The sequence below is a fragment of the Vibrio sp. IB15 genome, assembly GCF_016406055.1.
GTDB classification, from domain to species: Bacteria; Pseudomonadota; Gammaproteobacteria; order Enterobacterales; family Vibrionaceae; genus Vibrio; species Vibrio chagasii.
Genome location: NZ_JAEFCE010000025.1, coordinates 1 through 57,671 on the forward strand (window position 1 = coordinate 1; position 57,671 = coordinate 57,671).

47 protein-coding genes and 1 pseudogene (1 of these 48 running past the window's edge) are annotated in these 57,671 nt (G+C 44.2%); 26 read left to right on the forward strand and 22 right to left on the reverse strand.

Annotated features, from left to right (window positions below):
- The first annotated feature begins 497 nt into the window (after positions 1–497).
- Positions 498–2,189: an LruC domain-containing protein gene (locus JC606_RS11270; protein ID WP_198778612.1), complete on the forward strand. Its 1,692-nt coding sequence runs from the start codon at positions 498–500 to the stop codon at positions 2,187–2,189.
- A 145-nt stretch (positions 2,190–2,334) separates the two neighbouring features.
- Here the strand turns inward: JC606_RS11270 and JC606_RS11275 are convergent, their stop codons facing one another.
- Both JC606_RS11275 and JC606_RS11280 read right to left on the reverse strand, forming a co-directional pair.
- Positions 2,335–2,865, reverse strand: coding sequence for a 3'-5' exonuclease (locus JC606_RS11275; RefSeq protein WP_061031613.1), 531 nt, complete (start codon positions 2,863–2,865; stop codon positions 2,335–2,337).
- Between the two features lie 87 nt (positions 2,866–2,952).
- Positions 2,953–4,491, reverse strand: coding sequence for a sensor domain-containing diguanylate cyclase (locus JC606_RS11280; RefSeq protein WP_198778613.1), 1,539 nt, complete (start codon positions 4,489–4,491; stop codon positions 2,953–2,955).
- A 349-nt stretch (positions 4,492–4,840) separates the two neighbouring features.
- Between JC606_RS11280 and JC606_RS11285 the strand changes: the two genes are divergently transcribed.
- The 3 genes from JC606_RS11285 (at position 4,841) to JC606_RS11295 (ending at position 10,407) form a co-directional block, all read left to right on the forward strand.
- Positions 4,841–5,473 (forward strand): DUF2760 domain-containing protein, encoded by a 633-nt coding sequence (locus JC606_RS11285; RefSeq protein ID WP_137407512.1) that lies wholly within the window; start codon positions 4,841–4,843, stop codon positions 5,471–5,473.
- On the forward strand, positions 5,473–7,401 hold the full coding sequence (locus JC606_RS11290) for an Hsp70 family protein (RefSeq protein WP_137407513.1): 1,929 nt from the start codon (positions 5,473–5,475) through the stop codon (positions 7,399–7,401). The genes JC606_RS11285 and JC606_RS11290 overlap by 1 nt, the downstream gene beginning before the upstream one ends.
- A gap of 153 nt (positions 7,402–7,554) precedes the next feature.
- A complete protein-coding gene (locus tag JC606_RS11295; RefSeq protein WP_198778614.1) occupies positions 7,555–10,407 on the forward strand; it encodes an Hsp70 family protein in 2,853 nt (950 codons plus the stop codon).
- Positions 10,408–10,564: 157 nt separating this feature from the next.
- Here JC606_RS11295 and JC606_RS11300 read toward each other — a convergent pair whose 3' ends face one another.
- Complete coding sequence (locus tag JC606_RS11300; RefSeq protein ID WP_008222272.1) at positions 10,565–10,780, reverse strand: hypothetical protein; 216 nt, start codon at positions 10,778–10,780, stop codon at positions 10,565–10,567.
- A gap of 333 nt (positions 10,781–11,113) precedes the next feature.
- Here JC606_RS11300 and JC606_RS23355 point away from each other — a divergent pair, with 333 nt between their 5' ends.
- Positions 11,114–11,368, forward strand: a complete 255-nt coding sequence (locus JC606_RS23355; RefSeq protein WP_233090264.1) for a hypothetical protein — start codon at positions 11,114–11,116, stop codon at positions 11,366–11,368.
- Positions 11,369–11,377: 9 nt separating this feature from the next.
- Complete coding sequence (locus JC606_RS23360) at positions 11,378–12,112, forward strand: GGDEF domain-containing protein (RefSeq protein WP_332873235.1); 735 nt, start codon at positions 11,378–11,380, stop codon at positions 12,110–12,112.
- Positions 12,113–12,162: 50 nt separating this feature from the next.
- Here JC606_RS23360 and JC606_RS11310 read toward each other — a convergent pair whose 3' ends face one another.
- The 7 genes from JC606_RS11310 to JC606_RS11340 form a co-directional block, all read right to left on the reverse strand.
- Complete coding sequence (locus JC606_RS11310) at positions 12,163–12,636, reverse strand: DUF2947 domain-containing protein (protein ID WP_004741544.1); 474 nt, start codon at positions 12,634–12,636, stop codon at positions 12,163–12,165.
- A 138-nt stretch (positions 12,637–12,774) separates the two neighbouring features.
- Positions 12,775–13,362, reverse strand: a complete 588-nt coding sequence (rimJ, locus tag JC606_RS11315) for a ribosomal protein S5-alanine N-acetyltransferase (RefSeq protein WP_137407516.1) — start codon at positions 13,360–13,362, stop codon at positions 12,775–12,777.
- An 18-nt stretch (positions 13,363–13,380) separates the two neighbouring features.
- A complete protein-coding gene (gene tyrR / locus JC606_RS11320) occupies positions 13,381–14,925 on the reverse strand; it encodes a transcriptional regulator TyrR (protein ID WP_198778615.1) in 1,545 nt (514 codons plus the stop codon).
- 144 nt (positions 14,926–15,069) lie between these two features.
- Entirely contained in the window at positions 15,070–16,143 is a 1,074-nt protein-coding gene (locus tag JC606_RS11325; RefSeq protein WP_137407518.1) for a YcjF family protein, read from the reverse strand.
- A gap of 15 nt (positions 16,144–16,158) precedes the next feature.
- Entirely contained in the window at positions 16,159–17,532 is a 1,374-nt protein-coding gene (locus JC606_RS11330) for a YcjX family protein (RefSeq protein WP_198778616.1), read from the reverse strand.
- A 209-nt stretch (positions 17,533–17,741) separates the two neighbouring features.
- A complete protein-coding gene (locus tag JC606_RS11335; protein WP_137407520.1) occupies positions 17,742–17,927 on the reverse strand; it encodes a hypothetical protein in 186 nt (61 codons plus the stop codon).
- A gap of 164 nt (positions 17,928–18,091) precedes the next feature.
- A complete protein-coding gene (locus tag JC606_RS11340; RefSeq protein WP_198778617.1) occupies positions 18,092–19,609 on the reverse strand; it encodes a fumarate hydratase in 1,518 nt (505 codons plus the stop codon).
- A gap of 254 nt (positions 19,610–19,863) precedes the next feature.
- Here JC606_RS11340 and pabB point away from each other — a divergent pair, with 254 nt between their 5' ends.
- Entirely contained in the window at positions 19,864–21,237 is a 1,374-nt protein-coding gene (gene pabB / locus JC606_RS11345; protein ID WP_198778618.1) for an aminodeoxychorismate synthase component I, read from the forward strand.
- A gap of 90 nt (positions 21,238–21,327) precedes the next feature.
- On the opposite strand, the gene JC606_RS11350 is transcribed toward pabB, so the two are convergent.
- Together JC606_RS11350 and JC606_RS11355 are read right to left on the reverse strand one after the other, a co-directional pair.
- Positions 21,328–23,046, reverse strand: a complete 1,719-nt coding sequence (locus JC606_RS11350; RefSeq protein ID WP_198778619.1) for an ATP-binding protein — start codon at positions 23,044–23,046, stop codon at positions 21,328–21,330.
- Position 23,047: 1 nt separating this feature from the next.
- A complete protein-coding gene (locus JC606_RS11355; protein ID WP_198778620.1) occupies positions 23,048–23,590 on the reverse strand; it encodes a heme NO-binding domain-containing protein in 543 nt (180 codons plus the stop codon).
- Positions 23,591–23,871: 281 nt separating this feature from the next.
- Between JC606_RS11355 and JC606_RS11360 the strand changes: the two genes are divergently transcribed.
- From JC606_RS11360 to JC606_RS11370, 3 genes are all read left to right on the forward strand, one after another.
- On the forward strand, positions 23,872–24,471 hold the full coding sequence (locus tag JC606_RS11360; protein WP_137407524.1) for a CoA pyrophosphatase: 600 nt from the start codon (positions 23,872–23,874) through the stop codon (positions 24,469–24,471).
- A gap of 309 nt (positions 24,472–24,780) precedes the next feature.
- Positions 24,781–26,034, forward strand: coding sequence for an aromatic amino acid transport family protein (locus tag JC606_RS11365; RefSeq protein ID WP_198778621.1), 1,254 nt, complete (start codon positions 24,781–24,783; stop codon positions 26,032–26,034).
- A 121-nt stretch (positions 26,035–26,155) separates the two neighbouring features.
- Complete coding sequence (locus JC606_RS11370; protein ID WP_137407526.1) at positions 26,156–27,517, forward strand: L-serine ammonia-lyase; 1,362 nt, start codon at positions 26,156–26,158, stop codon at positions 27,515–27,517.
- Positions 27,518–27,620: 103 nt separating this feature from the next.
- On the opposite strand, the gene JC606_RS11375 is transcribed toward JC606_RS11370, so the two are convergent.
- Positions 27,621–28,775 carry an amino acid permease gene (locus JC606_RS11375; RefSeq protein ID WP_170222443.1) on the reverse strand — a complete coding sequence of 385 codons (1,155 nt, stop codon included), beginning with the start codon at positions 28,773–28,775 and terminating at the stop codon, positions 27,621–27,623.
- Between the two features lie 734 nt (positions 28,776–29,509).
- Here JC606_RS11375 and JC606_RS11380 point away from each other — a divergent pair.
- Positions 29,510–31,132, forward strand: a complete 1,623-nt coding sequence (locus JC606_RS11380) for a methyl-accepting chemotaxis protein (RefSeq protein ID WP_198778622.1) — start codon at positions 29,510–29,512, stop codon at positions 31,130–31,132.
- A 109-nt stretch (positions 31,133–31,241) separates the two neighbouring features.
- Here the strand turns inward: JC606_RS11380 and JC606_RS11385 are convergent.
- Positions 31,242–32,740: pseudogene (locus tag JC606_RS11385) on the reverse strand (SulP family inorganic anion transporter).
- 596 nt (positions 32,741–33,336) lie between these two features.
- Here JC606_RS11385 and asnS point away from each other — a divergent pair.
- Entirely contained in the window at positions 33,337–34,737 is a 1,401-nt protein-coding gene (gene asnS / locus JC606_RS11390) for an asparagine--tRNA ligase (RefSeq protein ID WP_137407529.1), read from the forward strand.
- A gap of 128 nt (positions 34,738–34,865) precedes the next feature.
- On the opposite strand, the gene JC606_RS11395 is transcribed toward asnS, so the two are convergent.
- Together JC606_RS11395 and JC606_RS11400 are read right to left on the reverse strand one after the other, a co-directional pair.
- Positions 34,866–35,072: a hypothetical protein gene (locus JC606_RS11395; protein ID WP_004741584.1), complete on the reverse strand. Its 207-nt coding sequence runs from the start codon at positions 35,070–35,072 to the stop codon at positions 34,866–34,868.
- A gap of 138 nt (positions 35,073–35,210) precedes the next feature.
- Complete coding sequence (locus tag JC606_RS11400) at positions 35,211–36,611, reverse strand: aminotransferase-like domain-containing protein (protein WP_198778623.1); 1,401 nt, start codon at positions 36,609–36,611, stop codon at positions 35,211–35,213.
- A 219-nt stretch (positions 36,612–36,830) separates the two neighbouring features.
- Here JC606_RS11400 and JC606_RS11405 point away from each other — a divergent pair, with 219 nt between their 5' ends.
- The 3 genes from JC606_RS11405 to JC606_RS11415 all read left to right on the forward strand — a co-directional run bounded on the left by JC606_RS11405 (position 36,831) and on the right by JC606_RS11415 (position 40,325).
- Entirely contained in the window at positions 36,831–37,130 is a 300-nt protein-coding gene (locus JC606_RS11405) for a hypothetical protein (protein WP_063522463.1), read from the forward strand.
- Between the two features lie 299 nt (positions 37,131–37,429).
- Complete coding sequence (locus tag JC606_RS11410) at positions 37,430–38,932, forward strand: HD-GYP domain-containing protein (RefSeq protein WP_198778624.1); 1,503 nt, start codon at positions 37,430–37,432, stop codon at positions 38,930–38,932.
- A 202-nt stretch (positions 38,933–39,134) separates the two neighbouring features.
- Entirely contained in the window at positions 39,135–40,325 is a 1,191-nt protein-coding gene (locus tag JC606_RS11415) for an amino acid aminotransferase (RefSeq protein WP_061031636.1), read from the forward strand.
- Positions 40,326–40,428: 103 nt separating this feature from the next.
- Here JC606_RS11415 and JC606_RS11420 read toward each other — a convergent pair whose 3' ends face one another.
- Complete coding sequence (locus JC606_RS11420; RefSeq protein WP_105059336.1) at positions 40,429–41,073, reverse strand: outer membrane beta-barrel protein; 645 nt, start codon at positions 41,071–41,073, stop codon at positions 40,429–40,431.
- 150 nt (positions 41,074–41,223) lie between these two features.
- Here JC606_RS11420 and JC606_RS11425 point away from each other — a divergent pair, with 150 nt between their 5' ends.
- The gene (locus tag JC606_RS11425) at positions 41,224–43,113 is read left to right on the forward strand and encodes a DUF294 nucleotidyltransferase-like domain-containing protein (RefSeq protein ID WP_198778625.1); all 1,890 of its coding nucleotides are present in this window, start codon (positions 41,224–41,226) and stop codon (positions 43,111–43,113) included.
- Positions 43,114–43,118: 5 nt separating this feature from the next.
- Entirely contained in the window at positions 43,119–43,835 is a 717-nt protein-coding gene (locus tag JC606_RS11430; protein WP_137407532.1) for a 3'-5' exonuclease, read from the forward strand.
- Between the two features lie 76 nt (positions 43,836–43,911).
- Here JC606_RS11430 and JC606_RS11435 read toward each other — a convergent pair whose 3' ends face one another.
- The gene (locus JC606_RS11435; protein WP_198778626.1) at positions 43,912–44,604 is read right to left on the reverse strand and encodes an MOSC domain-containing protein; all 693 of its coding nucleotides are present in this window, start codon (positions 44,602–44,604) and stop codon (positions 43,912–43,914) included.
- 65 nt (positions 44,605–44,669) lie between these two features.
- A complete protein-coding gene (locus JC606_RS11440; RefSeq protein WP_105059333.1) occupies positions 44,670–44,912 on the reverse strand; it encodes a hypothetical protein in 243 nt (80 codons plus the stop codon).
- An 87-nt stretch (positions 44,913–44,999) separates the two neighbouring features.
- Between JC606_RS11440 and JC606_RS11445 the strand changes: the two genes are divergently transcribed.
- Entirely contained in the window at positions 45,000–45,812 is an 813-nt protein-coding gene (locus JC606_RS11445; protein WP_137407534.1) for an AraC family transcriptional regulator, read from the forward strand.
- Between the two features lie 85 nt (positions 45,813–45,897).
- On the opposite strand, the gene serC is transcribed toward JC606_RS11445, so the two are convergent.
- Both serC and JC606_RS11455 read right to left on the reverse strand, forming a co-directional pair.
- Positions 45,898–46,992, reverse strand: a complete 1,095-nt coding sequence (gene serC, locus JC606_RS11450) for a 3-phosphoserine/phosphohydroxythreonine transaminase (protein WP_198778627.1) — start codon at positions 46,990–46,992, stop codon at positions 45,898–45,900.
- Positions 46,993–47,155: 163 nt separating this feature from the next.
- Positions 47,156–48,418 (reverse strand): DUF945 family protein, encoded by a 1,263-nt coding sequence (locus JC606_RS11455; protein ID WP_198778628.1) that lies wholly within the window; start codon positions 48,416–48,418, stop codon positions 47,156–47,158.
- A gap of 184 nt (positions 48,419–48,602) precedes the next feature.
- On the opposite strand from JC606_RS11455, the gene JC606_RS11460 reads away from it, so the two are divergent.
- The 3 genes from JC606_RS11460 (at position 48,603) to JC606_RS11470 (ending at position 51,881) form a co-directional block, all read left to right on the forward strand.
- Positions 48,603–50,555, forward strand: coding sequence for an ATP-binding protein (locus tag JC606_RS11460; RefSeq protein WP_198778629.1), 1,953 nt, complete (start codon positions 48,603–48,605; stop codon positions 50,553–50,555).
- Positions 50,548–51,045, forward strand: a complete 498-nt coding sequence (locus JC606_RS11465) for a response regulator (protein WP_137407538.1) — start codon at positions 50,548–50,550, stop codon at positions 51,043–51,045. Before JC606_RS11460 ends, JC606_RS11465 begins: the two co-directional genes overlap by 8 nt.
- 293 nt (positions 51,046–51,338) lie before the next feature.
- Entirely contained in the window at positions 51,339–51,881 is a 543-nt protein-coding gene (locus JC606_RS11470) for a hypothetical protein (RefSeq protein ID WP_004741569.1), read from the forward strand.
- Between the two features lie 140 nt (positions 51,882–52,021).
- Here the strand turns inward: JC606_RS11470 and JC606_RS11475 are convergent, their stop codons facing one another.
- Entirely contained in the window at positions 52,022–52,603 is a 582-nt protein-coding gene (locus tag JC606_RS11475; protein ID WP_004741568.1) for a TfoX/Sxy family DNA transformation protein, read from the reverse strand.
- Between the two features lie 356 nt (positions 52,604–52,959).
- On the opposite strand from JC606_RS11475, the gene JC606_RS11480 reads away from it, so the two are divergent.
- From JC606_RS11480 to JC606_RS11500, 5 genes are all read left to right on the forward strand, one after another.
- Positions 52,960–53,880, forward strand: coding sequence for an HDOD domain-containing protein (locus tag JC606_RS11480; RefSeq protein WP_102424829.1), 921 nt, complete (start codon positions 52,960–52,962; stop codon positions 53,878–53,880).
- Between the two features lie 39 nt (positions 53,881–53,919).
- Positions 53,920–54,825 carry a lysine exporter LysO family protein gene (locus JC606_RS11485; protein WP_137407539.1) on the forward strand — a complete coding sequence of 302 codons (906 nt, stop codon included), beginning with the start codon at positions 53,920–53,922 and terminating at the stop codon, positions 54,823–54,825.
- Positions 54,826–54,999: 174 nt separating this feature from the next.
- Positions 55,000–55,527 carry a hypothetical protein gene (locus JC606_RS11490; RefSeq protein WP_008224391.1) on the forward strand — a complete coding sequence of 176 codons (528 nt, stop codon included), beginning with the start codon at positions 55,000–55,002 and terminating at the stop codon, positions 55,525–55,527.
- Between the two features lie 118 nt (positions 55,528–55,645).
- A complete protein-coding gene (panP, locus tag JC606_RS11495; RefSeq protein WP_198778630.1) occupies positions 55,646–57,289 on the forward strand; it encodes a pyridoxal-dependent aspartate 1-decarboxylase PanP in 1,644 nt (547 codons plus the stop codon).
- A 360-nt stretch (positions 57,290–57,649) separates the two neighbouring features.
- Positions 57,650–57,671: the 5' portion of a MurR/RpiR family transcriptional regulator gene (locus JC606_RS11500; RefSeq protein WP_004734686.1), read on the forward strand. Its footprint extends 833 nt past the window's final position; 22 of the gene's 855 nt are visible here — the first part of the coding sequence; the start codon lies at positions 57,650–57,652; its stop codon lies beyond the right edge, outside the window.

A 57,671-nucleotide genomic window follows, 5' to 3' on the forward strand; every position in this document is an offset into this window, starting at 1 on the left:
AAGAGTCAAGCACATGGGACAGGCATGTCTTCGCTCTGAATTAAGCAACAAAGCCGCACCAGTGGTGGGAGCTCTTCATCAAGTGAGGAACCAGAACCGGAAATTGCAACGGTAATTGAACCTATAGCTACAGTTGATTCATTCAGCGATATAGTGGTGCCGGGTAACTTTGACTGGAGTAGTAGCAAAACCCTGACAATAACCGTTGATATTACCAGTAGTTTTTCACTGAGGGATGGTAAACAAAGATGCATTCGAGGCTCACACATCATAGACTTATATAACACATCAGATCCTAAAAATCCCGTCCATTATTACACTGGACTCTCAGATAGACACGGCCACTTAACTGATGTATTTACGTTTCCAGCACATTGGAAAAGTTTAAACATAATCGCTAATGTTAATGGCCAAAAGTGTACGTCAACATACACCTTAGATGAAATAGAGACAGTACTGATAGTTTCTTGCGGCATTGTTTTGGAGGAGGATTGAAAGTGAATAATACATATACATCCATTATCTTACTCGTTACGATTACTTGGAGTGCTTTCTCTAACCAGGTTTTTTGTGCCGCGTCCAAAAACTCTTCGACCATCAACGCTGACGGGACTATCACTATCACACAAGAGATTGATAATAACAGTACTCCTCCACATTATAGCGTACCTGCAAGCAATCGATATGGCTTCGGTAGATACAGCAGACATGACCAAGACTATTCATGGCTACACGACATTTCAGTACCTACTGGAGCACAATTCACAGCTGCAACACTGACGATCTACGCTTATGATGTCGATTCGGAAGCACATCATGGTGAAAACGGCGAGTATGATAGCATTTCGGTAGACGGCACCACGCTCACCCCAGGCTTTTTACAGGGCACAAATAGAAAGTGGTCAACCACAGTATTTGACTTACCCGTTACCTCACTCGATGATGGGCTCGTAGAAGTCGACTTAGATATTGATGTTAACAGAGACGGTTGGCTTACCACACTCTCTTACAGCCAGGTAAGCATCACCTATAAAGTAATAGATAACAGCCCACCATTTACGCCTAACCTTAATCGGAGTAACAGCGTTGGTAATGATGACAATCTAATAGTGACTGTGACGGGGCCTACCCCACATGACCCGGACTCAGACTCTGTCACCTACCATTACCGATGGTTCGTCGATGTTGGCCAAGGTTTTTATGTAGATGATGAATTCGTTGGTAAAAGTAACAATAGCGGTGCCATACTGACTTCGAGCCAAACGGCTGATGGTGAACTTTGGAAGGTTCAAGTCACGGCCATCGACTCCAACGATTTGATCAGTGGTATCGCTGAAATATCTTGGCCAGAAATTGGCGATACTGATGGGGACGGCATACCGGACGAAAATGATTATGCTCCGAATGATCCAACGATTGCCTTTTACAGACGGACGCCTACTGACGGATGGTATACTTTAAGCTTTGAAGACCTATGGCCTTATGAAGGCGATTATGATCTCAATGATTTCGTTACTTACTACGCTTTGGGAATATATACGAATGCAAACAACAGAGTCACTCGTTTTGATTATGAAGGAGAAGCCGTTGCTCGAGGGGCTACACAAGAAAACAGTTTTGCCATTTCTTTACTTGGTCTAGATGAATCAGATGTGAGCTCGTTGACTAAAACTTATAACGGTTCAACAGATAATTTGTCACCTGAAATGGGGCATGATGGAGAATTAGTATTTACGGTCATTGAAAACATTACCAACATGTTGCCGAGTAACGCAGAGTACAACTTCTACAATACACAATCAGGAGATAATAGAGATGTCGTTCCATACAGCATTTCATTGATCATTAATGGTTCTACTAGGAATATTAATGACGAGAATTTCAATCCATTTATCTACAAGTCAGACCATCGTAGCCAAGAGATTCACTTGATGAACTACCCGAATACTGATCTAGCAGATACCGATCTTTTTGGAGTCGGTGCTGACGATTCAAGTGTAGATTACTATGAATATTATCAGACAAGTAACGGGTTGCCATGGGCTTTAGATATACCAATGTCTTGGTCCCACCCCCTTGAAAGAATTGACACCACTGACGCTTATCCTGACATAATAGAATGGGCACAGTCTGGCGGGGCAAAAAACAACACCTGGTTCTTATCACCTGAACTCAATAAAGTGTGGTAGTTACAATTTAAGTAAAGAACAACTAACCTTATAGTAATAAATAAAAAAACCTCTATTTGCCCAACGGATAAATAGAGGTTTTTGTCGCTTATTCTTCAGATGTTCTACTTAATCGCGGTTCAACCTACAATATAAAAGGCAGTTACTAAAGCATCGTCAGAGCAAGCTTTGCCAAGTTATAAGCATCAACATAACCAGAATGCTGGCGACCTTCCCACTCGATGTCTTTTGCTTCTTGAGCCGCTCGATGGCCGATGCGTTTGTCTTTCAAGCGGTTCTGCACGCGATAAAGCGTCGCAATGTTGATGAACTCGCTAAATGGTGGCTCGATGCCTTTCTCTTGACACTCTTTGTGTAAAATCAGGTCATCGCGTCCCCACGCAGCATAGATCTTGTTAGGACCACCGAAGTTCTTGATCATCGATTTGATGACTGACTCTAGCGGACGACCCTGCTTTTCGATTTTGCGTGGAGTAATGCCGGTTAGCTCGGCACAGAACTGAGAGACTTCGTCTTTTTCTGGCTTAACGTAGTATTGCGCTCGTTTCACGATGGTTCCAGATGCTAGATCAATCTCAGCAAGACCCACTTCAATGATCTCGCCTGTTGTTCCTACACCATTTTCGCTCCAACAGCACATTTCCAAATCGAAACACACCACTCGATTGTGATTCATACGTCGCCTAATTCTCTCGTAAAAAATTTTGTGAAATTGTACATGAGCCCAATACAGAACTCGACCCCAGTTGCATCAAGTGCTCACTTAGCCTGCAATTGTGACTCGATTTCGGCCATTTGACTTACTTTGATAAAGCATACTGTCTGTTTTTTGCAGCAATTCTTCTGTATCTTCACTGGTATGAATCGCGGCACCAATACTCAATGTGCAGCTTAACTGTTGCCCTTTATGCTCACAATGAGAGTGGCTTACTGTATTTAGTATGCATTGTAAGTAGCGGTCTAGCGCTTCATGATTTGAGATGCTCGAAATAATACAGAATTCATCTCCGCCCAAACGGAAAAGGTTATCCCCTTCTTTCAGGTTTACCGAAATCAACTTGATGACATGCACAAGCAAAGCATCACCAGCAGGGTGACCAAACTTGTCATTGATGCTTTTAAACTTATCGACATCAAACCCAATCAAGCTAAATGACTCACTTCGCTTAACCGCCCTATCAAACATCTTATTGAAAGCTCGTCGGTTATAGATTTCAGTTAGGCTATCGTGGTTCGCAAGGAATCGGAGCTCTTCTGTTCTTTTATCTAACATGCGGTACAGGCGCTCTTTCTCTCTGATTTGCATATTCACGATGTACGCTAACAACAGTGAGATGGTTGTTCCGACGAGCGCGATACCAATTAGTACAAGGTAGCCATAAAATGAGATACAAGAGTCTATCTTGTAATCGATTTTCCAATTTCGGTTGGTCAATTCGATAGTCTTAGTTATATGGTGACCTGTTACGCCCTCATAACCTTGAGTTTCAAATAGAATTGGGGAGTCTTCAGCTTCAAACCCGGTATCCGTAACGCGAATGTACACGTCCATATCACCGACAGTTGATGCCAGCAGGTTTTCAAAGTAATAAGTGGTACGAACCACGCCAATCACAACGCCAAGTAGGTTATCACTTTCGCCTTCAAACACAGGGTGATAAACCAGCATGCCTGTCTTAGGCGTATCTTGAGTTAGACCATCTTGAATCAGACGTACTTTGTCCGAGATATTCGCTTGGCGCGTCTGTTTAATATTTTCAACAATACGCTTAAATCGCTCGCGTGCAGAGTAGAATCCAATCACTCTGTCATTCGCTTCAGTATTCGGGTAAATATCGGTAGCAATAAAAGCAGGCCCACCATCTAACTGATAACCATAGGTTTTGGGTTCATGTTTAGGGATGGTGAACAGTCGGTAAGATGGGTACTTTGCTTCCATTTTCGCGGTATGTTCGGCAATCTCATCTGCCGCAACTTTCTGCATCCACTGCAAGCCAATCAAGCTCTTTGAACCGTTAATGGTTTGCTGTGCGAATCGATCGAACTTGTCCCAATTTTCAGGATCATTCGAATAGAAGAAGTTTGCACCCGAACCTATGTAGGCCACATCATTGTCGATAAACGCTTCCAAGCTCAGTGTTTGGTGTTTAGCAAAACTGTCCAAATTCATGTTTAAAGCACGATTTTGGTTAAGTGCGACGAGTATAAAACACAACACTGTTATCAAAAAACTGACCGAAAATACGACCAGTGGGAGCGTCCGTCTCTTCAACCCTGTTAGTGGGTCGGTAGTGTGTGGCATAAAGGTTCCAATTAGGCTCAATGAGCTAAAAGTATATAACGGAAGGGAATGATGCTCCATTTAAGTTTTCGTCCTAAAAATGACATAAATCGTGCACAGTTTACTTCGCCCTTACATCGCAGGTTAAAAATCGACCAAATCTCGACTAAATTTCAAGCTAACACACTCAAAAACCACTTGTTTGAAAACATAAATTACCACTCTTAAGCCTTGAATATGCTAGTATCCATTCATATTTATAGCTTGAAAGCGACCATTTTGGTTTTGTGCCAAGGCGTTTCTTTCCAACCTGTATATTCCATGAAACCGACGAATATACCGTTAAATCAATTTAAAGAGAAAAATCACTATGATCGTTGATTTGAACCTAATCCCACAGACGTTTGATATGCTTCACGCAGGCCTTACTGCATCAAGCGTTTTACTACTGCTAATTGCCGTTTCTCGTAAAACCAAAGTGGTTGAGAAAGTCGTAGAAAAACCAGTAGAAAAGATCGTTGAAGTTGAAAAGCCAGTTGAAAAGATTGTCGAAGTAGAAAAAGTTGTTGAAGTAGAGAAAGTCATCGAAAAAGTAGTAGAAGTTGAATCTAAGCTGGCAACAGCACCAACAGATTCTGCAATGCAGCTACTGTCTATCATGCAACAAGAAGCGCGACTAATCGACTTCCTAAAAGAAGACCTGACTTCGTTCTCTGACGAAGAAGTTGGCGCAGCTGCACGTGTTATTCACACGGGCGGTCAAAAAGTACTAGCAGACTACGTAACACTTGCTCATATCCGCAGCGAAGATGAAGAGACTCGCATCACAGTAGCTGAAGGTTTCAACCCTCAAGAAATCCGCCTAATAGGCAACGTAACAGGTAACGCACCATTCAACGGTACACTTGTTCACAAAGGCTGGAAAGCAACTGACATGAACCTACCTAAGCTTGCTGAAAACTACGATGCATCTGTAATTGCACCGGCAGAGGTAGAGCTATAATGGAACACCAAGAACATTCACAAGAACAGCAAGCACCTAAATTCAGCGTTGGTATCGATTTAGGTACTACACACTGCGTTTTGTCTTACATCGACACAACGAATGAAGATGCACGTGTTGAGGTAATGCCAATTCCTCAGCTTACTGCTCCTGGTACAGTAGAAACTCGCAGCCAACTTGGCTCGTTCCTATACCAACCGCACGAGCACGAAATGAACGAAGCATCACGTGTTCTACCTTGGTCTTCTGAGCCAAAAGCACTGGTTGGTGCGATTGCTCGTAACCTTGGTTCTAAAACCCCTATCCGTTTGGTCGCTAGTGCGAAATCTTGGCTATGCCACGGTGGTGTAAACCGTCGTGATGCTTTCCTACCTGCAGGTAGCCCAGAAGAAGTAGAAAAAGTATCTCCGCTTAAGACAACTGAGCTTTATCTTGAGCATCTTAAAGACGCTTGGAACCACGCGAACCCAGAACACAAACTGGCAGACCAAGACGTAACGATCACGGTTCCTGCTTCGTTTGACCCTGCCGCTCGTGATTTAACAGCTGAAGCTGCACGTAATGTTGGTTTCACTCATCTAACGCTTTTAGAAGAGCCTCAAGCAGCGCTTTATAGCTGGATCGATAACAGCAACGACAAGTGGCGTGACGAAGTAGACGTTGGCGACATCGTATTGGTTGTGGATATCGGTGGTGGTACTACCGACCTTTCTTTAGTTGAAGTGACTCAAGACGATGGCAACCTGAGCCTGAACCGTATCGCTGTAGGTGAACACATCCTACTTGGCGGCGACAACATGGACTTAGCTCTGGCTTACCGCTTGAAGATGAAGCTAGCACAAGAAGGCAAAGAACTGGCACCTTGGCAAGTTCAAGCGATGACACACGCATGTCGTGACGCAAAAGAAGCGCTACTGAACGATGCAGAGCTTCAAGCTGTGCCAATCGTGGTTCCTAGCCGTGGCTCTAAGCTACTTGGCGCGACGCTAAAAACAGAACTGACTCAGCAAGAAGTACAACAAACATTGGTTGATGGCTTCTTCCCTAAAGTTGCTGTGACTGATCACCCGGTACAAAAAACGCGTGGTGCACTGACTCAAATGGGTCTGCCTTACGCACAAGATGCAGGTATCACTCGTCACATTGCCGCATTCCTTTCTAAGCAAGCGAACGCGCTTTCTGGAAATGGTGAAACGGCTCAGCAAGATTTCAATCCGTTTGCAAATATGCCGGGCATGCCAGGTGCTGAAGCGCCTGCTGCTGACTTCATCAAACCAACAGCAATCCTGTTCAACGGTGGTGTTCTAAAATCTAACCTACTTGCTGATCGTCTTTCAGACACAATCAACGAGTGGTTGATCAATGCTGACGCTGAATTTGCTAAACAACTTTCAGGCCTAGACCTAGACCTTGCGGTTGCAAGTGGTGCTTCTTACTACGGCGCGGTACGTCGTGGTCAAGGCGTTCGTATCCGTGGTGGTATCGCTTCTGCTTACTACGTAGGTATTGAAAGCGCGATGCCTGCAATCCCAGGTATGGCTCCTCCAATGGAGGCGCTATGTGTTGCTCCATTTGGTATGGAAGAAGGCTCAAGCGTTCAAGTACCTAGCCAAGAATTTGGCCTAGTGATTGGTCAGCCAGTTCACTTCCAGTTCTTCGGTTCAACAACTCGCCGTGAAGATCAAGCTGGTACTCATCTTGATCACTGGGTGCCAGAAGAGCTCGATGAGCTTCCTGAAATCCAAGTAACACTGCCAGTTTCTGAAGGCCGTCGCGAAGGTGAAGTAGTTCCGGTTACTTTGGCTTCTCGCGTTACTGAGCTTGGTACTTTATACCTAGAAGCGATTGCCACTGATAATGGTCAGAAATGGCACGTTGAGTTCGACGTTCGTGAAGATTCGAACAACGACTCAAACGACGAAGCATAATGAATCAACGGCACCTTAGCGGGTGCCGTTATTTTATCAATACCGCTCCCAATTCAGTCCTACCTGTTTCTCAGGAACGACGTATACGAATAACAACAATAAGACCAAAACTATCAATACACTGGTCATCACTCTGGAAGAATAAGGTTTTGTATGGCAACTCCTCGTTTTTTAGTCGGCATTGACTTAGGTACAACCAACACTGTGGTTGCCTACTGTGAAATTAACGACGACCTACAACACGCTCCCGTTTCCCTTTTCGAAATCGATCAGCTTATCGGCCCTGGTGAAGTGGTTCGTAAGCCTCTACTCCCATCGTTTCGTTACCACCCTGCACAAGGTCAAATCTCCCCTTCAGACCTAACTATGCCGTGGGAACCAAACCCAGTTGAAGGCGATATAAAGAATGTTATCGTCGGTGAGTGGGCGCGTGAATTAGGCGCGAAGGTTGAAGGTCGACAAGTATCGAGTGCGAAGAGTTGGTTATCGCACCAAGCGGTGGATCGTAGCTCAGACATTCTCCCTTGGGCCGGCGCAGCAGATGTCGATAAAGTATCGCCAGTTGTCGCGAGTGCGAGCTACCTAAATCACATTCGCCAAGCATGGAACTACCGTAACCCAAGCAACAAACTTGAAGACCAAGATGTTGTTGTAACGGTTCCTGCATCATTCGATGAGACAGCTCGTAAGCTGACACTTGAAGCCGCAGAACTTGCAGGCTTAGGTAAGATTCTATTGCTCGAAGAGCCTCAAGCGGTTTGTTACGACTGGTATGCGCGCCACCAGCAAACGGCGGCGGATGAGCTTCAACAGATCCCATTGATCTTAGTGTGTGATGTCGGCGGTGGTACTACCGACTTGAGCTTAATTGAAGCCCAGTTCAATGGGGATAGCAATGCAGATAATGCTGGTCATAACCAACTAGCACTCGACCGTATCGGCGTTGGCGAACACTTAATGCTGGGTGGTGATAACCTAGATTTAGCCCTCGCTCACCTAGCCGAACAGCGCTTCAATCAAAATAAGAAGCTGAATGCCTCTAGCCTCACCAAGCTGATTCAGCAAACTCGAGCAGCAAAGGAGAGCCTGCTTTCTGCTGATGCGCCTGACGATGTAAAGATCACCATGCTCGGTAGCGGTTCGAAGCTATTAGGTGGCACTAAGAGTATTGGCTTAACCAAGCAAGAAGTTCATCAAATCGCACTCGAAGGTTTCTTCCCACTCTCTGAATTTACTGAGAAACCAGACAAACGTCGTAGCGCGGTGGTTGAGTTCGGCCTGCCTTACGTTGCCGATCCTGCAGTTAGTAAGCACGTTGCTGAATTCCTGACAACACACCAGCAAGTGTCTAAAGCAGCGCTACAAAATTCAGATGCGGTTCAATTCGATGACACGAAACCTGCTATTCCTGTCGGTGTGCTGCTTAACGGCGGTGTGTTCAACAGTGAGCTTGTCACAGAGCGTATTACTCAACTCCTAGGCAACTGGAACGGCGCTCCAATCACAGTATTAGATAACCCTCACCCAGATTGGTCAGTTGCCCTTGGCGCGGTTGCGTTTGGTAAGGCACGCCGTGGTGCCCAACTTAAAATCGGTGGTGGTGCTGCTCGCTCTTATTTCTTACATCTACAAGAAAAGAACAAGATGGGTAAAGCGCTGTGTCTACTTGCTAAAGGTACCGAAGAAGGCCAAGAAATCCGTTTGAACAGTCGTCGTTTCTCTTTGACGCTGGGCGAACCGGTTCGTTTTAACCTACTGACTTCAACACACGATCAAATCGCTCACGATACTGCCATCCAAAACGGTGTAATGGTCGATGTTGATCCTGACCTATTCTCCCCTCTTCCACCTTACATCTCGACGCTGGAAAGCTCAGGTACAGCAGAGCTTCAAGCTAACCAAAAAGAGCGTGTTGAAGTGCTGCTCGCTTGTCAGTTAACCGAAGTCGGCACACTGAAAATGGAGTGCGTGAGTACTGAAGATGACTCGAAACGTTGGTTGTTAGAATTTGAAGTCAGAAACAAGCAAGGTGAAGAATCCGATAACTCTAAACTTCATCCAAGATTGGATGAGTGTAAAGAGCTGATTTCTCGCCTCTACAGCGGCAATAAGAAGAGTGCAGAATCGAAAGAGATCAAGACTCTGTCTAAAGATCTTGAGAAACGACTCGGTAAACGCGATGAGTGGGATTTCACCACCCTCCGTCATCTATTCGATAGCTTCTCGTTAGGTCGTAAACGTCGTCGTCGCTCAGAGGCACACGAGAAGAACTGGCTGCGTTTAGCGGGTTACTCGCTGCGCCCTGGCTTTGGTGATCCAACGGACTCATGGCGTATCGAGCAAATTTGGGGCCTTTATCAACAAAACATCCAGTTTAAGAATCACCAAGGTTGGACGGACTGGTGGGTCTTCTGGCGTCGTGTTGCCGGTGGTTTAAACCAAGAGCAGCAAGAGACAATCTTGGCCGACATTGCTAAGTACCTTCACCCAGGTGCAATGAAAAACCCTAAGAGTGCTAAAGATGCCCAAGACAATGGTTATGAAGCCATGGTTAGATTGGCGGCATCCCTTGAGCAACTCGAAGTGGAAGACAAAGTGCTTCTTGCGTCTTGGTTCCTAAGCAAAGCGATCAATCACAACCAGTTTGAACAAGCGCATTGGTGGGCACTAGGTCGATTAGCTTCAAGAACTCCGTTATATGGCAGCCAGCACAGCATGATTCCTAGAGAGCAAGCAGAGCAGTGGTTACCAAAATTACTTGAGCAGAACTGGCAGAAAGAGCAGATGATTGCCTTTGCTGCTGTGATGATTTGTCGCAAGACTGGCGACCGACAGTTCGATATCTCTGACGATTACCGTAATCAAGTAATTGAGAAGCTAAAGCAGAGCAAGGTTCCAGAGTCTTGGTTAACGCTGGTTAGTGAAGTAACTGAGCTGTCCGAGAGCGAATCTAAGCGTGTGTTTGGTGATGCTTTACCAAGCGGCTTGAGCCTAATCAACAGCTAGGGCTGAATGCAGATATCGCTTCTAAGCAGCTAGAAAAGAAAAAGCCACTTTCGATACATTGAAAGTGGCTTTTTTATTGGTGGCTAAAGGCTGGTGTGTGTCGTTGGTACTTAGCTTCCGGGTTAAGAGCCTCAGCCGTGTTACAGTTAATCATTGTTTAATGTTTCGTTCCGTTTGGGTTGATAGTAAAGTCTGTATTCTCATAGATGTCAGACAGTTTTTTAGGTTTCTTTTCTTTAGCTCCTTTATTTGGCTGGTTATGAGTTTCGCTCAAAAGCCATTCCTCATGCATTTTTGCTGAATCCAAGAATTCTGGATCCTCCATTGCTTCCTTGCGAAGTTTATTTACACGTTCGAGAGTATCCCAAATCATAATACTTCACCTCCACTAAGGCTACACTTCCCAATATAGGACTCTCCCCTATTGATTCAATACTTTCCGGTTAAACCATAGTGAAATTGTGATTTACATATCGAAAACCGCCTTAAAAGCACATTATTTAAACAAATAGAGTTCACTTATTTTTATTAAGAAATAAATATGGTCGTAGCGTTTTTTTATATAGTTTTTATAAACACACCACCTATGGGTTATGCCATTGTCTTATTAAAAATACAAACGGAAGGAAATACATTATTTCAGATTGCAAAGGAAGAAGTTTGACATTAGATCCAACAGTATGACATTCCAAAAAGGTGATCATTCATGCCATTTACCAATATCTATCAATCCAGCTCTAAATATGCCATCAATGATCTAGTGAAAGAAATGGACCTCTCTTTATGGAAAAGCCTGCTCAATAACATAGCAGAAGTGCTTAATGCTCCCGCTGTTGGGCTTATTCTTACGTCTGAAGTTGGATTCCAAAACATTGCGATGTCTTCTTCACCAGGAGTTAAAGCGAACCCTGGCAAAATCATCCCCAGAGACATCAATTTGTACTGCAAGACCGTGATGTAAACCAGAGCAATGCTTTATGTAAAAAATGCGTCTGGTAAAGAGGAATGGAGCGACAATCCCGAGCTCACGCAGATGGGCTACGTCTCTTACCTAGGCTTGCCGATCTTACAATCGGACGACAGCATGTTTGCAACACTTTGTGCGCTAGATACTAAAGAGACCTCTTATAAACCAATACAGATAAATTTAATGGAGAGCATTCGCGCGCTATTAGAAAGAGAAGTACATACTGCGGAACGAGTACGCAAATTGAAGTATACGTCTAATCACGACGAATTGACTCAAGTATTTAATCGTAGAGCGATATTAAGCGAGTCACCCAAATTCATCGATAGCACTATAGAAAATGGCGTGAGTATTGGAACTGTTTATTTTGATATCGACGGACTTAAGTATGTTAATGATAACTTCGGACATAATATTGTCGACCAATATATAAAGTCCTTCTCTCATTCACTTCAACGTAACACTCGTAAGGATGATATTTGTGGAAGACTTGGAGGAGATGAGTTTCTCTTATTGTGTAGAGACATCACCGAAGACTCCCTAAATAAGATAATAAGCCGAGTTCAATCCGACTTTAACAAACATTCCCAAAAACTAGGTATAGATTGCCACGCAACTTTTAGCCATGGTTCACTTATTTACTCGTCAAATATTCCACCTATCGAAGAGTTAATTCGACTAACGGATGAGCAAATGTACGAAAACAAAATAAGTAAACGTTACGCCCAACTAAAATAAAAAAAGCGAGCACTATGCTCGCTTTTCTACCACTTAAAATTCGTTTCAGCTTATGCTCGGTTACCGATTTTCACCGTACCATTAGTCGCAAACCAAAGCGCTTCAGAGCGACGACGACCTAATAGAATTGGACCATCATCGTAGAACAAAAAGTTCTTCCAATGCTTCTTAAAAACGGCCCATTTGGTTTCAAGAACATTATACTTTTCATAACAAAAATAAACAGTTACGTCATCTTGCCAATCAATAAAGTTAAGGATCTCTTCTGGCATTTCCGGCTCATCGGCTTCCCAATGTGCCATCCAGCTGATCTCTTCTTTCCAGTTCGATGCTTTGCTCGGCCAGTCTTGCGAGCTTAGTCGCTCAGCGTCTGGGCTTTGAGGGCTCACGTTCTCTTTCCAAAACTGAGACGCTCTTGCCTGTGTCATTGGCTTAATCTTTTCCAAATCCTCAGCCGGAAGTGGCATCGACTGGTGAGTAAAAATCCATTTTCTTTGGTATTCATCCAAAGTTGTGTATGACATCAAAATTCCTCTAATATCTTCTCAGGCCGATGGTTCAACCATGGCTCTATGTTCTTTTAATAAAGGCAGCAACGCTACATCGCTTAATATTCGCTGCCTTTTTTAATCGCTGCTCGTTTGTGAGCTTATAGACTGTGTCTAGATGTTGCGTCTATCTTCCCAGTTAGGATTGACGAGCGCTGTCAGTATGTGGTCTTCCCATTTACCGTTAATTTGTAGGTAATCTTTAGCAAAACCTTCACGTACAAAGCCGAGATGCTCCAGTACGCCCGCACTTCGTTCATTGTGAGGCATATAACCCGCCATTAGGCGATGCATGTTCTGCACGTCAAACATGTAGTCTTTCGCCATACTAAGACCTCTGCGCATGTAACCATGGCCCTGAGCTTGCTCTGCGAGTGAATAGCCTACGTTACATGCATAGAACGGGAAACGAGACAAATTACTGAACGAGATAGTCCCTAACATTTCGTTAGTATCGGCATTAATCAATAAACAGTAGTAGCCGAGCCCCATTTTATGAAGCTCGTTTAGCTTAATTAGGCGCTGTGCCCAGCCTGATCTCGCAAAAAATGCATCTTCACGAATCGGTTCCCAAGGTTTGAGATACTCTCGATTCACCTGAAAGTACTCACTGATCATCGTCGCATCGTCTATCTCAGCGGTACGTAGAATCAGATTTCCATCTCGCTTGTAAATGCGTTCTGGTGTGCTCAAATCTTCCATAATTTTGGTCTTATTCGATCAGTTCTTTCTGATACCGTAATCACGAAGCTTATTCGCAATAGAGGTATGAGACACGTTCAAACGCTTAGCTAACTTACGACTTGATGGGAATGACTGGTAAAGCTTCTCCAAGATCTGAGACTCATAGTCTTTCATGATCTCATCCAGAGAACCATCTAAGCTCAAGTTCGCCATGCCTGTTGTCATGGTTTCTAACTGAGGCAAGTGGAACTGCTCAACCGATAGCGTGTCTGAATCGAGCTCAGTAAGCGCACGTAATACCATGTTGTCTAACTGACGAATGTTACCCGGCCATTGGTAATTACCAAGTTGGTCGATTAACTCTTGAGTAAGCTTAGGCTTTAACATACCAAGCTGCTGCGCGTATTTAGCTACGAACAGTTCCAGTAATGGTGCTACGTCGTTAGAACGTTCACGCAATGCTGGAATAGAGAGAGTCAGTACATTCAAGCGGTAGAACAGGTCTTCACGGAACGAGCCTGAATCAGCAAGTTCAGAAAGGCGGTGGCGCGTTGACGCAATAATACGAACATCAGCATGCATCTCTTCCTCTTCACCCACACGACGGAATGAACCATCTTGTAGGAAGCGAAGCAGTTTGATTTGTAGATGCGGGCTCATTTCGCCAATCTCATCTAAAAATACGGTACCGCCATTGGCTTGTTCGAAAATGCCTTTATGACCTTGTTCATGGTTAAATGAACCTGGGGCGTGACCAAACAGCTCGGTTTCTGCTACGTCATCAGGCATCGATGCACAGCTCAGAATCAAGAATGGGAAAGACGAGCGGTTTGAGCGGTTATGACACGCTTTCGCCAACATCTCTTTACCTGTACCGGTATCACCTTCAATCAGCAGAGGCTGATCTAGCATCGCCAGTTTTTTTGCTTGGCTGATTAACGCTTTATGGCGATTAGAGACACCAACAAAATGCTCAAAGCCTAAGTTGTTCTGTTCAGGAGTCGCATCGGGCGTATTCATCTCTTGGTTGCAAGAACGAATCGTCATCACCGCGCTCGCCAGCACAGGCTCGTTGACGTCACCACCCAGATAGATAGGTAGGATTTCAATAGAGAAGTCTAAACCCTCCAACACAACAACTTCACGGTGGCGTGTCACTTCACCTTCGATCCAACGACCAAAGTTAAAGCTAGGTACGAAGGATGCGAGTGGCTCGCCAATTACTTCGTCTTCTTGCTTGCCAAATAGGTTGAGTGCAGCGTGGTTTGCCATATCGACTGAACCTTTGAGGTCAATCGCAATCACGGGATCAGGTAGGTTAGCCAGCAAAGCGATCAGCTCAGTGTTGTGCCTTTCGCTTGGCATGAATTGTATTTTTCGTACATCCTTTACACCTGAAATTCGACGAATTTCAGCCATAAGTTCACTAAAAGCATCAAAATCAATATCAGGGCAGTTCAGGTAAATAATGCCTTTAACATCGATTTCGATTCCTCGTAAATCAATGCTTTTTGAGGCCAAGATATCGAGCAACTCACGCGTTAAGCCGAGTCGGTCTTCACACAATACTTCAAGACGCACAAATAGTCCTATTATAGGTGTCAGGATAAGTTGACAGTAGTGTGAATTAAGGTCTGAGTTCAGTCAAGAAGAAGAGTAAACATATGTTTACTCTTCGCTCGCAAACCACTCAATGTCATACATTTTGTTTCAAAGACGTACGTTTTATTTAAGGGTAATACGCTTTATTTCAGAAAGGACGGCTTTGCGCATGTCGGCCAGTTTTACTTTGCGTTCATTGTGCCAAGGCATAGGGCGAAGCAGTGTCATGGCCTTTAGACCCAATCGAGCAGTCAGGATACCAACACCCAAGCCCTGCCCAGCTCTCGCTGAGACTTTACCAGCCAGATCCATGGAAACTAAGTCCATGCTTGCATCAATCGCGAGTTCACTTGCGCCGGCAGCTGCCATGTTGATTAACACCAACTTGAACAGTTTGATGCGAGACCAGTAGCCAAGTTCAATGCCATACACATCAGCTAACTTGTCGATCATGGTGAAATTACGCCACGCCACTAGCAGCATGTCTGCCGCTGCTAATGGGCTCACCGCCACCAAAGCCGCCGATTCAGTCGAGAACTTAGTCACGATTTGAGTTGCCACTTTATCTTGCTGTGCAACAACCAACGCATCGTACATATCCAACACTTCGGCATCACTGTGTGCTGGGTTGATGCTGTTTCTCCACTTATCGAACGCCGGAGACTCAGCAATAATGCCGCCCTGCTTGGCGATGTTTTCACAGAATGCTTTGCCTTTGCCGACACTTTGACTTAGTAGTAGCTCTTCACTCTGCTCTTGAACACTGAAGTGATCTTTCAATGAGCGTAGCTTCCACAGCTCTTTGCCGATTGCGCCTAAGCCCAATGAAGCGATTGCCGCAATGAAACCTGCCCAACCGAGCGCGAGCCAATCTGCTGATTGAATCGCAGTGATGACAGAATCAATCGCCTGCCAGCCCACTAAGCCCGCGAAAGCAACCATTAAGCCAGAGCCCAACCACTTTCTCTTTTTACTTGGACGAATGATCTGTTCTAGTTGTTGCTCGGATTCTCCATCTAGCTCGCTCTCAACCTGTGGTGCAACGGGTACAAATTTCTCTTGTTCCGTAAACAACTGCTGGGCACCTAATTCTGGGGTCGCTTCATCCATGCCTTGTTTACCAAAAGCATAATCATTGTCATCAAAAGAGGTCTTCAGCGGCTCATTAAAGACCTGCTTTGTTTTTAATTCACTCATCTTTTATTGCCTCAATTACTTCAACTTATCGCCAATGAGATACTCTAAAACCTTATCAATTCTTAGGTGTTGGCAAGGTTCATCAGAATGTTGCTCCATTGGCCTAAAGCTCGTGAAATCAAACTGGTTGGTTTCCCAATACTGCTTGTTCGGCAGCTTGCGTGGCACCTCACCCGGATACATAGTCTGAGGAACGTTATCCAAAGTAACACCTTGCAGCGCTGGCACATTGCCCGAGCCCGACGAGATATAACCTGCGCTGGTCGCTTGAATAGATGCGATGCTCATGCAGATCATATCAATATGCTCAAACGCCGCCTGTTGCCACGCTGGGTGTACCATCTGTTGCAGCAGTGACACCAAGTTTGGGTGCTGATCTGGTGTTACATGGTCTGCCTTAGTCGCTGCAAACAGGATCTTGTCGATCTTCGGAGCAAACAAACGTCTCAGGATATTGCTTCGACCATATTTAAAGCTCTTCAATAACTGTTCAAGTGCACCACGCATATCCATGAAAGAGTCATAGCCGGCATTGAGTGGCTGCAAGCAATCCACCAGCACAATTTGTCTGTCGAAGGTTGAGAAATGATTCTTGTAGAACGCTTTAACTACCTTCTGTTGGTACTCTTCATAGCGCGCTTTCAGCACCGCATAGTTACTTGTTTTCGAGAATTTACCTTGTGGTGCTACGCATGGGAAAAACTGCAACACAGGCGCGCCTTCAAGCTCACCTGGTAATACAAATCGCCCCGGTTGCACCCAATGTAGTCCATTGCTCTTACAAGTATGAAGATACTGAGTGTAGCTATCGGCAATGGTGACCAGCTTCTTCTCATCAGCTTCAGCCAACAAGTCAACGTCGCCAAGCATTGCGCTCCACTCTTGCGAGTAAGTTTCTCGGTCACCTTTTAATGCGGCAAACTGAGATTGGCTCCACGTTTCAAAATCCATATCCAATAATGGCAAATCAAGTAACCATTCACCCGGATAGTCAACAATGTCGAGATAAAGGGTACTGTTTTTACTCAGTAACTTCTTCGCGCCTTTTGCCGGCTTGTATTTGATGGCCAAGCGAATTTCACTGACATCGCGCGTCGGTACTGGCCATTCAGGTGGCTGACCATTTAATGATTCCATCGCTTCGTCATAAGAGAAGCGCGGAATCATCATGTTGTGTTGTGGGATGCGCTTCGCACCAATAATTCTTCCGTCTCTCGCTGAAGCAAGAAGCGGTAAATTCTTATGAGTAGAGGTATGAAGAAGTTGGTTAACCAACGAGGTAATGAATGCTGTTTTACCTGCACGAGACAGACCCGTGACCGCTACTCTAATGTGAGAATCCGTTCCTCTGCTTATAAAGTCACTCATTTCTTGAGTTAGGTGTTTCATTTGAACGACTCCGTGATATTTAGGCAAGCTGGTTATGATGATAGAGAGGCAAGCCTATGTTCTTTCCCTATTGGGATAGTTTGTATGCTGTTGCTTGTTCTTTTACTAATAGTAGTGAGTATGCAATATCCATTCTTAATGCTAGATGAATAAAAGCCCCTGACTACATTCATAATCAGGGGCTTTAAAATTTTTTAATGAATAGCAGACTAATCGTCTTCTATGAGTTTGTAGATAACAAACAGTGCTATCTCAACAATCAACCACAATACACATGTAATGGTTACGTATTTTTCGTTAAAGATGCTGATTCCGTGCAAGATCAAATCGTAACCAATGAAACTACCAATCACCACTGCCAAGATAATTTGTAGGATCTGAATAAAACGAGGCATTCCTCTCTCCTATGTTCTTATATCAAACGATGTGTTTATCACTATATCATTGATAATAAGACAAAAGTGCAGATAATGCTGCACTTTTGTCTTTAACTTTCTGTCAAAACTTGCAACTCAAACGCTAGAGTCAGCATCAATTACGACTTTTTGACTTCGGTTGATTAAGCTTTTTCAGCTTCGGCAATTTTCACTTTCCATGTGTCAGGGCCGATCTGGTGAGCGTTTGCGCCTGTTGAATCAACCGCAACGGTTACTGGCATGTCTTCAACTTCAAACTCGTAAATCGCTTCCATACCAAGATCTTCAAACGCCACAACACGTGCTTTCTTGATTGCTTTTGCAACTAGGTAAGCCGCGCCACCTACAGCCATCAAGTAAACCGCTTTGTGCTCTTTGATTGATTCAACCGTAGCAGGGCCACGTTCCGCCTTACCGATCATACCCATGATGCCTGTTTCGTTTAGCATCATGTCAGTGAATTTATCCATACGTGTTGACGTTGTTGGACCCGCAGGACCTACCGCTTCGTCGCCGACTGCATCCACAGGGCCTACGTAGTAGATAAACTTACCTTTAAAATCGACGCCTTTAGGTAAACCCTCACCGCTTTCAAGCATACCTTGAATACGCTTATGCGCTGCATCACGGCCCGTTAAAATTTTGCCTGATAGAAGAACCGTTTCACCCGTCTTCCACTCTTGAACGTCTTCTTTGGTTACTTCATCAAGGTTCACGCGACGTGTATTTGCACCCGCTTCCCAAGTGATGTCTGGCCACTCTTCTAGTTTAGGTGGCGTTAGCTCTGCTGGGCCGCTGCCGTCTAGTGTGAAGTGAACGTGACGTGTTGCTGCACAGTTCGGAATTAGGCAAACAGGCTTAGACGCTGCGTGTGTTGGTGCTGTTTTGATCTTCACATCAACAACGGTAGTTAGACCACCAAGACCTTGTGCACCAATACCTAGTTTGTTTACGCGGTTGAAGATGTCTAAACGAAGCTCTTCTTCTGCGTTCTCAGGACCTTTCTCGATAAGCTCTTGGATATCGATGTGTTCCATCAAAGACTCTTTCGCCAGTACCGCCGCTTTCTCAGCAGTACCGCCGATGCCTATACCTAGCATACCCGGTGGACACCAACCTGCACCCATCGTTGGTAGCGTCTTCTCTACCCATTCTGCGATGTCATCAGAAGGGTTTAGCATAACCATCTTAGTTTTGTTCTCAGAACCGCCGCCTTTCGCCGCGATTTGAATTTCAACCTTGTTGCCAGGAACCATATTAATGTGAACAACCGCAGGAGTGTTGTCTTTAGTATTAATACGCTTACCTGCAGGGTCCATTAGGACAGATGCACGCAGTGGGTTATCTGGGTTGTTGTAAGCTTGACGAACGCCTTCATCAACCATTTGTTGTACTGTTAGATCCGTTTCCCACTTCACATCCATACCGATGTTCACGAAACAAGTAACGATACCTGTATCCTGACAGATAGGACGGTGACCTTCCGCAGACATACGTGAGTTAATCAGAATCTGAGCGATCGCATCTTTAGCTGCTTGGCTCTCTTCTTTCTCGTACGCTTTTTCTAGGGCTTGGACAAAGTCTAAAGGGTGATAATAAGAAATGTACTGAAGTGCGTCAGCGACACTGCTGATCACATCTTGCTTACGAATAACCGTCATTGCATGCCTCTTTATTGTTCTAGTTCCATGTGGGTTCACTATTTAACGAATAACGCTAAATGAGATCAGTAGGTTTAGCTTTTTATAATGTTGAGCTGTATTTAGTTGCTTTAGCAATCGCTTGCATAGCTTTAAACTAAACCACTTGGATTACACCGTTCTAATCAAGAACCCATTTTATTTTCAATTTATGATACTCTTGCTTCCTCTCACAAGCCATGCAGTGATCGAACTCTTTGTCACAAATTAAACAAATGAATAACAACGAATTTCGCGCTATCCAAATCAAGCCGCTTGAATATCAACCAACTTTAGCTAAACAGCTGTTTTCTCATATCGAAAACCTGCCGTGGGCAATGCTATTACGCTCTGCTTCAGAAAGCCACGTTGATAGTCGATACGACATTTTAGTTGCTCAACCCATCGCCACCTTCGAAACAATTGGTGCAAAAACCGCCATTAATGTTAAAGAGGCGTGTAAGGTTTCAGATTCCGATCCTTTCGAACTGCTAAACTACTATCAGCAGCAATTGTTACCGGCCACGAATGAGCACTCTGAGTTGCCGTTCATCGGTGGCGCCTTAGGCTACTTTAGCTACGATTTAGGTCGACGAGTGGAAACACTTCCTGCTACCTCAACGCGTGATATTGATGCACCAGATATGGCGGTGGGTCTTTATGAATGGGCGATTGTGGTTGACCACAAGTTAAAGACAGCTTGTGTGGTTGGGCAAAACATCGAAGCTCACTGGGATTGGTTATCTCAACAACAAGCTCAACCTCAAGCAGAGCAATTTAGCCTGACGACACCGTGGCAATCGAACATGAGCGAGCAGAGCTACGCAGAGAAGTTTGATAGCGTTCAAGAATACCTACTGTCTGGCGACTGCTATCAAATCAACTTGGCTCAGCGCTTCAATGCAAAATACCAAGGCAGCGAATGGTTGGCCTACGAAAAACTAGAACAGTATAACTCTGCTCCGTTTTCTGGTTTTATCCGTTTGGCGAACAGTGCCATTATTAGTGTCTCACCAGAACGCTTCCTAGAGCTAAAAGATAACGTTATTGAAACGAAACCGATCAAAGGCACTCGCCCTCGTTCGGATGACCATGTGATTGATGACTCGAATGCACAAGACCTAGCGAGCGCAGATAAAGATCAGGCTGAGAACCTGATGATTGTAGATTTACTTCGTAACGATATCGGGCGAGTGGCAAAGCCAGGAACGGTTCATGTCCCTAAATTGTTCGATATTGAAAGCTTCCCTGCTGTGCATCACTTAGTGAGTACAATAAGGGCCGACCTTGATTATCAATACTCAGCGACAGATCTACTGAGGGCTTGCTTCCCCGGTGGTTCTATTACCGGTGCACCTAAAGTTCGTGCAATGCAGATCATCGAAGAACTGGAGCCACATAGACGATCTGCTTATTGTGGAAGCATTGGCTACATTAGCCGAAACGGCAGGATGGACACCAGCATTACCATCCGCACTTTAGTGGCGGAGAACAATACGCTTTACGCTTGGGCTGGCGGAGGTGTGGTATTCGATAGTGATTGTGCGTCTGAATACCAAGAGACGCTAGATAAGCTAAGCCGTATCCTACCCGTGCTTGAAGAGTGCTAGGCTAACTAAACGCTAAAAGTATAAGAAAGCCGAAGTCATCTAAATGATCACTTCGGCTTTTTAGTCTCTCAAATAATATATGGATACTAATCAGGCGGCATTGGACGGAGTCATGCCCCACTTCTTGAGCATATCTTTAAGGTCGTTGGCAGTGTATGGCTTACTCAGAATGTCATCCATACCACACTGAATGCAGCGTTCACGCTCTTCTAAGGTCGTTCCCGCAGTCAATGCAACAATAGATCTTTCATAGCCTTTCGCTCTGAGTTTCTCTGTTGCTTCAAAACCATCCATCACTGGCATACGGCAATCCATAAATACAATGTCATACTCATTATGAGACGCCAATTCCAGCCCCTCAATACCATTACTGGCAATGGCTGGCTCTATCTCATGTTTACGTAACATCTGTTGGATGATGATCTGGTTCATCTTAATATCATCAACCACCAACACTTTAAGTAATGACAGTTCGACCTCAGTTTCAAAGCCTTTCGATACTTGGTCGCTTTCTGTTGGCATATCGACCACTTGAAGCGGAACCGAAATAGTAAAGGTGGTGCCAGTACCTACAACACTGCTCACCCCAATGTCGCCACTCATCAACGCCACTAACTTACGGCAAATCGCTAAACCAAGGCCTGTACCTTCATAATTTCGGCTACTCGAATTATCCGCCTGTGTAAAAGGTTCGAAGAGTGTTTTGTGGGCGGATTTAGCAATCCCAACCCCAGTATCTTCCACAGAGAAAACGAAATGCTCGTTGTCCCATTCAATATCAACGTTCACATGCCCCTCTTCGGTAAACTTAATCGCATTACCGATGAGGTTTACAAAGAGCTGAGTAATGCGCTCTAAATCGCCTTTGAAGTGAGATGGAACATTTGGTGCCACGCTGATATTAAATTCAAGCTGCTTCTCTTTGGCTCGATTCGTAAAGATGCTTTCAATGGTGTTTCTTAAATCAAGCAGTGCAAACTTCTTTGGAATCAGCTCCAACATACCCGCATTGATTTTGCTGTAGTCCAATAAGTCATTGATGATGGTCCTTAAAAACTCACCTGATTGACTTAGGTTATTCACAATTTCACGTTGGGAACTGTTGAGCTCGGTATCACTGATTAATTCAGCACTTCCCAATAAACCGTTGAGCGGCGTTCTTAGCTCATGGTTAATCATCGCCACAAAATCGCGTGTCGCCCGTTCAGATTCCTCTGCTCGCTTACGAGACTCAATATTTCGATTGATAGCTAATTGATGAGTAATGGCACTGCAGATAAGATCTGTCACCAATAAGAGTTGGCTCTCGATAAAGTCGACATCTTGTTCAGATAGGTTGACCTTTACGATCAATGCTCCAACGATAACCTTCTCAATTTCAAGCGGTACAGTGAGTAGATCACCTTCCCATTGTGCTTCTCCGATTTTTGGGTCGAAATCACCAACCGATGCATCACCATAATCGTAGGTTTGAAGTTGTGGGAGCAGCTTCGATGGCAATATTAAGCGGCTAGCTTCAATAAGGTAACTGTTTGTCACGTTTGTGGTCAGTTGAGACAGCATCACATCATCTAAGTCGCTTCGAAGAAACGCGCGACCAAAATCTATCAATAGATTATCAATTTGCTCTTGAAACTCGATACGACGAATGTTCGCATTGGAACGTTTTTCCAACTGCCGCAGGGCAAGCTCCAGCTGTTGGTTGGCTTCGAACAATTCAAGACTTTTTTGCTCCAACAGAGCTTCAGCCACTTTGCGGGCGGCTATTTGGCGCTTTAGTTTGTTCTCTAGCGCGGTTACCAAACTCATATTACTTGTCTACTTTGAGATTAAACCTAACCACACTTTGGTCATCATTTTGAGGTGTCATGTCAACTACAATCGATTCGCCATGGTGCTCGGCACAACCCTCGATTAGCCCTAAACAAACATGAGACATGCATCGTGCGCTTTTATAATCGAAAACAAGCTGGGCTTCTGTTGTCGTGATAAAGCTAAACTCCGGTGGCTCAGCGTCTGGGTAGAGCTTTTTCACTTCAACGTGAATGTAACGCTCAACGTGCTGAATAAATTGGAACGTCGTGTTGCTGTGTTTGAGACTCGCTTTATTTGGAATTGAAGCCAATAGATTCTTAAACACCGATTGGCCAAACACTCGTTGCAAGCTGGCGGCATCAATATCCGTTTTTTTACTTAGGTTAATGATGAGCTTCACTAGATCTTTATGGTCATAACTACCAACCGCTGTGTAGATCCCCTCATCTTCCGACATTTCTAGCACTTCTTCCAAAAGCTCTAAACCGAACTTATCTTCAACAAGCTCTAAAAATTCGGTGAATATGATTCCTTTCATCTCATACCTTTTGATCTATTTCTTTTTAGAATGAGTCACTAAGTTGTTGCTATCAAATTCTTAATCAAAAAAAGTACGTTTTCTTGGTTAATTTTATGACCTCGCCCAAGTTGACTCTCCCATATGCTCATATTGAATATAGCAAAAACCGAGAAACAGTAAGTAGCCAAAGCAATCACAGGCAGTTCTAAAGGTTAACAGCTCCGATGATGGTTAGGTTGGCGTTCCACTGTCGGTTGTGCCTATACTTAAAGGCATAATAATCAATATATTGGCATGTTATGAACCGAGATAATTTCCTTCAGCAGTTTCAACTTAACCCTCCTGCTGGTTATCACCCTGAATCAGTAGAGCGCGTTTCTCATATTAGTGATGATGAATTGCGCAAAGCGGCCGTTGTGGTCGGTTTAGTTGAAAGGGAAGATGGTTTACATGTCATTTTTACTAAAAGAGCGGCTCATTTAAAGCATCACCCGGGGCAAGTTAGCTTTCCTGGCGGTAAACACGAGCTTTCCGACCCATCTATGCAATTTACTGCACTTAGAGAGCTTCATGAAGAGGTAGGAATTCGATCGGATCAGGTTAAAATTGTTGGGCAATTACCCACCTTGAGTACTATTAGTAAATTTTCTGTTACACCAATTGTCGCATTAGTCGATCCTGACTATAAACCCATCATTGATGAGAACGAGGTTGCGTCCATTTTTGAAGTTCCAGCTACCTATGTTTTAGACCAAGCGAAGCTGCATAGCCACACAGTAAACTTTAAGAAAATCAAACATCGTGTTTTCGCCATGCCCTTCGAAGAGCACCTTATATGGGGCGTCACGGCACAAATCATCCAATCATTGCAGCAACATGTAGTGCAACAAATTACATAGCAACTACGTTTTGTTTAATCTCTGTTAACAAACGCCAGCCTTTCCATGGAACAGATTTATTAATGCAATTTTACGCAAACGTTTACTTGGTATAAATCTGTACAGACACCCCTTTCGGATAAAAAAAAATAATGTCAGACATGAACATAAATCACATGTAGCACGGCATTTTCGTGATCAAAAATCCGTTTTTCGCATATCATGTGACACGCCGTTTCATTACATGATTTAGATCTATTTTTTGCCGAAGAAAATTCTGCAGAATTAGCCCCGACTTATTTCCTGTTCCCAAAAAATGAGTAATTTAACATGAACACAACAACTTCTTCGGCAAATGCCGTTAAAGATTCAAGCAAGTTTAACTATAAAGATTTTACCTGGTGTTTATCACTATTCGGTACAGCAGTTGGTGCTGGCGTACTATTCCTTCCAATTAAAGCTGGTGCGGGTGGTTTTTGGCCATTAGTTATCCTAGCTCTTATTGCTGCACCAATGACTTGGTTCGCACACAAATCTCTAGCACGTTTCGTACTGTCTGCAAAAAAACCTGAAGCTGACATTACAGATACAGTAGAAGAACACTTCGGTAAGACCGGCGCAAACCTTATTACTTTCGCTTACTTTTTCGCTATCTACCCAATCGTTCTGATTTACGGTGTTGGTATCACAAACACTGTTGATTCTTTCCTAGTAAACCAAATGGGCATGGAGTCTATTCCTCGTCCTCTTCTTTCTGGTGCACTTATTCTTGCTATGACAGCGGGCGTTGTATTCGGTAAAGATCTAATGTTGAAAGCAACTTCAGCAATGGTTTACCCACTAGTATTCATCCTACTAGCACTGTCTTTCTACCTAGTTCCAGATTGGAACACTTCAATGATGGAAGTAACGCCTGAATGGTCAACAATGCCTTCTGTTATCTGGCTTGCAATTCCAATCATCGTGTTCTCTTTCAACCACAGCCCAATCATCTCTCAGTTCTCTAAAGAGCAACGTCGTGTATACGGTGAAAACGCAGTTAAGAAAACTGACGCTATCACTGGCGGTGCGGCAATGATGCTAATGGGTTTCGTTATGTTCTTCGTATTCTCTGTTGTACTTTCTCTATCTCCAGAGCAACTAGCAACAGCGCAAGCACAAAACATCTCTGTACTTTCTTACTTAGCTAACGTTCACGAGTCTCCACTTATCTCTTACATGGGGCCTCTAGTAGCGTTCGCAGCAATCACTTCTAGCTACTTCGGTCACTTCCTAGGTGCTCACGAAGGTCTTGTTGGTCTAATCAAGTCTCGCTCTGGTTCTTCAGTAAGCACTATCGAAAAAGTATCTCTAGCGTTCATCGTTGTGACTACTTGGATTGTTGCGATAGTTAACCCAAGCATCCTAGGCATGATTGAAACAATGGGTGCTCCAATGATTGCAGCTATCCTGTTCCTAATGCCTGTATTCGCGATGAACAAAGTACCAGCAATGGCTAAGTACAAAACTTCAGCACCTGTACAAATCTTTACAGCTTTATGTGGTCTAGCGGCTATTAGTTCTGTAATCTACGGCGCTCTTTAATCTATAAGCAGCTTTTATAAGATGCTTTTCATCTTATATCGCAAGATTAGACACAAAATATAATGATAATAAATGAGCCTCCCTACTCCCCTTGGGAGGCTCTCTTTTTGAGGTAATCGCTATGATTAGTGTATTTGATATCTATAAAATCGGTGTTGGTCCATCGAGCTCGCACACAGTTGGACCAATGAAAGCGGGTAAAGAATTTATTGATGACCTACGTTCAATGGGAAAATTGCGCGACATCACTAAAATCACCGTTGACGTATATGGATCACTATCACTGACAGGGAAAGGTCACCACACAGATATCGCAATCATCATGGGTCTTGCTGGCAATACTCCTGAGCGTGTTGATATCGATTCTATCCCGGGCTTTATTGCTCGCGTAGAAGAAACTGAACGCCTTCCTGTTGGCATGCACTGTCACACAGTTTCGTTCCCTCGCGATGGTGGTATGAACTTCCATACTAGCAACCTTTCTCTGCACGAGAACGGCATGAGCATCCACGCGTGGATTGACGACGAAGTTGCATACTCAAAAACTTACTACTCAATTGGTGGTGGTTTCATCGTTGACGAAGAGAACTTCGGCAAAGAAGAAGAGAACCCAATCAAAGCACCTTACGAATTCACAACAGCTGAAGAGCTAGTTAATCAGTGTAAAGACAGCGGTCTTTCTATCAGCACTCTGGTTATGAAGAACCAAGCAGCTTTCCACTCTGACGAAGAGTCTCGTACTTACTTCGCAAACATCTGGAAAACAATGCGTGAGTGTATGGATCGCGGTATGAATACTGAAGGTATCCTGCCTGGTCCGCTGCGTGTACCTCGCCGTGCTGCTGCACTACGCCAACAGCTAATGACTTCAGAAAAAACAACAAACGATCCAATGTCTGTTGTTGACTGGGTAAACATGTTCGCATTCGCAGTAAACGAAGAGAACGCAGCTGGCGGTCGTGTAGTTACTGCACCAACAAACGGCGCATGTGGCATCATCCCTGCTGTTCTGGCGTACTACGATAAGTTCATCCAGACTGTGACTGAGAAAGACTACATCCGTTACTTCGCGGCTTCTGGCGCTATCGGTGGTCTTTATAAGCGTAACGCTTCTATCTCTGGTGCAGAAGTTGGCTGTCAGGGTGAAGTTGGCGTGGCATGTTCGATGGCTGCGGCTGGTCTTGCTGAGCTTATGGGTGGTAGCCCTGAGCAAGTCTGTATGGCTGCGGAAATTGGCATGGAGCACAACTTAGGTCTTACATGTGACCCAGTTGCAGGCCAAGTACAAGTACCATGTATCGAACGTAACGGTATTGCTGCAGTGAAGTCAATCAACTCTGCTCGTATGGCACTTCGTCGTTCTTCTGCTCCTACTGTTTCTCTAGATAAAGTTATCGAAACAATGCTAGAAACAGGTAAAGACATGAACGCTAAATACCGTGAGACATCTCAAGGTGGTTTGGCTGTTAAGGTTGTTTGTTAATCGACTCTCGCTAACAAACGAGCAATAAAAAGGAACGCATATGCGTTCCTTTTTGTATACCTCATTATCAGTTGCTGCCAGTCACAGCAACTGAATCGATTGATTAAATCACTTGAGAGATAAGTAAGAAGCAACCAAACAACAATGAGAAAAGCATCATTGGTTTGCCACCTTCTGCGCTGTACCTGTCTTCTGCTACTTTCATAAAGCGTTGCTTGTGAACCATGACCAGAGGAACGAATACCGCCAAGAACACCAGAATGATGCCAGCGTAGTTCAGCACTTGTAGAAACTTATCCGCAGCCAGCAGTGAACCCGCTAGCGGCAGGATAAAGCTAATGCAGTAAGTCACCGCCGTGTTCTGGTTGAACATATCTCGGTTTTGGTTGAATAGCGACATGGCCACACCAAAGAACGAAGTCAGCAGAGCCAAACCAGTGAAGATAGATAGCACGGTACCAACCCATGGCGACTGAGCTTCAAATGCAGCCATCAAGTCAGATACATTGTGGAAGCTTCTAAACTGCTCTTCACTCAAGTTACCTACCACGGCAAACAACCAACATAGGTAACACACTAAAGGAATAAGCGAGCCTACAATCACCATATTACGAAGCTGTTTATCGGTTGCTTCATGGTTGTAAGAAACCAACGTTGGAATCACCACCATGAAACCAAAGCTAGTGAACAGGATTGCACTCGTTTTGATTAAGTCCACATGATTGTGACTCGTTACCTGCAGTAAGTTATCTTGCGTCATGCTTGGCGCTAGAAACGCCATCGTTGCAAACAAGCTTGCTAGCATCACGAAGAACAGTGCACGGTTGAGCTTATCAATCACGCCTGTTCCACTCGCCACAACAGCACCGGCAATCAAGGTAAAAGTAATTTGACTCGTTGTTGCAGTAATATCGACACCGAGGTTAGACAGCAACTTACTCAGCAAGTCACCCGCACCTAAGATGTAAGCCATTAGCAAGCAAATCAGTAAGGCGTAAAGCAGACCATTGGTGATCAGCTGCCCTTGTTTGCCAAGTGTCTTTCTAGCGATAGAGTTTAATCCTAAGCCACCACCCGCTTTGATGGTTGCTTCAAGAAGTAGTAATGCGGCGTAAGTGGTACCGAAACAGATCAGAACCATTAGCAGTGTGCCGTAAAGCAATCCGAATTGAGCTAATACCATTGGGATTGCAAGCATACCAGCACCAAGAGCGGTACCAGCGATAATTAGGGAGCTACCCATCATTTTAATATTCATTGTCTTTAACTTATTTATTTAGTTTTTAATAGGTGTAGTTCTCTGTCATCAACCAAGATGCAAAGAAAATTCGAAAGAAGTTAAGCTTTAAAACGAATATCGATAGGAGCGATAAGCGGAGTTAAATCGCGAAAAGGCAGTAGAAAACGAGTAGTACAAGCGAGAGTATAGAGAGGTGTGAGCAGATGAAGAAGCCATGTTCTGATGTGGTGACCCTTCTGTGGGTTCGATGATCGGTGATGTAATCTTGAATTTCATGTATGTGTCCAATATCAATAAGTCACATTCCATATTATTTAAAGCAGCGTATCCGTTGCTGCCCTTCCTCTGTCATTAGAGGTCACTTCATATTATCGAATGAACTCTGAAACACAACGCTATAACCACATTTTTTGCTATTAAATTGAACAAAACAAGCATTTGGACATTAATTAACCACCAAACATCAAAAAACAATAATCATTATTAATAGAAGACAACCTGACTAATACAACTCGACCATCCAAAACAGCAATTTTATGTGTAATAGCTGCCACTCACTTACTACACTAGCAGCCCAAACTGAGCCCTCGTTCTTTAGACTCTCATGTGTGACGCCAATTGACATACAAACTCGCTACATCACAGAAACAAAACCACAACCGGAGTATGGTCACACAATTCAATATACCCCATAGGTGGTAAGGTCTCTTACCAGTACAGTAGTCGCGTCATCAGAATTAATAAAAACACCTATGCGCTCAACAATAACCTTCAAGATCCTGGTTGCTCTTGCCATTGTATTCACCTTTCTACTGGCAATATCCACCTACTTTCAATATTCCCAGCAAAAACAACTTGTTAATTCGGTGTTGAGCGAACAGCTTCACGATAAAGCGAGCAACTACTTCGATAGCCTCAACATGATGATGTTAACTGGCACCATGGCACAGAAAGAAACGCTTCGTCAGAAAGCGCTCGCGCAAGAAGGTATTGAAGACGTTCGAGTTTTACGCGCCGATGCCGTAAGTAAGTTATATGGACCAGGTAGCGAGAACCAAACACCCGTAGATGAGATTGACAAAAGAGCCTTGTCAGGCGAAACCGTCATCGAACCATTTTCTGCTGACTGGGGTAAAGGCTTGGTGATAGCTCTACCAATGAAGTCGAGTGAGAATTATCGTGGTACCAATTGTGTCGCGTGTCATATGGCACCAGAAGGTGAAGTATTGGGTGCAATTCGACTAGAGTACAATCTGAGTCATGTTAACTCGCTGATCAACACTCAAACTATGGCTGCGATCGGTATCATGGCAGTGATCTCTTTTGCTGGCTTTGTGTTGACGATGGGGCTGATTCGTAAAATCATTGTACGCCCGCTTCAGAAAACCTCTCGCTTTATGACTCAAGTCAGCAGCGATAAGAACCTTTCCACTCGCCTACCGGAACAGAGCCAAGATGAAATTGGCACTCTGGCGAAATCAATTAACTCGTTTATGGGCACAGTATCAAGCAGTTTGGAACAAGTACAAGATACCTCTCATAAGCTGAACGCGTCCGCTAATCAACTGACGAGCGTCGCACAAATTACTGAGCAAGCCGCCAGCGACCAGCAGAATGAGACCGCTGAAGTACAAAGTAATGTTGAAGGAATACAAGCTCAGCAGGTGAATGTAGAACAAGCGACATTAACCGCATCTGACCTCATCAATCACACTTCGGATGTGGCATGTAAAAGTGCGAACCAAGCCCATGATGCAAGTAGCGAGATAAAGAACCTTGTTACTAGTATTGAAGAGGTGAAACATAAGATCACCACACTCAACGAACAGACAGGCGAAGTGTCTTCGATATTGAGTGTGATCCGTGGCATTGCCGATCAAACCAACCTTTTAGCACTCAATGCTGCAATCGAAGCTGCGAGAGCAGGTGAACAAGGCCGAGGATTTGCAGTCGTTGCGGACGAGGTTCGCCACCTCGCCTCTCGAACAGCAGAGGCCACGGGCAGTATTGAATCAATTATTCACCAATTCCAACAATGCAGCGAAGAGTCATTAACCTCTGCCGATCGCGTGTGCGAACAAGCACACCAAAGCTCTACCGACATTGATGCACTCTCTATTGAAATGAATAGTGTTGTCGAAGAGATGAAACAGGTGCTCGCCCATGCGCAGAACATTCAACAACAGACGCAATCTACTACCCAGGCAACCAAAGATGTTCAGCAGAAAGTCGAAACCATCACATCGCACGCTAACGACACATCACTATCGGCAGGTGAGACGCGTAATATCAGTACTGATCTAGAAGAGCTGTCTGACCACCTAGAATCCCTGATTAATCAGTTCACTTTATCTTGTAGAAAAGACAAAGCCTAAACCGAGAACAATAGCTAACTGTCACCCAACAAAAAAGCGCTCAACCACGAGCGCTTCACCTTTCTACGTAACCATTACTTAGGCTATAAACTCTATGTTCAAACAGCCGCTAGTGCGTAATCGACACCGCTGATAAATCTTTATGCTTGTGGTACATCGCATGTTTGAAGATTAACTTAGCACTGACCTCATCCATTCCAGATACATCGACATAAGCCCCTTTCTTACGAAACTTGAAGACCACCTTATCGAGGGCTTCAACCGAGGTGTTATCTAAAAATGACGCCTCGGAAATGTCGATCGTGACCAACGACGTCGCCTTGTCGTAATCGAACAAATCAACAAAGGCATCAGAAGAAGCAAAGAACACATGCCCCTTAACTTTATGAGTGGTATGCATTTGATTGGTCACGACTTCATCGAAGATAAAGACCATAGACTTACTCGTGTGAGCATAAAATAGGGCCGAAAGCACCACGCCAACCGCGACACCAATCGCTAGGTTATGAGTAAGAACTACCACCACAACCGTTGCCAGCATGGTGACATTGGTCGGTAAGGTATGATCTTTAAGTTCGACAATCGATCGCCAAGAGAAGGTACCGATCGATACCATGATCATCACAGAGACAAGTGCCGCCATCGGTATCAGCTTTAACCAGTCTGCAGCGAACACCACCATAAGCAATAGAACCACACCAGCAATCATGCTAGATAGTCTGGTTAGGCCGCCTGACTTAATGTTAATGATCGACTGAACTATCATCGCGCAGCCCGCCATACCGCCATACCGCCAAACAGTGACGCAACAATGTTCGCGACACCTTGCCCTTTACACTCGTTGTTCTTATTACTTTCGGTATCCGTCAGATCGTCAACAATGGTCGCAGTCATCAAGGATTCCAGTATGCCAACGACTGTCAAAGCGATGGAATATGGAAGTATGATTTCGAAGGTATTAAGTGTGAATGGAATATTCGGAATTAAAAACACGGGTAACGAATCAGGAAGTTTGCCCATGTCACCAATGGTTCTCACTTCTAGGCCAAACATCAAACTGATGATTGTGAGCACGATAATTGCCACCAAGGGTGATGGAATTGCGCTGCCCAATTTCGGCAAGTAAGGTAACAAATAGATGATCGCCAGCCCCAACACAACCAACAGATATACGCTTGAAGGTACGTTGGTAAGCTCCGGCAATTGAGCCATAAATATAAGAATGGCGAGAGCGTTCACGAATCCGGTAATCACAGATTTAGACACGAAGTTCATCAGATTACCCAGCTTCAAATAGCCTGCAAGAATTTGGATGACACCAGCAAGAAATGATGCAGCAAGCAGATACTCAAGTCCGTGCTCTTTGACTAAAGTCACCATCAATAGCGCCATTGCTCCTGTCGCACCGGATATCATCCCCGGACGGCTACCCACTAAAGCGGTGACAACACAGATACAGAATGAAGCGTATAAACCCACCTTAGGGTCGACGCCTGCGATAATGGAAAATGCGATAGCTTCAGGGATCAATGCAAGTGCTACCACAATCCCAGATAATGAATCTCCTTTGATATTCGATAACCAGTGTGTTTTTAAATAATTAAGCATGTAATTCTCTTTTACTTGTACAGCCTATCCTGCCTTGTTCAGACATATTGTATTCGACTGTTTTTCATGAATGAGCGAGCGCTCGAAAAGTGCGGGTGTAGAGAGAATGCAGGGGCTAAGGCGGCGTAATTAACACGTGAATATTAAATTCCTCTGGTGATTCTTTAATTCGCAGCAAAGTGAATTCGCGACAAACAAAGAGGGTGAATGGTCTCCTAAATAGGAGAAACCGCGACTATATAGTGTGAGGTTCAATGCAATCACACAATCATTATTGGAAACAAAGATTACAATAGAGCAGCGACCAATTCATCACAGGCGTGGCACGTGACAACATGCAATAAGTGGAAACAGACTAAGAGATCGAACAAAAAACCAACCCTTATTGGGTTTTATGGCTGACATCCACAATATTTCTTTCTACAAGCAAGAATAAAGGTTGAAGCTCTCCGTATGACAGGTAATATGTTCCATTGATTTAAAAAGTTTATACAACTCAATGTTTCGATTGTTTTTTGTTCAAAATGTAGCGAACTATAAACAATCAATTGCAAACATTGCGTTGAATTTGTCCCTCAATGGAGAATGAAACCAACATGACTTACGCGCCTGTAAAAGACGTACTTGGCGGCAAGCTAGCAGTAGACAGTGAAGTAACTGTTCGCGGCTGGATCCGTTCACGTCGTGATTCCAAAGCTGGAATCTCTTTCCTTGCCATTTATGACGGCTCTTGTTTCGACCCGATTCAGGCCGTGGTCCCTAATAATCTTAATAATTACGAAAACGAAGTACTAAAGCTAACGACTGGCTGCTCTGTTGAAGTAACAGGTAAGATTGTTGAGTCTCCAGCGAAAGGTCAAGATTTTGAGCTTGCTGCAACTGAAGTTAAAGTTGTTGGTTGGGTTGAAGACGCAGAAACATACCCAATGGCGAAAACTCGTCACTCTATCGAATACCTTCGTGAAGTAGCTCACCTACGTCCACGTACAAACGTAATCGGTGCAGTAGCGCGTGTTCGTAACTGCCTATCCCAAGCGATCCACCGCTTCTACCACGAGCAAGGTTACTTCTGGGTATCTGCCCCGCTGATCACTGCTTCTGATGCTGAAGGTGCAGGTGAAATGTTCCGCGTTTCTACGCTAGACATGGAAAACCTACCTCGCACAGAAAAAGGCGATGTTGACTACAACGAAGATTTCTTCGGTAAAGAGACATTCCTAACAGTATCTGGCCAACTAAACGGTGAAGCTTACGCTTGTGCACTAAGCAAAGTTTACACGTTCGGTCCTACGTTCCGTGCTGAAAACTCAAACACAAGCCGCCACCTAGCTGAGTTCTGGATGGTTGAACCTGAAGTTGCTTTCGCGGATCTAGAAGATATCGCTAAGCTATCTGAAGACATGCTTAAGTTTGTATTCAAAGCCGTACTAGAAGAGTGTCGTGACGACCTTGAGTTCTTCGCTCAACGTATCGACAAAGAAGCAATTACTCGTCTAGAGCAGTTTGTAACTTCTGACTTCGCACAAGTAGACTACACTGACGCAATCCAGATCCTTCTAGATTCAGGTCGTGAGTTCGAGTTCCCGGTTGAATGGGGTATCGATATGTCTTCTGAGCACGAGCGTTTCCTAGCTGAAGAACACTTCAAAGCGCCAGTAATCGTTAAGAACTACCCGAAAGACATCAAAGCATTCTACATGCGTGCGAACGATGACGGTAAGACGGTAGCGGCAATGGACGTACTAGCACCAGGCATCGGCGAAATCATCGGTGGTTCTCAACGTGAAGAGCGTTTAGACATCCTAGACGAGCGTATGCGCGAAGTAGGCATCGACCCTGAGCACATGAACTGGTACCGCGACCTGCGTAAATACGGCACAGTGCCTCACGCAGGTTTCGGCCTAGGCTTCGAGCGTCTAGTATCTTACGTAACAGGCATGGGCAACGTACGTGACGTTATCCCATTCCCACGTACTCCTCGCTCTGCAAACTTCTAATTCCGCATTAAGCTCGAATTAAAAGAAAGAAAATAAAAACCTCCGCAATTGCGGAGGTTTTTTTATATTCAGAATACAAACGAAAAAGTTATTAGGAGTTATGCCACACCAAGCTCCTGATAGGTGTGCTAATCAACATCTTGATTACTAGCGTACTTTATTGCCAAGCCACAGATCGCCATCATCACGAATGGAATCGCAGCGGTGGTGTACTCCGCCCAAGCCATATCAGCGAATGCTTTTGCCAATAATACATGGCCAAGAATAAGCAGAAGCGCACACACAATCGCGACAACAATCAGCTTCACTTCATTTCCCATAGTCATCTTCAACATAACAGTCTCTCCAATATTTGGTCTACCGTTATTGAATCACAACTCTGTAGCCAATAAGGCGTACAGTTTCGCCACATTAAAACCGTACAGTTAGCATTATGTCGTTTTTTATGAGTCAGTTAGCGTTTAGGTCGGCACTTAATTCGCTAACTGATGTGCGAGTTTTCCAAGCAGTTTCAGGGCTTGCTCTCTTTCTTGAGTCAGTTCATAAGAGAAGTTCAGTCGAATAGCGTTATCCACACTACCCTGCTCACTAAACAAATCACCCGATGCGACACTTATCCCCTGTGCGATCGCTAGTTGATGAAACTGCTGGCTATCGAAACCAGCAGTGAAACGTATCCAAATAAAATAGCCACCAGCGGGTTCTTCAAGCTGAATAGAATGTGGAAAATATTGTTTGATGACCTCTAAAAAGCGTGCTTTTCTCTGCAAGAGATTCTTACGTAATTTACGCAGATGATTATCGTAGCTTTCATGAGTTAAAAAATGTGCGACACCAAGCTGAACCGGCGCACTACTAGAGAGCGTGGATAGCAGTTGCAACTTCTGAATCGCATCGTTGAAGCGAGTGTTGACCACCCAACCCACGCGGTAGCCAGGGCAAAGACTTTTTGAATAAGAACCACACAGCAAAACCGAATCCGTTTTATCAAACGCCTTCAGGGGCTTAGGCTTGTGTCCTTCATAGTAAAGATCACCATAAACGTCATCTTCAATAATGTAGGTATTGTGCTGCTCTGCTATCTCTACAACGCGGCGTTTTGCTTCGTCTGATAGGCTTGTGCCTGTCGGATTTTGAAAAGTCGTCATCAGCCAACATGCTTTCACATTATAGTTCTTCAGCACGCTTTCAAACTGTTCAATATCCAATCCGTTGACTGGGCAAACATCCACTTCTATCGGTTTGAGCCCTAACCTCTCTACCGCTTGCAAAGCGCCATAAAATGCCGGCGATTCAATCACAACATAGTCGCCAGATTGAGTCACGGTTTGCAGGCTCAAGTTCAGAGCTTCCATCGCACCCGAAGTAATCACAATATCTTGATGGTTAACCGTAATTCCTTGCTGTAGATAACGCTGTGCTATCTGCCTTCTTAAAGATTCACTTCCAGGTGGTAGATTGTTAATGACACTGGCACCCGTCATCTTCCTGCCGGCGCTGGCTAGATTACGAGTTAAGGTAGGTAAAGGAAAAAGGTCTGGGTCAGGAAAAGCGGAGCCTAAAGGAATGACGCCTTCTGCTGAGCTGGACTTTAAGAAATCGAACAAGCGATCATTTATCGCCTTCTTCTCTCGTGCTATTGGCGCTTCGTAGTCAACGCCGTCGACCTTAGGGGCGACAAAGTAGCCAGACTGAGGCTTGGCAATGATCCAACCTTCACTTTCTAACAACTGATAGGCTTGTAAAACAGTACTATTACTGACGTTATAGTTACGACAACTCATGCGTACAGAAGGGATCTTCTCCCCTGAACGCCACGTATTATTAGCGATCTGAGTCCGAATATCCTTTGCAAGCTCTTCATAACGCGCCATCTAATTGTACTACCTAGATAAATTCCTGTGGACGGGTGATCTTATCATTAACGTGATCAACTATTGCTTCTATCCATATGATTGCACCTAATTTCTATAATTGTGTGAATTGGTTCACAGATAACTTTGTAAGCTTTGCTAAGTTTGTACCCAAGGTAAGAGCTAAATTCGCTTTACGCCTCAATAATTTGATGTAACCCAAAAACATGCGAGATAACAATGAAAAAAATAGAAGCAGATCAGTTAAGTTATAAAGGAGAGTCAAACGGTGTTCACAGTTGGACAACACCGAGTGGCCAGCCATACTACTGGCACCCAGATTGGCTCCATATTGCTGAAGATGCGACAGGCTCACATCCAAAGCAGAAGCTAGATGTAGAGCAAGATCAAGCACCTACTGAAAAGCACGCGGTATCTGCAATTCTTAAGCACATCAACCAATGGGCAGCAGACAAACTGGCGTCACACCCAGAGATTGAAACTGGTTCAATTGAAGCTGAAATCAATCTGAAAAAGTAATCGCCTTTTAATAATCGTTAGGTCGCGTTGTAGCTAATCTTCTCGGCTCTCATCGCAACCTCATCGACGTAATAGCCTCGAGACTCAACCGAGGCTATTCAAACCTCTTCATAATAACGCTGTAATATTCCCCACCTAGCTAACAAAAATCCAACACTAACCACTTTCTTGTATCAATCCGCGAAAGCTATAGATAGAATTTCCGATCTCATTCATGTCATCTATGTTAATCGTGCGTGCGTCTTTATCCGTCAATCAATCTAAGGCTCATGTAAATCAACAAGAACAAAGGCTTATCGATGGATACTTCTAACTATAATAAATCACTAACGACCCAGTTATACGCTATCGCCGGGGTGCTCTTTGGCACTTATGGTAGCCGAGTGTGTCCGATGCTTGAGAGCCTATCCACACTTGAGATTTTCACTCACGTCAGCATCGTTTTTGTCTTGGTTTGGTTTGTTCGTCACTTTTTATTCGCCAATCACGCTTTGGTTAAGCAAGGCAGGTTTGCTCAGCTTGATACCTTTCTGTTCTTCGCAGCGAGTATCCCATTCGCACTTTATTACAACCTTAGCTACGAGTTCACCGTAGACAGTAATCTAAAAGTCTTATTTGGAATGAGCTTATTTGGCTTCTTTACCGGCACCATTCTCCAGCTAAGCGCCAAACTAAAGCAAATGGACGATATGGAAGCCACTGGGACGTATGATTTTCAGCTGGTCGGTGAAAGAAGCTCGCTAGTTAAACAGATGATTGGTTTGGTGATGGTACTTCTTGTCACACTGACGAGCATGCTAACCATGATTGCAGTCAAAGACATCTTTTGGCTGGAACACAATCCAGCCCGCCTGCTCGATGGCACAGGCAAGATCAGCGTAATCAAAGAATTCATCTATTTAGCACTTGTATTAGGCGGCTACGCTATTGTCATCATGACACTGTGGAGCAAGCTGATTAAGCGTATTTTGCTTAGCCAAGAGTGCGCATTAAACAAGGTGACAAATGGAGAGCAAGGTGTCCGCCTGCCTATTTTCGGCTATAACGAACTTGGCTCAATGGCATCAATGACCAACACCATGATCGATAGCTTGGAAACAGCGCAAAACGAAGTGAAAACCACACGCGATGTCGCGATTGTCAGTCTATCTGCACTTGCCGAATCGAGAGATAATGAGACAGGCGCGCATATCCTTAGAACTCAAGAATACGTTAAGGTACTCGCACAAGAGCTTAGTAAATCTGAAACCCATTCAGCCTTGTTAACTCCAAACTATATCGAACTGCTTTATAAGTCTGCGCCACTGCATGATGTTGGCAAGGTAGGCGTTCCTGATAGCGTGCTGTTAAAACCGAGAAAATTGACCGACGAAGAGTTTGAAATCATGAAGGGGCACCCTGCTATTGGCGCTGAAGCCTTATCTATCGCTGAAAAGCAGCTCGGAAGCAGTTCTTTCTTAAGAGTCGCGAAAGAGATTTCCCTGACTCACCACGAGAAATGGAATGGCAGCGGCTATCCAAATCAATTGTCTGGCGAAGACATCCCTTTATCTGGTCGTTTAATGGCATTAGCCGATGTTTATGACGCATTAATCTCTAAACGAGTCTATAAGCCAGCATTTACACATCAACAAGCCAAAGCGATCATTTTAGAAGGTGCAGGTTCTCATTTCGATCCGCAAGTTGTTCAAGCCTTTTTAGCCGTCGAAGGCCTTTTTGTTGAAATAGCGGCCACTTACAAAGATGGAAAAGACGAAGAAAACGAACGGGAGAGAGAAAGCCTTATTACTTCCACCGCATAATCTTTTCAAAAACCACTAACTTCTTGCACCCTATAGGTTAATCCGTAGGGTGTTTTGTTATCAAATACCCTCTTTAGTCAATAAATCTGATTGAAATTGATTTTTTTTGGTCTTTCTGTTCACTTCGTATTGTCTTAAAAATTCCATACAGGTATAACTACCCATAGATACTATCCCCTCTCAATTGACATGGATGAAGATTATGTTTGAAAAAGTGTTAGCTGCGCCTGCCGACCCTATCCTCGGCCTTACTGAAGAGTTTAAAAACGACTCTCGTGCAGAGAAAATCAACCTTGGTGTTGGCATCTACAAAAATGAAGATGGTCAAACGCCAGTACTTAAAACAGTAAAGAAAGCAGAAGCTGCACTTCTTGAAAACGAAAAAACCAAATCTTACCTAACGATTGAAGGTACAGCTGAATACGGCCTAGCAGTACAGAAGCTACTTTTCGGTTCAGATGCAGAAATCGTAAATTCTCAACGCGCTAAAACAGCACAAGCTCCGGGTGGTACTGGTGCTCTACGTGTTGCAGGTGAATTCATTAAGCGCCAACTTGGCGATGTGAAGATCTGGATCAGCAACCCAACTTGGGCTAACCACAACGGCGTATTCGCTGCTGCGGGTATCGAAACAGCTCAGTACAGCTACTACAACGCTGAAACAAAAGACAAAGACTTCGCTGGTATGGTTGCTGACCTAGAGAAAGCATCTGAAGGTGATATCGTTCTTCTTCACGGCTGCTGTCACAACCCAACAGGTATTGACCCAACAGCTGAAGAGTGGGAAGTACTGGCTAAGCTCGTTGCTGAGAAGAAGCTTCTTCCACTATTCGACTTTGCTTACCAAGGTTTTGCAAAAGGCGTTGAAGAAGATGCTGCTGGCCTTCGCACTTTCGCTAAATACAACAAAGAGATTCTAGTCGCGAGCTCGTTCTCTAAGAACTTCGGTCTGTACAATGAGCGTGTTGGTGCATTCACTTTGGTTGCTGAGTCTGCAGACGTAGCAACAACAGCATTCTCTCAAGTTAAGAGCATCATTCGCTCTATCTACTCTAACCCACCAGCGCACGGTAGTGCTGTCGTAACTCACATCCTTGGCGATGCTGGTCTACGTGCTGAATGGGAAGCGGAAGTCGCTGAAATGCGTGACCGTATTCAAGAGATGCGCGAACTGTTCGTTGCAACACTGAAATCTGAAGGTGTTGATGCAGACTTCACGTTCATCGAGCGCCAAAACGGCATGTTCTCTTTCTCTGGTTTGAGCAAAGAGCAAGTAAACCGCCTAAAAGACGAATTCGCAATCTACATTGTTGGCTCTGGCCGCATCAGCGTAGCGGGCATGACTAAGTCAAACATGGGCCCTCTATGTAAAGGTATCGCTGCGGTTCTTTAATCGTAACAATACCAAGTCTGCTCTTGCAGACACTTAGATATGCAAAAGCCAGCGATTAAGCTGGCTTTTTTGTAGCTGTCGTAACGCGTTAGATTTAATTCTATTAGTACTCGAGGAAGAACTCGACACCTAACTCATTCGTCCTCTCACTTACGCCTGTGCTCCCCTCACCATCTCTATGTTGGTATGAGCCACCAATCGCAAACTTGTTGGTCACTAAATAACGTAAACCTAGGTGGTAAATCTCTTCATCGAATAAATCGCTGCGGTTAAGTTGCACGCTACCGTTCGCAATCCAACGTTTAGCAAAGCCATAGTTAAGCTCGGCCTTAACACCTTGGACAAATTCAGTGTCCGACTCTAAGGTCTCGTTGGTGCCATTCAGCTCAACTTCCCCTTTAGTCACACCAAGCAAATAAGAAGCGACAATATCCAAGTCTTTCTTGATGCTATAACGATAACCCGCACCAGCCATTAGTGTATCAATACGAGTAGTACTCTCGTCAGGGTGGATGAAACGCGCGCTATAATCACCAAGCAGTAACCAATCATCTGTCATGGTGTAGCTAATACCTAATCCAAACGCCGATGCATTATTATTGCCCCCAGCATCTTCGTTTAAACTGCCTGAATGCGCCGTTGCATAAACGTGGTCGTAATCAAGAATATCCACACTGTGAGTGTCTGCCCACAAACTTGGAGAAAACATAAAAACTGCAGATACAAAACTAAGCTTCCACTTCGACATTCCCATCATCCTTAAACTGTCACTCCATTATTTGAAAGGTTAGTCTATCCCTAAGACTTTAAAAAGGTTTTAGCTCACAGATTGATTTGTGACGGCAAATTATTATCAAATGTTGTACCATGAAATCATACAAACCAATGGATGATTACTATGGATGCTGAGTTATTAGAGATTCAAAACTTTCTGGCACAATACCCCCCTTTCAATGAGCTCCCAGAGGAGATGTTGACGAAAGTGACCAGTAGCGTGGAAATTTCTTATTACCGCCAAGACACACCTATCATTCACTTTGGTGATCAAATTCATGACCTGTATATGGTTCGAAGCGGCGAAGTCGAAGTCTATCGTCGTAAAGGCGAGCTGTATAACCGCCTTGATGAAGGCCATCTGTTTGGTCAAATGGGCCTGCTCACCAATAACAAGGTGCGCTTCCCAGTAAAAGCGACCGAAGACACCCTGCTCTACTGCATTCCTGAGCCTATTTTCCAAGAACTCTACGATAACTACGACTCTTTTGCCGATTTCGTAGAGGTTGAGGATAACGCGCGCTTACGTCAGGCAAACTCAAGTAATAACGATGCCAACGACCTCACGACATCTAAAGTGAAAACGCTGCTGACCAGTGAAGCGCCGATGATTGAGAAAACGCGCACCATTCAACAAGCGGCCACCATGATGGCGGAAGAGAATGTCTCTTCCTTGCTGATCATCGACCCTGACATCGTTGAAGATGATGAAGACGACTCAACGCCCGTTATCGGTATTATTACCGACCGAGATTTGTGTACTCGCGTACTGGCAGAAGGTCTCGATCCATCCGATGAAGTCTCTACTGTGATGACACCTGAGGTTATCTCTCTTGACCACAATGCCTATGTATACGAAGCCATGATGACCATGCTTCGCTACAACGTGCACCACTTACCTGTCCTGAAAGATAAGAAGCCAATCGGTATTATCGAAGCGACCGACATCGTCCGTTACGAATCTCAAAACTCGCTGCTCTTAGTAAGTAGTATCTTCCAGCAACAAAGCATCGAAGATCTCAAAGTGCTCTCTGAGCAAGTGAAAGACAGCTTTGTACGTCTCGTTAACGAAGATGCCAATGCTCACATGGTTGGCACCGCAATGTCGGTAATTGGTCGTAGCTTTAAGCAGCGTATTATCGAACTCGCCGAAGAACAGTTAGGCAAATCTCCAATTCCATATTGTTTCCTAGCATTAGGCTCCATGGGGCGTGATGAACAGCTGCTGGTGACAGACCAAGATAACGCCATCATTCTTGATGACACCTATGACGAAGCAAAACACGGCAAGTACTTTGAAGCGCTCTCAAAATTCATTTGTGACGGCTTAGACCAATGTGGTTACGTGTATTGTACAGGTGACATCATGGCGACTAACCCAACTTGGCGCATGACACGCAGAGAATGGGAAGAGTGCTTCGCCGACTGGATTGATGATCCAAACCCGAAAGCGCTATTGAACGCATCGATCTTCTTCGACCTAGATGGTGTTTATGGCCGCCTGAAATGGGCAGAGCAACTAAACAGCTTTATCGTAAGACGTGCACGTAAGAACAACCGCTTCCTAGCATGTCTGGCACGTAATGCGCTCAACCGTACTCCGCCACTTGGTTTCTTTAAAGACTTCGTAATGGAGAAAGATGGTCGTCATAACAACTCCATCAACCTCAAACGACGTGGTACGGCTCCTCTCGCCGATTTGATTCGTGTCCACTCGCTAGCGGTGGGCTCTCGCTCTAAAAACTCATTTGAGCGCTTAGACGACATTATCGACGCAGGTATTTTGCCAAAAGGCAGAGCACAAGATCTTAAGGACGCAATGGAGTTCATCTCTCTGGTGCGCATTCGCCACCAAGCGCACGATGTTGATAACAATGTTGAGCCGGATAACAACATCGAACCGGAAAACCTGTCTGATTTTGAACGTCGTAACCTTAAGGATGCGTTCCAAATCTTAAGTAATGCGCAAAACTTCCTTAAGTTCCGTTACCAAGCCAGTAACAAGTTTAAGTAGGGCCTATGAACAAACTATTCAGATCACCAGCGGTCGATTGGCCATTTAAGTTTGCTCAAAAGCTTGAACGTGCCCAGGATGAACGCTTAAAACAGTTCTACAACCAACCGCTTCCTGCGCCTGACACACCACTCTCAGAGGTGATGTTCTTAGCATTGGATTTCGAAACAACCGGTTTGAACCCTTCCAAAGACGGGATCATCACCATAGGTTTGGTGCCATTTACTCTTAACCGAATCTACCTTCGACAAGCAAGGCACTGGACACTGCGTCCGAGGCAGAAGCTAGAGGAAGAATCAGTGGTAATCCACGGCATTACCCACAATGACATCATCGATGCACCAGATCTTGATGAAGTGTTGGATGAAGTATTACAAGCGATGGCTGGCCATATTCCCGTTGTTCACTACCGCCGTATTGAGCGAGATTTCTTAAACAACGCATTGAAAGTGCGATTGAATGAAGGCATCGAGTTTCCGGTGCTGGACACGTTAGAGATTGAGTCTCAGATCCAGAACAAACTGGCTGGCGGCCTATGGAATAAATTAAAAGGTAAGAAGCCTGGTTCGGTTCGACTAGGGCAAAGCCGTCGTCGATACCACCTACCCGACTACACGCCACATCATGCACTTACTGATGCGATTGCAACCGCAGAGTTGCTTCAAGCACAGGTTGCTCATCACTTTTCGCCTGATATGCCGCTGAAGAGTTTCTGGTTGTAACGGCACTTACAACGCTCATCACTATTAAAAAGCCCGCGATATCTCAATAGCGGGCTTTCTCTATCTAACTACTGGTTTATACCGCTGTCGGTCCAACCAAGCGCATTTCCCAATCTTCGACTTTGCCCGTTTCGAGGCGACGAGCAACAAGCGCTCCCCAAGACTCAACCAATGGCAATGCCGTCATTTGGCTTAATAAGTCTTTATCTAAGCTACCGGTAAAAACGGCACCCATGATACGAGCAAGCGACCAGTCAGGATAAGGACGCTCGCACAGTATAATCTCATCACCTGCACCGATCTCGCCCTCTTCTAACACTCGGAAATACCAACCGGTTCTGAGTGTGTCTTGCAGCCTTTTTGCCATATCGTGTTGGTCAAAACGCACATTGAGCTTCCAACAAGGCATACGCCCTTGCGATACTTCCAACAAAGTAGACCCAATACGGATTTTATCTTTTAAGCAAATCGATTGTTCGGTCACGCCGCTTGAGCTGATGTTCTCTCCAAACGCGCCAGCTGATTGAAAAACACCTTTGTCGCTCAACTCCTGTTGCCAAACTGGGTAATGTTCGCTTGGGTAGATATGAAGGGCTTTCTGAATGCCGCCATGGAAACGCGGATCACCTTGCTCATCATTGGTAAAACCCAGCTCCGTTGCGTGTTGACGATCCAACAATACTTGCTTGTTGATGGCACTTTTTGCACCATGTGCGAAAGCGACTGTTTTGCCTACCAATACATTGTTTACCACGCCTAACTTCTTCATATCTCTCCCTTCTTGTCTCAATCTTATTGTTCTTTCTGCGAGAATATTGTCTTCCACGAGCAGTACTATCGCTCGCCTAATGATCTAAATATCGGAATCGCCGCCAACACTTCAATACTCTGGTCGGTGCTTTTGAGGTAGCGAGTCTCACTATCAGAAGCCAACACATGACGCTGATAGCCCTCTTCGATTGGAAACTTAGCTAATACAGTATCGAGTGATGTTTCACACTTTCTGCGGTCGATATTCTCAATATCAACTTTAAACAAAAGCTGGTTTTGTTTGGATATCTCTACTTGAAAGCGCATGCTCGTATCCTCTCGGCTTCATTCTATTTGTCGAGCATGATAGCCTAGGGTCGCTCCGTCAGAATAGGGACATAAGGACACTTAACCATGCTAACCCGCCAAATCGATTCTCGTACTGGAGTGGTCACCTCCAACAAGATGATGGTCGCCAATCCGAACTCGCCCGCGCTCGTTAAGACTATCGACATGCCGAAAGGTTACATCGATGCGATGCATCAACACACATGGCATCAAGTGATCTTTCCACTCAAAGGTTTGCTACAAACTCAAACAGAACACTATCAACACCTTGTGCCGCACACATCAGCTTTATTTGTACCTGCCGGTATTTCACATGAATCTATTGCATTGAGTCATACCACGTTTGTTGGCATTTACCTTAACCCAGCCTTTGGAACTAAGTATGAGCCCGAGGTTCGAACCATTGCACTTACTCCCTTTCTAAACGAGCTATTACAAGAAATTCGCAGACAGTGTGAAGGATTGGTGAGCGATGAAGAAGTGTCTCGCCTACTGTCCGTATTGCACGACCAAATAATGAAAGACAACGTACAGACATTTCAGTTGTTATTGCCACAAGACAGGCGTTTGAAGTTGATATTTGAAGCCCTCACTGATGAGCCAAATTTAGATTTGTCGCTCAAAGCGTGGGGAGAAAAAGTAGGCGCATCCGAGCGAACCTTGTCGCGTTTATTTTCAAAGGAGTTCAACACCTCATTCCAGCTGTGGCGTCAACAAATACGACTGATTTACTCCTTATCCCTGCTAGACGAAGATAACTCGATACAAAGCATTGCTGATCAAGTGGGTTATCAAAACGATTCCTCTTACATCAAAGCCTTCAAAGCGACTTTTGATGTCACGCCACAGCAGTTTCGTTTGAACAGTAAAAGAAGATAGTCAGGGTTACAGATAAGTGTTTGCGAAACTAAAAAAAGAGGAGCCGTTCGCTCCTCTTTTAATCGTTTAATATCAGTTAGGCAGATTAAGCGTACTTCTCTTCGAAATCTTTCATGAAGCTTACAAGCGCTTGTACACCTTCTAAAGACATCGCATTGTAAAGCGATGCTCTCATGCCGCCTACAGCTCGGTGACCTTTCAGTGACTTAAGACCAGCCGCGTCAGCCAATTCTAAGAACTTCGCATCTAGCTCAGGTTTCGCAAGTTGGAACGGTACGTTCATTCTTGAACGGTTTGTTGCGTGCACTTCGTTCTTATAGAAATCAGAATCATCGATCGCATTGTAAAGTAGTGCTGCTTTTTCTTGGTTAACACGCTCCATCGCTTCAACACCGCCTTGAGCCTTCAACCATTTGAAAACAAGACCAGACAAGTACCAAGCGTAAGTTGGTGGCGTGTTGAACATAGAGTCTTTTTCAGCCAGCACTTTGTAGTTAAGAATGCTTGGCAATACGTCATTTGCAAGATCAAGCAGATCATCACGTACGATAGCGATACAGATACCCGCAGGGCCAATGTTCTTCTGTGCACCGGCGTAGATAACACCATATTGAGACACATCGATCTTACGAGACAAGATGTTAGATGACATATCCGCAACAATAGGCTTGTCGGTTTGTGGTAGCTCGCTGATCTCAATGCCATCGATGGTTTCATTCGGACAGAAGTGAACATAAGCCGCTTCAGGATCGATCTTCCAGTCTTTTGCTGGAACCACAGCCGCTTTACTATCGACTGTCGTTTTTGCATTGAACACATCGATTTCACAGTACTTACTTGCTTCCGTAACTGCGCTTTCAGCCCAGTAGCCCGCATCAATGTAAGTCGCTTTTGTTGCATCGCCAAGAAGGTTTAAAGGCACAGCAGCGAATTGAGCACGAGCGCCCCCCTGACAGAACAGAACTTTGTAGTTGTCTGGGATGTTCAGAAGATCACGTAGGTCTTGCTCAGACTCATCAGCAACTTTAATAAATTCTTTGCTGCGATGGCTGATTTCCATAACGGAAGTGCCTAAACCGTTCCAATCAATGAAGTCAGCTTGTGCTTGTTTCATTACTGGCTTAGGCAGAGCCGCTGGGCCAGCACTAAAATTGAATACGTTATCTAATGTAAGTTCCATGGGGATGATTGCTCCTGCTAAATAATAACTATGCAAGTAATACCATGTTTTACTCAACATAAAAACAACAAAAGAGGTCTTATGACCTCTTTTGTTTCGTACAGTACAAAATCTTTAACTTAATGCGCTAAATTGCCCTATGAGTATTCTTGCCTACTCAGTTTTATTGAACAAAAGCCGGCATAAGTAGTGCAATTAGTGGAATTTCTTGTCCGTTTTCAAACACTAGGTTTCCATTTTTTAGGTCAGCACTGATTTCGTAACCCTTGTCTGTTTCTTTGATCATTTCCATCACGATCAACTCATCAATACTTTCGCGAATAAACGGGTACTCTTCTACCAGTCCGTTTGAAAAGCTCGAGTGGAGGTTACCCGTTAGTGCTGGCATGATCATTGAAGGTTCACTGCTGATGTTTTCTGTACCTTCAGGAACACTCACTAACCACTTCGATTCAAACTGGCCTTTGCCTAACTCTAATGACATGTTGTTCATTGAAAGGTCGAAGCCCTTAGCAAACAGAATGTCGATGAATGGGATGATCTCAGCAACGTCTTCTTGTGTCAGAACAGGATTAGACTGGTAAATCTCAAAGATTTTCTCGAACGACTCACTGTCGAGTTTCGACATTTCGAAATCAACGTTTAAGTTGTTCACTTGCCCTTCGCTCGTCTCGATATTAGCGATATACAGTTTAAGGTTGCTGCGTAGACGCTTAGTTGCTTCATCTAGGTGAGATTCAAAGTCATAGGTTGAGTTCTCGATAGTCATAAATGGCTGCATTGCCGAATCTGAAATCAAGAAACTATCAATCGTGAAGTTCTGCGTGCCTAGCCAGTAACCTTTAGCTTGTTGGCCTGAACCCGTACCTTTCAGGTTTGACAGTGTCACCTCTTCACCCGTTTCAAAATCGATTTGAACAGAAGGGATAGAAAGCTGGTAATCCACTTGGCCCAACACAGTCGCATGACCTGTAAGGTTAGATTTAGTGATAGACACCGAGGTGCCATTCTCATCAGTACCTTGATGATTGAATTGGCTTAGCTCGAAGTCGAAATCCGTATTGCCGTTCAGCTCTGTGCTCGTCGTTAAAGTCAGTGGCAGGATGTCTGCATTATCTAACGTCGAAACAGCGTTAAGGCTAACCAAACCATGGCTAACCGCACTATTAACGACAAACTCACTTGGTAAGCCATCAATCGCAAGTTGTTCTTTTAAGTTTTCATCCGTCACAGTGATGCGAGTGGTTACGTTAGAAGAAAGGTAACCTCTATCGTACTCAACGATCTCAGCTTGAATGCTCGAATTGTTAAGTTTTGCAACGCCATCAGTAATCGCATTTTGTCCAATTTGCCCAACCGCTAGAGGCCAACAAAGAGCCAATGAGATTGCGCCGCCAATTGCGCCAATTTTTCTTAACTGTTCCATGAGTTCTCTTTCTACATGTGTTTGTTTTTTTTCAGTCTAACCCATCAGTCGCAAACAAGAAACATTGAGTTAAATCAGTCTATTGCTCGATACTTCAAATCACTCAGCAAATTAACGGCTAGCTCTCATCCTTAATCAACAGTTCTTGCTAGGCTAGAAGCGTTGCGACTACTAAGGGGAAACTGTGAATCAATACGCTGTTATCTGTTTGGACAATAATCCAGTTAGCATCGAGCGCATCCGTACGGAATTAGCTCAGTTGTCTCGTGTGTTCGATATCTACACCGCCGAGAACATTGAAGATGCGCACCACGCATTGGAAGACATCCACGACAATCATCAAACCGTTGCTTTGGTGATCACTCACCATCACTCTCATTTCAATGGTGTGCAGTTTCTAATTGAGCTCGAGCAGTTACCTCATAGTAATACAGCGAGAACCATACTCGTCAGTGCATCGTCAGACATTCAATCCATTCTAACTGCGCTAAACGAAGGCAGACTTAATCACTGCTTAACCAAACCGGTTCAAGATCAGGTTCTCTTCAAGTCAGCACAAAAGGAACTGACCTCTTTCGTTATCCAATACGACTCTGAAAACCTGTTGTCTTATAGTGATGCGTTAGATCAACAGCGCTTATTAAGAGCACACATAGACCAAAAGATTCAATCTTTTCAATCTTTTCAATCAGGTTTTATTCACGATTACCACCAGCTCTCAGACAATGCGCTCGCTGAACGTGTCTTCAATGCCTTGCAAGAGGTCTTCTCTAAAGATGACAAGACCAGAGCGATTCGCGATTACTCACCAGAGCATTTGTTAACGGTTGAAGGAGAAGATAATCGCTTCTTGTGGTTGATCATTGAGGGTGAAGTCGCTCTCTACAAGAAAGATGAATTAGGACAGCAGCGAGAGGTCGTGCGTCACTCTAAAGGCAACATCGTTGGTGGAATGTCATTTGTGACGGGCGAGCCTTCTTTCTCTACAGGGATCACTTTGACACCAACTCGAGTCATTAAGCTAGATAAAGAGAGTTTTGCTCAGGTGATGCATTCCAATAATACTTTGCTGCCTTTGTTTACTAACCTACTGCTCCGTCATTTTAATCGCCGCTTACAACGTAGTATCACCAACAAAATCAAGCTTCAACAAACACTTGAATCATTGGAGTCTGCACACCAGCAATTGATTGAAAAAGAGAAAATGGCCATGCTTGGGCAACTTGTCGCTGGTGTCGCGCATGAGCTTAATAACCCCATAGCGGCAATTATGAGAAGTATTAAAACGCTATCAGAGCATCTAGACCAGATACTCGAGAACCTCGCAGTTCCCGAATCCAATAAAGGAACAGAGGTGCTGGCGTGTTCAAAATTAGCCAAACCGCTCTCCACTTCTCAGGAGAGACAACTGGTAAAACATTTAGCATCGACCATAGATGATCGTGCCCTAGCAAAAAAAGCGGTGAGATTGAATTTAAGCCAAGATGCTAAGGTTTTAGAGACCCTAAAAGAGTCCCCTGTTGCGGGTAAAGAGTTACTCAACGACTTAGAGCATTACCATTACGTCGGCAACTCTATCCGATCCATTCAAGTTTGTAGCAAGCGCATTGCCGACATGGTTAAGAGCCTAAAAAGCTATGCACGTGAAGACGATGAGCTTCGCCATTACACAGACATACACGAAGGCATCGAAGACACTTTGGTGATCTTTGAAAACCGCTTAAAACACCATCAACTTGAAAAGAACTACGACACCAGCTTACCCCCTTTGCTCTGCCAATCACTGGCGTTGCAACAAGTCTGGACCAACCTTCTTTCTAACGCACTCGATGCCATTCTAGAGCGAGGCAAGGTTTCTATCTCCACTTCACAACAGACTAAAGACAATCAAACGTTTCTAGTGGTGCAGATATCAGACACTGGCATCGGAATCGCTAAAGAAAACATTAATTCTATTTTCAACCCTAATTTCACGACCAAAAAAGAAGGTAACTTCGGTTTAGGGATTGGGTTATCTATTTCTCAACAGATTGTTTCGGCCCATCAAGGATTTATTTTGGTGGAGTCTGAGGTTGGAACCCACACTCACATGCAAGTATGGCTGCCGTTCAAACAAGAAGGAGCACCTCATGAATAAGTACTTAATTTTATGTGTCGATGATGAACCAGAAGTGCTCAATAGTGTGCTTCAAGATTTAGCCGTGTTTGAAGAAAACTTTATCGTTGAGGGCGCTGAATCGGTCGATGAAGCAAAACAAGTCATCAAAGAGATGGAGCAGGACGGCATTAAGCTCGCTTTGATCTTATGCGACCACATAATGCCGGAAAAAACAGGTATCGATTTTCTTATCGAACTTAACCAACACGACTCTACAAAGCCAACACGCAAGCTGCTGCTCACCGGGCAAGCCGGGCTTGAAGATACGGTAACTGCCATTAATAACGCGGCCCTCGATTTCTATATATCCAAACCTTGGCAAGGCGACCAACTCAGAGACACCATAACTCAGCAGCTGACCGACTATGTGATTGCCAATGATAAACAACTACTGAATTGGACTTCGGTTCTAGATACAGAGCGCATCCTTACCTCGATGGCAAATAAGCGCACAAGCTTTGGAGAGTAATGCTTCCGATTAACATTTGAAGGGCAATGAGATAAACAGCAGTCAATATAAGACACGAACAGACACATATAAAATCTGGATGATTCACTTGTCCAACTTTCTCATTTGCCCCAAAACATGAGATCTCCGTAGCAGACTGACCCTTAATTTGATTATTTTTTAACTAAATGATTAAGGATTTACATTTTAATGGATTACTTTTCCGTGAGTTAGATTAAACTGTCTCGATGTTTATGGTTTGTCGATTTCTCTCAAACCAAAGGAATTAACACTAATAAAGGTTTACGGTCGTTATGCGCAAAATACTACTTACTACCGCTATGCTGTTGGCTTCGAGCCAAGCGCTAGCTGTCGAAGAACAACCACAAGTAATGAGCAACTTCAGCTACGATTACTTCGAAGCACGTATCGGTGCTAGCCCTGTTACATTTGGTGGCGCGTTCAGTAAGTCAATCCACCCGAATGCTCACGCAATTGCGCGCATTGATTCAGAATTTGAAAGTGATTTCGACTCTGCTGTTGGTCTTGGTTTCCACGCTCCAATTAACAACTGGGCAGACCTTACAGGTGAAATGCTAGCGCGCATCGTTCAGCCTGAACACACAAGCTCTACTGACATTGGTATGGAAGTTAACATTGGTGTTCGCCAATGGCTTGGTCCACAACTAGAAGTTGGTGGTAAAGGTGGTTACGTGTCTATCGATGACAACGATGATTGGATCGGTTCTGTTTACGCACGTTTCCACTCTACAGAGCTATTCTCTATTGGCGCTGAAGCTCGTATCAACGACTTCTACGGTGATCAGCTAATGTTCACAGCTCGCTTCAAGTACTAATACTTAGCTGACGAGTTCGAACCTTTGGGTTCCAAGAGAATACTTAGCCTCTTTCGTTGAGAAAGAAACAAAAAAACCGAGGATTTATTCCTCGGTTTTTATTTATAAACTGTAACTTCAAGCATATAAGGACGACTTCTTTAGTGGCAGCTCTTTAGTAATTGCTGCTTGCGTGGTTCTTGTAATAGTTTCCAGTGGATACCATCAATCGCACCCGCGAATTTCCAAAGTAGTTTTAGGTCAACATCGTTTCCGTACGCTTTGCGAACCTTATTAAATACTTCTGGTGCGCCTAACTGCATAAACATAGAAACATCGTCGACACCCGCCTTTTTCACCATGCGCTCTAACGTAAGCTGCATGTTAGGAAGATCTCTTAATCTACGGCTAGCAGATGACTTCTTGAAGCTGCGCTGCTGAATTGAATTATCGATAGAAGTACGAATAATGCTATCCAATTCAGGATGTTCGCATGTGAACAGGTCAGTAATATCGTAGTAATTTACGGTTGCTGTTGTCTGTTTTTTCACATGGCGATACTTTTCACAATCAAGATCTGCCAGTTTTTTATCTAATGACTTACCACCTCTAATGAATAAACAACCTTCACTCAATAAGGCAAACATAGCGTCATTTTGAAAGAGGCCAATACCTCCGAACATAGAACGTTTTTGATGCTCACCAAATTGATTCACGTAATTAATAAATGCTGTCTCGGTCATATCCGTTGATCCTTAATCAAATTACCCCGATTAGGTTGATCACCAGACAAGCAGCTTTTTATGCGAAAATTTTGAATCTAATTTTTATTGTTTAGGTGAATATTATAGTTGCGTTTTTCACCTTTAAATAAATGATACTTCGAAAAGAAAAATAAGTCTGGACTTAGTTCACATCAATCAATTGTGTATTCCGTTTTTTCATGATTAACATCACACAAAGCTATCATTCCGTGATTGAATTTTGACGTTTGATGATACACCGGTTCAATATTTAAAAGCTCGTGTGGACCGATCAGTATTGCCTCGCAGCACTGTGGCTTGTAAAATGGTAGGACATACATGTTTTTACTTTTTATATGAATCATTTATCGTTTTTCTGGCTACCACAAAACAAGGCGCTTCTTCTTAAGGGCCTAGAATCAGAATTTGCCCAACTTGTTGGACATTCCATCTCAGCGGGAAAAATAACCCTTCCTCCTATCCCTAACGTTGTACTTAAAATCCAAAAACTTTGTACTCTGGAATCGACTGGGATAGCCGAGGTTGCCGAGTGCTTGCTTGAAGATCCAGGCCTTACAGCCATCGTCATTCGAGTTGCAAACTCGGTTGTCTTCAACAGACGCAACATCACCTGTGTCGACATTATGACGGCCGTTTCACGCCTGGGCATATTGCGTGTTCGTGACATCGTGACTGCACAAGCGATCGAACAACTCAAGCACTCAGTTGATTTAAATAAAGAGTGTAACCAGCTATTGATTCAAAGCGCTTCTGTCTCAAAAGAGTTAGGCGCAACCATGGTACTTGTGACCAATGGCTTTAAAGAGATCGCTCCTGCTGAATATCGCTACCTTGAACATGAAAAGTCTTTGCTAGTTGGTTTGTTAGCCGATATTGGGCTGTTCTGCCTAGTAAGCGAGTACCACCTATACCTTGAAAACGGTAACTACCTCGACCACGATATCGCGCTTCAGATTTTCCAGGGCCAATGTTCAGCCACCAGCAAGCTAGTACTCAAGCGTTGGGGCTTCGACAGCGACTTCATTGACGTGTGCAGCAACACCATCAACAAACAAGAAGAACGTGAAGTTTCTTACTTAGATATCGCACGTATTGCTAACCACCTACTGATGTTCAGAAACAAGGATGAGAACATCGATGATCACGAAGTTGAGCTCAACGTGACAGGTGCAGAAGTGCTTTATAATCTAAGCAACTTGAGTAAACATGATTTTAATGCAAAGCTAAACGACGTGATCAACGCTAGTGGCTTCTAAGTCATAGAAAAAGTTGAAGTAATTGCAATAGAGGAAAACATGTTTACAGGGATGATCTTCATATTTGCTCCACTTGTTGTGGGGTATCTATTTTCAATTTCAAACACCCAAACGCTAGAATTCATTAACCGCTCTACATCGCGTTTGATCTATGTAATTCTAGCGCTGATGGGATTAAGCCTTGCCGCGCTTGATAATCTTGGTAACAACCTACAGACAATCCTTCTTTACACAGTCACTTTCTTTGTCTGCTTGAGTGTTTGTAACCTGATGGCATTGCCCGCGATAGACAAAGTACTGCCACTCAAAACAAACAGTAGTCAAAAGAAGCTGCCCCTTTCTTCGATGGCAATGGAGTCTGCCAAACTCATTTTGGTTGTCGGCTCAGGCCTTATCGCAGGACTCGTTCTGCCTATCAGCCTTCATTGGGTCGATACAGCGAGTGAGTGGATTCTATTCGTTCTTCTATTCTTCATTGGCATCCAGCTGCGAAACAGCGGGCTGACCCTGAGACAAATCTTGCTCAACAAGCATGGCATGGTCATCGCTGTCACGATAATTATCACCTCTATGTTAGGCGGTGTTATCGCTGCTTACTTGCTGGATATTCCCCTGTTTAAAGCGCTAGCCATGTCTTCTGGTTTTGGCTGGTACTCTTTGGCTGGAATACTAATGGGCGATGCGTTTGGTCCGGTCTACGGCGGAGCATCATTCATGCTTGAGCTACTGAGAGAGCTTGTCGCGTTAGTTCTGATTCCAGTGCTCATTCGAAACTATCCATGTACGTCTATTGGTTATGCCGGAGCTACCGCCATGGACTTCACTTTGCCTGTCATTCAAACAACAGGCGGCGTTCGCTGTGTGCCTATCGCGATTGTTAGTGGATTTATATTAAGTCTACTCGTGCCCATTTTGATGTTGTTCTTTGTATCTCTTGCTAACTAGATCGCAGGAATAGCGATCGATTTAGATTAGAATGCATCTCGAATACCAACGCCCAAGATACCGATACAGTTACCCAAATAAAAAGACACTAAGTGTCATTGCTCAACAAAGAATGATCACGGTAACCTGTAACGACAAAGTAATAACAAGAATAAACTTACAAAAGGACCCGCTATGAAACGCCTTTGCGTCGCATTACTGCTAGCTTCAACTTCTACTTTCTCTTTTGCAGCAGATTCAATGTCTGAAACAAACCAGTGCCAAGCGAAAAAATACGATGCTTACATCGACGCCTCTCTAAATTGGTACGCCGATCTTGCTGAACTCACCTCAGAGCAATACCCAGAGCTAACAGAAGTCAGCGAGTGGTTCCTTGAAGGCCGTAAGCACCACTTCGAGCTAAATCGTGCAGCGGTACACTACTACTTGGTAAACGACTCAAGCAAAGTAGCTACAGAGCAACCTGTTGAAGGTTGGCTGCAACTTGAGCAACATGACATTAAAACGCTATCACAGCGCGATGATGAACTAGGCAAGGTAGCAAAAACGACGTTCGACGACCGTCAATCAAAGCCTCACGCTCAAAACTACGAGCTGCGTTCTGCGTTTGCAGAGCTACTTAGCCACCCTAAACAGATCGATACAGCACTGCAGCGTTACAACACGTCTATTGCTGAACTTGAAGCGATTAAATGTAAGTAACCCCTCATTTAATAGGCTTTTATGAGAAGTTGGATTTCATAATTAAGACGGGACATTGTTCCCGTTTTCGTTTAGATTGTCCCGCTCGCGTCAATATTAGAAAAATAACTCGCTTGCTATGGTTACGGAACAAAAAACAGCAGATGTTAGCTTCGACAGTCTTCTACGTATCTTCACGGTACCTGAAGGCCCAGATTCAACACTCACTCAAATTGAAGACAAACTTTCACGAAACCTGAATCAATTCTTACGTGAACATATCGTGGCTGAAGAAAAGCCACTGCGTGAAATTGAGAAAGATTTTTCAAATGCTCATATCCCAGAGCAGCCTGAGTTTGTTTCTGAACATACTGAGCATCTCCTCGATTCTCTTGTATCGCACTCGGTTCATACGTCTTCACCAAGCTTCATTGGTCACATGACGTCTGCCCTGCCTTACTTCTTGATGCCGCTTTCTAAAATCATGATTGCGCTGAATCAGAACCTAGTAAAAATCGAGACTTCAAAAGCTTTCACTCCTTTAGAACGTCAGGTTCTAGGTATGCTTCATCGCTTAATCTATCAAGATGATGACGCGTTCTATTCTCGTTGGATGCACAGTGCAAATCACTCATTAGGGGCGTTTTGCTCTGGTGGTACTATCGCGAACATTACTGCGCTTTGGGTCGCACGTAACAATGCACTAAAAGCACAGGGCTCGTTCAAAGGTGTCGAGAAAGAAGGCTTATTCAAAGCCATGAAACACTACGACTACGAAGGCCTAGCCATCTTAGTCTCTGAACGTGGTCACTACTCCCTGAAAAAAGCCGCTGACGTACTGGGTATTGGTCAGGAAGGTCTTGTATCAGTTAAAACAGATAACGACAATCGCATTTGTACTGACGACCTACGACTGAAGATCGAGCAGCTCAAGCAGAACAAGATTAAGCCTTTCGCCGTTATCGGTGTGGCAGGTACAACGGAAACCGGTAATATCGACCCACTAAGAGATATTGCAGAAGTATGTGCCGAGTCTGACTGCCACTTCCACGTGGATGCAGCTTGGGGCGGCGCGACTTTGATGTCTAACAATCATCGCCACCTACTTGATGGTATTGAGCTTGCTGATTCTGTCACTATCGACGCTCACAAGCAGCTTTACATCCCTATGGGTGCTGGCATGGTTCTGTTTAAGAAACCAGACGCAATGACTGCGATTGAGCACCACGCTCAATATATCCTACGTAAGGGTTCTAAAGACTTAGGTAGCCATACATTGGAAGGCTCTCGCTCAGGTATGGCGATGCTGGTTTATGCTGCAATGCACATCATCAGTCGTCCAGGCTATGAACTGCTGATCGATCAAAGCATCAACAAAGCGCGTTACTTTGCCGACCTGATCAAAGAACAAAGTGATTTCGAACTGGTATCTGAACCAGAGCTTTGCTTACTGACCTACCGCTACGTTCCTGAAGTGGTAAAAGCAGCCCTGCTTAAAGCAGATCCTGAACAGCGTGTAGAGTTGAACGAACTTCAGAACGAACTGACTAAGTTTATCCAGAAGAAACAGCGTGAAACAGGCAAATCGTTTGTATCTCGTACTCGCCTAAACCCTGAAGCGTGGGCTCATCAGCCAATCATCGTTTTCCGCGTAGTATTGGCTAACCCGCTAACGGGCAATGAGATTCTTTCTTCAGTACTTGAAGAACAGCGTGAAATTTCAAAACTGGCACCAAACTTAATGGGTAAAATCACTCAGTTAGTTACGCAAATAAACGCATAGCCATTCAATTTTAGTTGCATCAAATTGAAAATTTATTTCTTTTTGATGTAACTTATCTGTCAGTTCATACTCAAATCGCATTCTTTTTGCTCAAAGCCTCTTCCAATTCTGTACTTTTCTAAAATTTTGTTGAGGCCTGTCATATTCTTAAGCATTCATCCCGTGTTTTTGTATTAGTAAATAGTATGTTGGGTTTATACTGATTCTATGGTGCTAGTTAGCTTGATATCTATTTGATACAGCAGTAATTACAACACCCAACATTGCGTTGGTATTGTGTTTACTGAAATTTGTTTCAGCCATACCCCCTGGTAAAAAGATATTAACTAGCAAGTTGTTCTCTATACCCTTGTGAACACTATGAATACATTAGAAAAAATAC

Bases quoted from the DNA above. Each gene is read 5' to 3' on its own strand.
- JC606_RS11360 (WP_137407524.1), top strand. From the start codon at position 23,872: ATGAACCGAGATAATTTCCTTCAGCAGTTTCAACTTAACCCTCCTGCT.
- JC606_RS11290 (WP_137407513.1), top strand. From the start codon at position 5,473: ATGGAACACCAAGAACATTCACAAGAACAGCAAGCACCTAAATTCAGC.
- JC606_RS11335 (WP_137407520.1), bottom strand. From the start codon at position 17,927: ATGCCTCGTTTTATTCAGATCCTACAAATTATCTTGGCAGTGGTGATT.
- JC606_RS11325 (WP_137407518.1), bottom strand. From the start codon at position 16,143: ATGAGTGAATTAAAAACAAAGCAGGTCTTTAATGAGCCGCTGAAGACC.
- panP (WP_198778630.1), top strand. From the start codon at position 55,646: ATGGTTACGGAACAAAAAACAGCAGATGTTAGCTTCGACAGTCTTCTA.
- JC606_RS11375 (WP_170222443.1), bottom strand. From the start codon at position 28,775: ATGAATATTAAAATGATGGGTAGCTCCCTAATTATCGCTGGTACCGCT.
- JC606_RS23355 (WP_233090264.1), top strand. From the start codon at position 11,114: ATGCCATTTACCAATATCTATCAATCCAGCTCTAAATATGCCATCAAT.
- JC606_RS11295 (WP_198778614.1), top strand. From the start codon at position 7,555: ATGGCAACTCCTCGTTTTTTAGTCGGCATTGACTTAGGTACAACCAAC.
- JC606_RS11400 (WP_198778623.1), bottom strand. From the start codon at position 36,611: ATGGCGCGTTATGAAGAGCTTGCAAAGGATATTCGGACTCAGATCGCT.
- JC606_RS11300 (WP_008222272.1), bottom strand. From the start codon at position 10,780: ATGATTTGGGATACTCTCGAACGTGTAAATAAACTTCGCAAGGAAGCA.
- JC606_RS11485 (WP_137407539.1), top strand. From the start codon at position 53,920: ATGTTTACAGGGATGATCTTCATATTTGCTCCACTTGTTGTGGGGTAT.
- pabB (WP_198778618.1), top strand. From the start codon at position 19,864: ATGAATAACAACGAATTTCGCGCTATCCAAATCAAGCCGCTTGAATAT.
- asnS (WP_137407529.1), top strand. From the start codon at position 33,337: ATGACTTACGCGCCTGTAAAAGACGTACTTGGCGGCAAGCTAGCAGTA.
- JC606_RS11440 (WP_105059333.1), bottom strand. From the start codon at position 44,912: ATGCGCTTTCAAGTAGAGATATCCAAACAAAACCAGCTTTTGTTTAAA.
- JC606_RS11425 (WP_198778625.1), top strand. From the start codon at position 41,224: ATGGATGCTGAGTTATTAGAGATTCAAAACTTTCTGGCACAATACCCC.
- JC606_RS11340 (WP_198778617.1), bottom strand. From the start codon at position 19,609: ATGACGGTTATTCGTAAGCAAGATGTGATCAGCAGTGTCGCTGACGCA.
- JC606_RS11380 (WP_198778622.1), top strand. From the start codon at position 29,510: ATGCGCTCAACAATAACCTTCAAGATCCTGGTTGCTCTTGCCATTGTA.
- JC606_RS23360 (WP_332873235.1), top strand. From the start codon at position 11,378: ATGCTTTATGTAAAAAATGCGTCTGGTAAAGAGGAATGGAGCGACAAT.
- JC606_RS11395 (WP_004741584.1), bottom strand. From the start codon at position 35,072: ATGTTGAAGATGACTATGGGAAATGAAGTGAAGCTGATTGTTGTCGCG.
- serC (WP_198778627.1), bottom strand. From the start codon at position 46,992: ATGGAACTTACATTAGATAACGTATTCAATTTTAGTGCTGGCCCAGCG.
- JC606_RS11350 (WP_198778619.1), bottom strand. From the start codon at position 23,046: ATGAGTTTGGTAACCGCGCTAGAGAACAAACTAAAGCGCCAAATAGCC.
- JC606_RS11470 (WP_004741569.1), top strand. From the start codon at position 51,339: ATGCGCAAAATACTACTTACTACCGCTATGCTGTTGGCTTCGAGCCAA.
- JC606_RS11280 (WP_198778613.1), bottom strand. From the start codon at position 4,491: ATGCCACACACTACCGACCCACTAACAGGGTTGAAGAGACGGACGCTC.
- JC606_RS11275 (WP_061031613.1), bottom strand. From the start codon at position 2,865: ATGAATCACAATCGAGTGGTGTGTTTCGATTTGGAAATGTGCTGTTGG.
- JC606_RS11415 (WP_061031636.1), top strand. From the start codon at position 39,135: ATGTTTGAAAAAGTGTTAGCTGCGCCTGCCGACCCTATCCTCGGCCTT.
- JC606_RS11355 (WP_198778620.1), bottom strand. From the start codon at position 23,590: ATGAAAGGAATCATATTCACCGAATTTTTAGAGCTTGTTGAAGATAAG.
- JC606_RS11310 (WP_004741544.1), bottom strand. From the start codon at position 12,636: ATGTCATACACAACTTTGGATGAATACCAAAGAAAATGGATTTTTACT.
- JC606_RS11405 (WP_063522463.1), top strand. From the start codon at position 36,831: ATGAAAAAAATAGAAGCAGATCAGTTAAGTTATAAAGGAGAGTCAAAC.
- JC606_RS11330 (WP_198778616.1), bottom strand. From the start codon at position 17,532: ATGAAACACCTAACTCAAGAAATGAGTGACTTTATAAGCAGAGGAACG.
- JC606_RS11285 (WP_137407512.1), top strand. From the start codon at position 4,841: ATGATCGTTGATTTGAACCTAATCCCACAGACGTTTGATATGCTTCAC.
- JC606_RS11410 (WP_198778624.1), top strand. From the start codon at position 37,430: ATGGATACTTCTAACTATAATAAATCACTAACGACCCAGTTATACGCT.
- JC606_RS11370 (WP_137407526.1), top strand. From the start codon at position 26,156: ATGATTAGTGTATTTGATATCTATAAAATCGGTGTTGGTCCATCGAGC.
- rimJ (WP_137407516.1), bottom strand. From the start codon at position 13,362: ATGGAAGATTTGAGCACACCAGAACGCATTTACAAGCGAGATGGAAAT.
- JC606_RS11420 (WP_105059336.1), bottom strand. From the start codon at position 41,073: ATGTCGAAGTGGAAGCTTAGTTTTGTATCTGCAGTTTTTATGTTTTCT.
- JC606_RS11435 (WP_198778626.1), bottom strand. From the start codon at position 44,604: ATGAAGAAGTTAGGCGTGGTAAACAATGTATTGGTAGGCAAAACAGTC.
- JC606_RS11455 (WP_198778628.1), bottom strand. From the start codon at position 48,418: ATGGAACAGTTAAGAAAAATTGGCGCAATTGGCGGCGCAATCTCATTG.
- JC606_RS11475 (WP_004741568.1), bottom strand. From the start codon at position 52,603: ATGACCGAGACAGCATTTATTAATTACGTGAATCAATTTGGTGAGCAT.
- JC606_RS11465 (WP_137407538.1), top strand. From the start codon at position 50,548: ATGAATAAGTACTTAATTTTATGTGTCGATGATGAACCAGAAGTGCTC.
- JC606_RS11445 (WP_137407534.1), top strand. From the start codon at position 45,000: ATGCTAACCCGCCAAATCGATTCTCGTACTGGAGTGGTCACCTCCAAC.
- JC606_RS11365 (WP_198778621.1), top strand. From the start codon at position 24,781: ATGAACACAACAACTTCTTCGGCAAATGCCGTTAAAGATTCAAGCAAG.
- JC606_RS11430 (WP_137407532.1), top strand. From the start codon at position 43,119: ATGAACAAACTATTCAGATCACCAGCGGTCGATTGGCCATTTAAGTTT.
- JC606_RS11480 (WP_102424829.1), top strand. From the start codon at position 52,960: ATGAATCATTTATCGTTTTTCTGGCTACCACAAAACAAGGCGCTTCTT.
- JC606_RS11490 (WP_008224391.1), top strand. From the start codon at position 55,000: ATGAAACGCCTTTGCGTCGCATTACTGCTAGCTTCAACTTCTACTTTC.